Annotated in this window: 49 protein-coding genes and 8 pseudogenes (1 of these 57 cut by a window edge); 16 read left to right on the forward strand and 41 right to left on the reverse strand. The window is 34.6% G+C overall.

The genetic code is table 11. The features are described 5' to 3' along the window. The 4 genes from AC07U8_RS14270 to AC07U8_RS14285 form a co-directional block, all read right to left on the reverse strand. Positions 1-493, reverse strand: the 5' end (the start) of a protein-coding gene (locus AC07U8_RS14270; protein ID WP_494738138.1) for a PucR family transcriptional regulator. It extends 755 nt beyond the left edge of the window; 493 of the gene's 1,248 nt are visible here — the first part of the coding sequence; its start codon is at positions 491-493; its stop codon lies off the left edge, out of view. Positions 494-1,086: 593 nt separating this feature from the next. Further along, positions 1,087-2,685 (reverse strand): AMP-binding protein, encoded by a 1,599-nt coding sequence (locus AC07U8_RS14275; RefSeq protein WP_494738139.1) that lies wholly within the window; start codon positions 2,683-2,685, stop codon positions 1,087-1,089. 133 nt (positions 2,686-2,818) lie between these two features. Further along, complete coding sequence (locus AC07U8_RS14280; protein ID WP_494738140.1) at positions 2,819-4,003, reverse strand: hypothetical protein; 1,185 nt, start codon at positions 4,001-4,003, stop codon at positions 2,819-2,821. Between the two features lie 80 nt (positions 4,004-4,083). Beyond that, complete coding sequence (locus AC07U8_RS14285; RefSeq protein WP_494738141.1) at positions 4,084-5,199, reverse strand: serine hydrolase domain-containing protein; 1,116 nt, start codon at positions 5,197-5,199, stop codon at positions 4,084-4,086. Positions 5,200-6,577: 1,378 nt separating this feature from the next. Here AC07U8_RS14285 and AC07U8_RS14290 point away from each other — a divergent pair. The 12 genes from AC07U8_RS14290 (at position 6,578) to AC07U8_RS14345 (ending at position 20,175) form a co-directional block, all read left to right on the forward strand. Further along, complete coding sequence (locus tag AC07U8_RS14290; protein ID WP_494738142.1) at positions 6,578-7,456, forward strand: LysR family transcriptional regulator; 879 nt, start codon at positions 6,578-6,580, stop codon at positions 7,454-7,456. A gap of 93 nt (positions 7,457-7,549) precedes the next feature. Next, positions 7,550-7,867, forward strand: coding sequence for a hypothetical protein (locus tag AC07U8_RS14295; RefSeq protein ID WP_262781211.1), 318 nt, complete (start codon positions 7,550-7,552; stop codon positions 7,865-7,867). A 111-nt stretch (positions 7,868-7,978) separates the two neighbouring features. Beyond that, positions 7,979-8,860 (forward strand): LysR family transcriptional regulator, encoded by an 882-nt coding sequence (locus tag AC07U8_RS14300; RefSeq protein WP_494738143.1) that lies wholly within the window; start codon positions 7,979-7,981, stop codon positions 8,858-8,860. A 1,188-nt stretch (positions 8,861-10,048) separates the two neighbouring features. Continuing rightward, positions 10,049-10,198 carry a LysR family transcriptional regulator gene (locus AC07U8_RS14305; RefSeq protein WP_494738605.1) on the forward strand — a complete coding sequence of 50 codons (150 nt, stop codon included), beginning with the start codon at positions 10,049-10,051 and terminating at the stop codon, positions 10,196-10,198. A gap of 716 nt (positions 10,199-10,914) precedes the next feature. After that, positions 10,915-11,790 (forward strand): LysR family transcriptional regulator, encoded by an 876-nt coding sequence (locus AC07U8_RS14310; protein ID WP_494738144.1) that lies wholly within the window; start codon positions 10,915-10,917, stop codon positions 11,788-11,790. A 574-nt stretch (positions 11,791-12,364) separates the two neighbouring features. After that, complete coding sequence (locus tag AC07U8_RS14315) at positions 12,365-12,544, forward strand: transposase (RefSeq protein ID WP_494738606.1); 180 nt, start codon at positions 12,365-12,367, stop codon at positions 12,542-12,544. Positions 12,545-13,398: 854 nt separating this feature from the next. Continuing rightward, positions 13,399-14,004 (forward strand): fimbrial protein, encoded by a 606-nt coding sequence (locus AC07U8_RS14320; RefSeq protein WP_494738145.1) that lies wholly within the window; start codon positions 13,399-13,401, stop codon positions 14,002-14,004. Between the two features lie 33 nt (positions 14,005-14,037). Beyond that, positions 14,038-14,751 (forward strand): fimbrial biogenesis chaperone, encoded by a 714-nt coding sequence (locus AC07U8_RS14325; RefSeq protein ID WP_494738146.1) that lies wholly within the window; start codon positions 14,038-14,040, stop codon positions 14,749-14,751. Between the two features lie 27 nt (positions 14,752-14,778). Beyond that, positions 14,779-17,334, forward strand: a complete 2,556-nt coding sequence (locus AC07U8_RS14330) for a fimbria/pilus outer membrane usher protein (protein ID WP_494738147.1) — start codon at positions 14,779-14,781, stop codon at positions 17,332-17,334. A 3-nt stretch (positions 17,335-17,337) separates the two neighbouring features. Further along, a complete protein-coding gene (locus AC07U8_RS14335) occupies positions 17,338-18,477 on the forward strand; it encodes a fimbrial protein (RefSeq protein WP_494738148.1) in 1,140 nt (379 codons plus the stop codon). Between the two features lie 60 nt (positions 18,478-18,537). Then, positions 18,538-19,698, forward strand: coding sequence for a fimbrial protein (locus AC07U8_RS14340; protein WP_494738149.1), 1,161 nt, complete (start codon positions 18,538-18,540; stop codon positions 19,696-19,698). A 330-nt stretch (positions 19,699-20,028) separates the two neighbouring features. After that, complete coding sequence (locus tag AC07U8_RS14345; RefSeq protein WP_494738150.1) at positions 20,029-20,175, forward strand: hypothetical protein; 147 nt, start codon at positions 20,029-20,031, stop codon at positions 20,173-20,175. A 150-nt stretch (positions 20,176-20,325) separates the two neighbouring features. Here the strand turns inward: AC07U8_RS14345 and AC07U8_RS14350 are convergent, their stop codons facing one another. From AC07U8_RS14350 to AC07U8_RS14435, 18 genes and pseudogenes are all read right to left on the reverse strand, one after another. After that, entirely contained in the window at positions 20,326-20,784 is a 459-nt protein-coding gene (locus tag AC07U8_RS14350; RefSeq protein ID WP_494738151.1) for a hypothetical protein, read from the reverse strand. Positions 20,785-21,182: 398 nt separating this feature from the next. Beyond that, positions 21,183-21,293 (reverse strand): annotated as a pseudogene (locus AC07U8_RS14355) (IS5/IS1182 family transposase); the annotation flags it as partial. Positions 21,294-21,888: 595 nt separating this feature from the next. Then, on the reverse strand, positions 21,889-22,416 hold the full coding sequence (locus tag AC07U8_RS14360; RefSeq protein WP_494738152.1) for a fimbrial protein: 528 nt from the start codon (positions 22,414-22,416) through the stop codon (positions 21,889-21,891). Positions 22,417-22,426: 10 nt separating this feature from the next. Next, the gene (locus AC07U8_RS14365; protein WP_494738153.1) at positions 22,427-23,512 is read right to left on the reverse strand and encodes a fimbrial protein; all 1,086 of its coding nucleotides are present in this window, start codon (positions 23,510-23,512) and stop codon (positions 22,427-22,429) included. A gap of 92 nt (positions 23,513-23,604) precedes the next feature. After that, a complete protein-coding gene (gene fimD, locus AC07U8_RS14370) occupies positions 23,605-26,226 on the reverse strand; it encodes an outer membrane usher protein FimD (protein WP_494738154.1) in 2,622 nt (873 codons plus the stop codon). Between the two features lie 5 nt (positions 26,227-26,231). After that, complete coding sequence (locus tag AC07U8_RS14375; RefSeq protein WP_494738155.1) at positions 26,232-26,933, reverse strand: fimbria/pilus periplasmic chaperone; 702 nt, start codon at positions 26,931-26,933, stop codon at positions 26,232-26,234. A gap of 17 nt (positions 26,934-26,950) precedes the next feature. Then, on the reverse strand, positions 26,951-27,394 hold the full coding sequence (locus AC07U8_RS14380; RefSeq protein ID WP_494738156.1) for a hypothetical protein: 444 nt from the start codon (positions 27,392-27,394) through the stop codon (positions 26,951-26,953). A 42-nt stretch (positions 27,395-27,436) separates the two neighbouring features. Beyond that, positions 27,437-27,973, reverse strand: coding sequence for a type 1 fimbrial major subunit FimA (fimA, locus tag AC07U8_RS14385; protein ID WP_494738157.1), 537 nt, complete (start codon positions 27,971-27,973; stop codon positions 27,437-27,439). Between the two features lie 276 nt (positions 27,974-28,249). After that, positions 28,250-28,366: pseudogene (locus AC07U8_RS14390) on the reverse strand (IS5/IS1182 family transposase); the annotation flags it as partial. Further along, a pseudogene (locus tag AC07U8_RS14395) lies at positions 28,358-28,573 on the reverse strand (transposase); the annotation flags it as partial. The pseudogenes AC07U8_RS14395 and AC07U8_RS14390, both read right to left, overlap by 9 nt. A 1,291-nt stretch (positions 28,574-29,864) precedes the next feature. Then, a complete protein-coding gene (locus tag AC07U8_RS14400) occupies positions 29,865-30,470 on the reverse strand; it encodes a MarC family protein (RefSeq protein WP_262781186.1) in 606 nt (201 codons plus the stop codon). 79 nt (positions 30,471-30,549) lie between these two features. Continuing rightward, positions 30,550-31,722 (reverse strand): hypothetical protein, encoded by a 1,173-nt coding sequence (locus tag AC07U8_RS14405; protein WP_494738158.1) that lies wholly within the window; start codon positions 31,720-31,722, stop codon positions 30,550-30,552. 196 nt (positions 31,723-31,918) lie between these two features. Further along, positions 31,919-32,272 carry a cupin domain-containing protein gene (locus AC07U8_RS14410; RefSeq protein ID WP_262781182.1) on the reverse strand — a complete coding sequence of 118 codons (354 nt, stop codon included), beginning with the start codon at positions 32,270-32,272 and terminating at the stop codon, positions 31,919-31,921. An 11-nt stretch (positions 32,273-32,283) separates the two neighbouring features. Then, on the reverse strand, positions 32,284-33,600 hold the full coding sequence (locus tag AC07U8_RS14415) for an NAD(P)/FAD-dependent oxidoreductase (protein WP_262781181.1): 1,317 nt from the start codon (positions 33,598-33,600) through the stop codon (positions 32,284-32,286). 17 nt (positions 33,601-33,617) lie between these two features. Continuing rightward, positions 33,618-34,823 (reverse strand): NAD(P)/FAD-dependent oxidoreductase, encoded by a 1,206-nt coding sequence (locus AC07U8_RS14420; protein ID WP_262781266.1) that lies wholly within the window; start codon positions 34,821-34,823, stop codon positions 33,618-33,620. Then, positions 34,812-34,973, reverse strand: a pseudogene (locus tag AC07U8_RS14425) (rubredoxin); the annotation flags it as partial. The gene AC07U8_RS14420 and the pseudogene AC07U8_RS14425, both read right to left, overlap by 12 nt. Before the next feature lie 27 nt (positions 34,974-35,000). Then, positions 35,001-36,431: an aldehyde dehydrogenase family protein gene (locus tag AC07U8_RS14430; protein WP_494738159.1), complete on the reverse strand. Its 1,431-nt coding sequence runs from the start codon at positions 36,429-36,431 to the stop codon at positions 35,001-35,003. 1 nt (position 36,432) lies between these two features. Next, entirely contained in the window at positions 36,433-37,623 is a 1,191-nt protein-coding gene (locus AC07U8_RS14435; RefSeq protein ID WP_262781177.1) for an aromatic ring-hydroxylating oxygenase subunit alpha, read from the reverse strand. 340 nt (positions 37,624-37,963) lie between these two features. Here AC07U8_RS14435 and AC07U8_RS14440 point away from each other — a divergent pair, with 340 nt between their 5' ends. Next, the gene (locus AC07U8_RS14440) at positions 37,964-39,646 is read left to right on the forward strand and encodes a BCCT family transporter (RefSeq protein ID WP_262781176.1); all 1,683 of its coding nucleotides are present in this window, start codon (positions 37,964-37,966) and stop codon (positions 39,644-39,646) included. Positions 39,647-39,703: 57 nt separating this feature from the next. On the opposite strand, the gene AC07U8_RS14445 is transcribed toward AC07U8_RS14440, so the two are convergent. Beyond that, complete coding sequence (locus AC07U8_RS14445; protein ID WP_262781174.1) at positions 39,704-40,630, reverse strand: LysR substrate-binding domain-containing protein; 927 nt, start codon at positions 40,628-40,630, stop codon at positions 39,704-39,706. A 261-nt stretch (positions 40,631-40,891) separates the two neighbouring features. Here AC07U8_RS14445 and AC07U8_RS14450 point away from each other — a divergent pair. The 3 pseudogenes from AC07U8_RS14450 to sbmA all read left to right on the forward strand — a co-directional run. Next, positions 40,892-41,915 (forward strand): annotated as a pseudogene (locus tag AC07U8_RS14450) (IS3 family transposase); the annotation flags it as partial. A gap of 459 nt (positions 41,916-42,374) precedes the next feature. Further along, positions 42,375-42,491 (forward strand): annotated as a pseudogene (locus tag AC07U8_RS14455) (transposase); the annotation flags it as partial. Between the two features lie 256 nt (positions 42,492-42,747). Continuing rightward, a pseudogene (gene sbmA, locus AC07U8_RS14460) lies at positions 42,748-43,944 on the forward strand (peptide antibiotic transporter SbmA). Between the two features lie 143 nt (positions 43,945-44,087). Here the strand turns inward: sbmA and AC07U8_RS14465 are convergent. From AC07U8_RS14465 to AC07U8_RS14550, 18 genes and pseudogenes are all read right to left on the reverse strand, one after another. Further along, positions 44,088-44,351 (reverse strand): hypothetical protein, encoded by a 264-nt coding sequence (locus tag AC07U8_RS14465; RefSeq protein WP_494738160.1) that lies wholly within the window; start codon positions 44,349-44,351, stop codon positions 44,088-44,090. Then, positions 44,352-44,939 carry a helix-turn-helix domain-containing protein gene (locus AC07U8_RS14470; RefSeq protein WP_494738161.1) on the reverse strand — a complete coding sequence of 196 codons (588 nt, stop codon included), beginning with the start codon at positions 44,937-44,939 and terminating at the stop codon, positions 44,352-44,354. An 821-nt stretch (positions 44,940-45,760) separates the two neighbouring features. Beyond that, entirely contained in the window at positions 45,761-46,795 is a 1,035-nt protein-coding gene (locus AC07U8_RS14475) for a Csu type fimbrial protein (RefSeq protein ID WP_494738162.1), read from the reverse strand. Beyond that, positions 46,792-49,308: a fimbria/pilus outer membrane usher protein gene (locus AC07U8_RS14480; RefSeq protein ID WP_494738163.1), complete on the reverse strand. Its 2,517-nt coding sequence runs from the start codon at positions 49,306-49,308 to the stop codon at positions 46,792-46,794. The genes AC07U8_RS14475 and AC07U8_RS14480 overlap by 4 nt, the downstream gene beginning before the upstream one ends. After that, the gene (locus tag AC07U8_RS14485) at positions 49,309-50,109 is read right to left on the reverse strand and encodes a fimbrial biogenesis chaperone (RefSeq protein ID WP_494738607.1); all 801 of its coding nucleotides are present in this window, start codon (positions 50,107-50,109) and stop codon (positions 49,309-49,311) included. It abuts the gene before it with no gap. A 19-nt stretch (positions 50,110-50,128) separates the two neighbouring features. Continuing rightward, positions 50,129-50,635 carry a Csu type fimbrial protein gene (locus tag AC07U8_RS14490; protein ID WP_494738164.1) on the reverse strand — a complete coding sequence of 169 codons (507 nt, stop codon included), beginning with the start codon at positions 50,633-50,635 and terminating at the stop codon, positions 50,129-50,131. Positions 50,636-50,646: 11 nt separating this feature from the next. Continuing rightward, complete coding sequence (locus AC07U8_RS14495) at positions 50,647-51,201, reverse strand: spore coat protein U domain-containing protein (RefSeq protein ID WP_494738165.1); 555 nt, start codon at positions 51,199-51,201, stop codon at positions 50,647-50,649. 60 nt (positions 51,202-51,261) lie between these two features. Beyond that, complete coding sequence (locus AC07U8_RS14500) at positions 51,262-51,798, reverse strand: Csu type fimbrial protein (protein WP_494738166.1); 537 nt, start codon at positions 51,796-51,798, stop codon at positions 51,262-51,264. A 639-nt stretch (positions 51,799-52,437) separates the two neighbouring features. Then, positions 52,438-52,851: a hypothetical protein gene (locus AC07U8_RS14505; RefSeq protein WP_494738167.1), complete on the reverse strand. Its 414-nt coding sequence runs from the start codon at positions 52,849-52,851 to the stop codon at positions 52,438-52,440. Positions 52,852-52,977: 126 nt separating this feature from the next. Beyond that, on the reverse strand, positions 52,978-53,115 hold the full coding sequence (locus tag AC07U8_RS14510; RefSeq protein WP_494738168.1) for a hypothetical protein: 138 nt from the start codon (positions 53,113-53,115) through the stop codon (positions 52,978-52,980). A 168-nt stretch (positions 53,116-53,283) separates the two neighbouring features. Next, positions 53,284-53,505 (reverse strand): annotated as a pseudogene (locus AC07U8_RS14515) (YqaJ viral recombinase family protein); the annotation flags it as partial. A 349-nt stretch (positions 53,506-53,854) separates the two neighbouring features. Then, complete coding sequence (locus AC07U8_RS14520; protein ID WP_494738169.1) at positions 53,855-54,886, reverse strand: DUF932 domain-containing protein; 1,032 nt, start codon at positions 54,884-54,886, stop codon at positions 53,855-53,857. A gap of 84 nt (positions 54,887-54,970) precedes the next feature. Further along, entirely contained in the window at positions 54,971-55,267 is a 297-nt protein-coding gene (locus tag AC07U8_RS14525) for a hypothetical protein (RefSeq protein WP_494738170.1), read from the reverse strand. A gap of 103 nt (positions 55,268-55,370) precedes the next feature. Next, positions 55,371-55,703 carry a hypothetical protein gene (locus tag AC07U8_RS14530; protein ID WP_494738171.1) on the reverse strand — a complete coding sequence of 111 codons (333 nt, stop codon included), beginning with the start codon at positions 55,701-55,703 and terminating at the stop codon, positions 55,371-55,373. Positions 55,704-55,770: 67 nt separating this feature from the next. Then, a complete protein-coding gene (locus tag AC07U8_RS14535; RefSeq protein WP_494738172.1) occupies positions 55,771-56,424 on the reverse strand; it encodes a hypothetical protein in 654 nt (217 codons plus the stop codon). A 10-nt stretch (positions 56,425-56,434) separates the two neighbouring features. After that, complete coding sequence (locus AC07U8_RS14540; RefSeq protein WP_494738173.1) at positions 56,435-56,932, reverse strand: hypothetical protein; 498 nt, start codon at positions 56,930-56,932, stop codon at positions 56,435-56,437. A gap of 37 nt (positions 56,933-56,969) precedes the next feature. Further along, the gene (locus tag AC07U8_RS14545) at positions 56,970-57,119 is read right to left on the reverse strand and encodes a hypothetical protein (protein WP_494738174.1); all 150 of its coding nucleotides are present in this window, start codon (positions 57,117-57,119) and stop codon (positions 56,970-56,972) included. A 12-nt stretch (positions 57,120-57,131) separates the two neighbouring features. Next, complete coding sequence (locus AC07U8_RS14550) at positions 57,132-57,389, reverse strand: hypothetical protein (protein ID WP_262781157.1); 258 nt, start codon at positions 57,387-57,389, stop codon at positions 57,132-57,134. Positions 57,390-57,671 lie beyond the last annotated feature (282 nt).

Raw genomic sequence — 57,671 nt, forward strand, 5'->3', positions numbered from 1 at the left:
GTAATGCTTCTTTCCAACGTAATTTCTGATATTGCTCTTCTAAATATGCTTTTTCAACTGAACGTATTATCACGTCGAAATGATCTAATAAATAAGGAGATAATAAGAATAAAACTTGATCTTTGATTTCTTTCTCTTGTTGAGCTAACTCTAAATATACTTTCCATAACTCTTTTGCACCCGTACGTAAAGCACTTAAAAAAGCTTCTATTGGAATATTTTGATGTACCCTCCGATGTGCAATGATTTCCAATATTTCCAAATCTTCTTTACATATTCCCTCTCCTTTTATTGTTGCTTTTATCCATAGTTCTAACCAATATTTGAAAGAATCAAAAATATCATTCTTAATTACTGGAGATAAATTTTCATAAAGTTGACTTTCACTGATTACGGCTCTATATAATCGTTCGATTAGATCATGAGGATCATTAATAATAGCTTCAGTAATTTCTTTCAATCTACCTGTGACTACAGGAGTAGTTACAATCATATATACACCCTAGGGCCAAAAAACAAGATTTCCATAATCTATAATAACTTACCATTATATAGATTAATTTTCTTAAAAAATATGGCTTAATAATAACTATACACTTCAATACAACTAGTTAAAAGAATAAAGCACTAGATAATTATAAAATCTCACCAAAAAATTCAATACATAAATTTAACAAAAAATTAAACAAACTTACTGAAAAATATATTTAAGTTAAATTTTTTCCATTTATTTGTTTTAAAATTTATCCAAATTTCAATTTTATCTAGCTTTAGTAGATAAAACATATCATTAATTTACTTTTAACAAATAAGCAAAATTACATAAACATCCTCTCTGTTACACAAATAACTCATTACTTAAATATAAATGTATTTAACATATCCGCCTAAATTTCCTCTCCTACAAATTTTAAATCTAGTTTATAATATTATCTAACTCACTATTTAAAGGCTTGAATAATATAAAATATAATTTATTCAATATTAAAAAAACCAGAAGCACGCCTAAAAACTAAAATAATCCTATGAAGGTAATTTCAATAAGGCATGCTTTACAAATATATTTATTTCTTTATTTAAAATTTTTTAGTCGTTTTTTAATTCAAAGCGTAAAACTTTTCCAACAGTATTTTTAGGAAGTTCATTTACAATGTGAAAGTGTTTTGGAACTTTATAAGCGGTTAAATTCTCACGACAATACTGAGTTAATTCTTCTTTAGTAATATTCTTACTTAATACTATATAAGCGTGGATTGCCTCTCCTGTCTTGTCATCCACTTTCCCTACAACTGCAACTTCAATCACATTTTTATGGCATGACAAAACACCTTCAATTTCATTTGGGAAAACATTAAAGCCTGAGACAAGAATCATGTCTTTTTTTCTATCCATAATATATAGGTAACCCTCATTATCTAATTTACCAATATCTCCAGTACATAGCCACCCATCAATAAAAGCAAATGCATTTTCCTCAGGTTTATTTAAATAACCTTGCATTACTTGTGGCCCACGAATCAAAATTTCGCCGATTTCATTCGTTTTCATGCTTTCGCTATTCTCATTTACAATTCTGACTTCCATACCTTGAAGTGGTTTTCCAACAGAATTTAGAGGTCTATTTCCAGATAAAGGTTGAAGTGTGATTGTACCTGCTGCCTCTGTCATACCATAACCTTCAACCATTGGGCTGATCTTTTCAATCCATTTTTCATAAGTTGCAGATCTCATTGCAGTACCACCAGAGAGTGCGCATTTTATTTTTTTAGGACCATTAATAAACCACTCTTCATACAATAATCCAGCAAATAATGTTTCAACACCGATCATCCAACTAATATCAAATTGATCAAACGCATATTTTAAATTACTTAAAGGACGAGCAACAGGAATGAGCACATTATGAACTTTAGCTTTAATGAATGTAAGCATTGCAACACAGAAACCCAAAATATGATAAAGCGGTACAGCAGTGATCGTTTGATCTTGTTCTTCAAATATTATATTGTTACTTGTAAAATGGTTTATTAATGCATCAACTGCATGATTAATATTAGAGTGGGTCAGAATTGCAGCTTTACTTACACCCGTAGTTCCTCCTGTATATTGATATAGTGCTACTTCAAAAAAATTCTCAACATAATTATCGTTATTACTGCTAAGAATCTCTTTGAATGAATATACTTGATTTCCCTGTTCATTCTGTATACAACTTATTTGATCGGATATGTGAATAGGCTGCTCAAAGAAGTCATCCATATTAGTCAAAATTATATCCAACTTACTTAATTCTTGATGGTTTAATATTGCTTTATTGAAAGTATCGAGTAATGAGCTAGTTGTTACCAATACTTTTGCTTGACTGTCTTTTAGCTGATGCGTAAGTTCTCTAGCTGTATATAGAGGGTTAATATTAGTAATTACCAAACCAATTTTCCAGCATGCAAGTGCAAAAGCCGGATAATGTAAATGGTTGTACATTTTTAAAGCTACAACATCACCTTGTACTAGTCTCATTGTATTTTGTAAAAAACTTGCAATTCTGTTTGCTAAGTCATTTATTTCTTTAAAAGTTAAAGTAGCTGATTGCCCAGTTGCCGATACCACACTCATTGCCTTTTGATCTGCGTAAAGTACAGCATAATTTTCTACTAGACAACTTATAGGAAAATTTAAATTATTCAAGTTACTCACCTTTATAAATAATTGTGATTTAAGGATGAAAAATAGATAATATTTGTAATCATCTACCATATCAATATAAGATTAATTCGGTCTATTTATGATTAACTATAAAATTTAGTTAATCATAAAAAAATTAAAAGTAATAACCTAGCAAAATATAGAGCATTTGATTCCATTGTTTACTATCGCCTTGTGCTAAGCCATTAGCGCTACCACCCAACATCGGATCATTGCGACTAAAAATATATTCGCCTTGAAAACCAATAGATTTGTAACTGAAATAAAGCCCCGCAGTAAGGCGCTCTGAATCGATATAGTCAGCTTTATCTTTTATAAATCTGCTATAGGTCAGATATGGTCTAAAATTCTCAAGTTTATAAACGGGTTCTTGAAAACTGTAGTTAATCTCATTTGCTACATACTTACCTTTATTGGCAACTTGATATGAATAGTCAAAAGCACCAATTGTGGATTCATTTGGCATGAGTGTATCGGCATTATCTATATTTTGTTCACCTGCAATAACTGACCATTGCCACCCTTTATATTGAGTATTAGCAAAGATATTCCAGGCATTACGATCTCCATCAAGATGTGTTTTTTTATTTTCTAGTTTTGAGTACCAAGCTGAACCACCGAGTTCAGTAGATAAACTTTGATCTTTATTGAGGATTACTTTTTTCGATGCTCGAGTAACAAACATGTTTTTTTCCTTTATATTCGTCCCACTTGTTAGATCATCGGCAGTAACAAAATTTCCAGAATAACGGCTAGCATCTTTAGATGTTCCTTTATAATCCCCGCCATCTCTTGGGTAAAAACCAAATGTGAAATTATTTTGACCATCATTATATTGATATTTTAATCCTAGGTTATTGATGTCTTCCAGTCCAACCGTATTCAAAATAGTTTCGTAATAGCTAGATCCCCATAAGCGACCAAAACCAAAATCTACTGGTTGTAAACCAGCACTTATTTTTTGATGTTCAGAAATTTTATAGCCGAGCCAAGCATCTCGTAGAAATAAAGCTTCACACATACGATCGTATTGATAACATCGTGTTTGGATATATCCTTCCCAATTAGGATTATCATAATTTAAAGCTAGTTGAATTCCTGCGATATCCCAATAATCATTTCGATCACCTTCATAAATTTGCATGTCATAATTTTTATGCACATAGTTAGAAAGAACAATCCCTGATAGTTTGATTTGACCTTGGGTGCTCTTTGGATCTCCGATACTTAGATCAATTGCAAACGAGGAACTACTAAAAAAGAGTATCGCTAGCCCTAAGAAATTTGTTTTAATGTTCATATACACATCCGTGTTTGTTTCACCATTAGGGAATCAAGAGTCAATTGATTCTCTAATGATGTTTTATCAATATTATTGGACTATTTTAGTGAAGCTGCAATTGCGCGAAATGCGGCTAGTGTTTGTGCTTCAATATCATGATCTTCAGGTAAGTTTTGGCTTGACTGTTGGACAATCACGACATTGTTTTTAGGATCAACGTATATAAATTGACCATAAATCCCCCAAGCGCTATATGACTTTTCAGGATAATTAAAGAACCAAAACTGGTCCACATAACTCGAGCCCTCAGGTGTGATAGCTCCGCCTTTAACATACACGCTATTTTTATAGGCGATAGGATCACCACCTTTAGTAATATGTTCAACCACTTGAGAAGGTAAAATTTGCTGATGATTAAATTTACCTTTCTGTAACAACATTTGACCAAAACGAGCTAAATCTCGTGCAGTTGCATTTACTCCTGCACCACAGCTTGGAGTTCCTTGAGGATCTACTAAAACATAAGCATCCCGCTCCATTCCCATTTTTTGCCATACACGTTCTTCAAGTAGTTTTGAAGGAGATTGACCAGATGCTCTTTCAGCTAACCAACACACAACATCCGTAACAGGTGTTGCATATAAAAAGGTCGTTCCATGTTGTTGTTCTTTTTTTAGTTCAGTTAAAAAACTTCGAATACCTAACTTGTCGTTATAAGGGGAAGATCCAGGTCTTAATCCCATATTCTTAATATATCGGGCAATTTCAGAATCAGGTGATAAATAGTCTTCAGAGTACTTTACCCCAACGGTCATATTCATCACTTGATCCACTGTTGCGTCACCAAATGCTGAATCTTTGAGTTCAGGGATGTATTCAGATACTTTTGCATCTCGTTTAAGTTTTCCTTCAGCAATTAAACTTGCAGTGATAGAACCGAAAATTGATTTACTGACCGAGTTCATTTGATGGCGAGTGGTTGCATCTTGACCATTAAAATATCGTTCGGCAACAATTTGGCCATTTTTTAGTACCACAAGCCCATCTGTATTGCTTGCTAAGAGCATTTTTTCAAGATTACTGTTTACAACTTTTTTTGTTGAGGGTTGTATATAGCTAAACTCAACATTGCCCAATTTTTGTCTAGATTGCAATAAAGGTATGACAGGTTTGTCACCACGATAAATTGTTATGGATGGTAGAAATTCCTGCATATGTAAAAACGAATATCTCGTTTTACCTGGATCAAAAAGGGTATTTAAAGTAACGCCCTGCACCTGACGAGGTGAGGAAGCTAAAGAGATATCTGTTGCAAAACACGCGCTATTCGTTATGCAAAAACAAGAAAAGCTCAAAAGTAATATTTTCAATTTAGGTGGTAGCATAATATCAATCCTTAACATATGAGTTGTCATTCAATCTAAAGTAAAATTTAGGCAACAGACTTACTGAGAATAAAAATATTAGTAAATGTTTGTTTTGAATAATGACTTTTACGCATGGATTTTCATGATTTTTTTGAATAGATTTTTTTTATAGTTCCTTAAAGCACAATTGAACTTTTAATTCCGTACAAGATTTCCAGTTAGCACAATTTTAAAATAAATTTATCTAATTAATTTTTATAAATATAATATTAACAAAACAATATTTAACGAAAATCAAAATTAGGGAAAAATATTTTATGCGGCCTAAAGATTAAGCTTTCTTTACTTTATAATATGGATGAATTGGTTTTGGTGAAAGTCACAACATAACTATCATTTTTCACAAACATCATTTTTTATATAAAAATGCAAACAAATTTAACAATTTTAATATAATGCGTCTCATTCATTACTTACTATCAAATCAACCTTAATTTCCAGGAAAACTATCTTTATAGCTACATAAATTTTGTACCTTATAGTTTTAATTTAAAGAGTGTATTAGAGAAATTTTTAATATAGATTATAGGGGCAATACTGAAAATCTCTTAAATTGTAAAACATTGATATATTTAAAATTTGGAAATTTTTTGATTTGATCAATTTTCTTTTACTTATTGTTGTTAGAACTAACTCGATTGTATGCATAACATTTACAAATATTTAAATCCTTCTTTTCTGTCATATCTTTAGAATTGTAATTTATAGCATATTAAGCTAAGGCTAATAGCATAAAGAATATCAACACTCTAATGTGAAACAAAAATTTTAGTAAATTTATTTATATTTTTATGTAACAAAAACAATTTTTTAAGATCATTATCGTATTGATATATATATCTTTATTTTTTATTGGATATTGAAAAATACAACATATATCTTGATCTAATTATTAGTAACAAAAGCTATGTATGTGCAGAAAACCTTCATTTAATAAACAATAAATTACTATTATCACAGTTTATACAACTTTATAAAAAACAATCAACTAAATAAATAAAATTAAAATAATATCAAATATTAAAAAAATTCATTACTTTTTCTCAATCAAATTCATGAGTAATAATCAAGTTAATTCTATTAATAAAAATATACAATATATATAGCAAAAAGTTTTCACCGACTAGCAATAGAGTTTATTTTACAAAAATTAGTAAGGTTTCAAATGTCAAAAAAAAGAATTTCATTAAATTCGGTCAAGTTCTTCTTTTATGTAGCTACATATGAAAGTGTAACTACTGCTTCTGAAAAACTGGGTGTAACTCAGGGAGCTGTAAGTCGTCAAATTAAAAAATTAGAAAACTCGTTAAATACAATTCTATTTATCAGGAAAGGCAATGTCATTGAACTCACTAATGAAGGAACTTTTTTACTCAATTGTTGCCAAAATATCTTCCAAGATATAGATGAGTGCCTTATAAAATTAAATAAACGAGAATCCAACATAAAAGATCTCATTGTTTTATGCGAACCAACATTATGTTTAAAATGGCTTATACCTAGAATAAACAAATTCAACAGTTCGTTTAAAATAAAACTAATAACAGATGAAAAATCAATAGAATACAACAACATTGATTTATTTATCAAAAGAAATGATTTTAACAAGAAAGATCATATCCATTATTTCAAATTAGCAGACGAAATGGTCTTCTTTGTTAAAGTCCCAATTTATAATGGTAACACTGTATTAATATCGTCTTCTAGACCGAAAATTTGGAGTAATTTCATTAAAGAAAAACTAAGAAATAATACAATTAATGCTATTCATTATAAAGAGTTAGATCATTTTTATTTATGTATTCAAGCTTCATTATCTGGATTGGGCTCTACCTTCGTTTCTGGATATATGATAGAAAATGAATTAAATGAAAACACCTTAGAACCAATTATTGAGCCATTTCACGATGGCTCTTCATATTTCCTTTTATCTCATTCTCCTTTCGAAGAAGATTATAGAAAAATTGCTTTCAGAAATTGGTTAAGTGAAGAAATTAATAAATCTAAAACAAATTTAGAGAAGTATTCAAACATAAAAGACTGAATATTATCATTCCAAAAAATCATACTTTAAATAAAATATTTCTCATTTTATTAAAAATAAAACATGTGAAATAATTAGTATAAGGAGACAAATATGTTTAAACCAAAAATTTCATTTAAAAATAAAAAATGGACATGTAAACAGTGCGGGCTTTTAATAGAATATTCAAAGTGGAAAATAAAAATTGGAGCAAAAGTTTTTTTTACTGTTCCTTTTTTTGATAAAAATTTTAATTATTTAAACAAAACAATTAAGGGTACTGTAATTGATAGACAAAATAAATTTTTAATGATTTTAGATAGCAATATGGATACATACTTTATAGATCAAAGTCAAGTGTTCTTGCAAGAAGCACCGGCTTTATTTTTGTATAACATGTATGGAAAGTGTGCATGTAAGCAGATTATTTAAGTTATCTCTTAATAAAATTATATTAATGTAACTACGAAAGTAATGATATAAATTAATTTATAGAATACAATAGTGGTTACATCAAATATATGGATTACAAGAGTTCTTACAATGATAGAAAGATTATCACTTAATTCATTAAAGTTTTTTTACTATGTTGCTACAGAAGAGAGCGTAACTAATGCAGCTGAACGGCTGTATGTTACACAGAGTGCTGTAAGCCGACAAATTAAAAATTTAGAAGAGCTTTTGAACATCACTTTGTTTAAACGTGTTAGTAAGACTTTAATCTTAACAGATGAAGGGAAAATTCTACTAGATTGTTGCCAAAATATTTTTAACCAACTTGACCAATGCATACTTAGTATAAACCAGCAACAATATAGAAATAATAATTTGGTACTTTCATGTGAACCCACCATTTCAATGAAATGGTTAATACCTAGAATGATGAAGTTTAATGATTTAAATTTAGGCTTTGAGATAACACTTTTAACAGGAGGAGGACCTCTCATTTTTCAAAATCAAAATATCGATTTAGCAATTAGAAGAAATGATTTTGTTTGGGGTGATCATATTTTTAATACAAAAATTGTAGATGAATTCATGTTTATGGTAGGGAGTAATCAAAAAAATTCTTCCAATTTGCTATTAAGTACATCTCGCCCGAAATTCAAAAGCTATTTAGCAAACAAATTTCCTGAATTTTCAAATTTAACAACTATAGAACTTGATCATTTTTATCTTTGTATAGAAGCTTGCATATCTGGTTTAGGTCAAACTGCTGTATCTGGCTTTATGGTAGAACATGAGATGAATCATAGTTTTATTCAAGTTATAAAATATTTAAATGCTGATGATTCATCTTATTATTTACTTTCACCTACCCCTTTCGAAGAAGATAACCGTAAGATTATTTTTAAGGATTGGTTAACCAAGGAAATGCAATTAACAAAAAAAAATCTACTTGAAAAATTTGGCATTATTGAATAATTTTAAACTCTGATTTAAGAAATATATTATCAATTATATGCGAATAAAACATATGGAAATTGATATTTGCTTTCTCTGAAGAGAAGAAAATATCTTCTTTCAAAAAACATCAAAACAATAACTTAATATATCAAATTAACATTTAAATTATTTAATTAGTCTCAATAAATCTAAAAATAAGGGATTGGATCTCTTTACCATTTTTTATTAATCCTTATAGCCTTATATAAACATGCCTATAATCCAAGACTCTCTAAATAATATGCATTTTGAGTTTTATATTGTTGATTATCATTACAATTCAATGAATTATTAAAAAAATAGAATTGCTTAATTATTTTCCTGAGTCTGGCATCATCTGTAATAATACATTCTGAGGCTGCAAGAAAATTTTAGTTAGATAAAATTAACTTTTCAAGACATCTTTGTCATGATTAATGTTGCATTAGCTTGACCAGCCGTAGCACCGACTACAACTGCTACATAACGAGTACTATAATCAAGTGAATCCTCACCGTCAATTAAATTTAGAGTAGAGAAAATTGCTAAATCAAATGGATGGATTTTTTATAAGAGCTATCTGAAATTTCAATTCTACATTACTTTCAACAGTATAGTTTGAACCATTTGCAAAAACAGCAATAAAATTTGCATTGCTAATAGCTGATTTATCATTAAATTCAACCACCAAAGTAGTTAAAACAGCAGGTTCACACTCTACAGATTTGAAATGGAACTTGAGCTATTTTAGAACCACAATTAGAAATACTTGCTGTATCATATTGACTTAAGGTATCAGTTTGATCAGCAGAATCTGTAATCGCTGCACATGCTCATGTACAAGCTCACCAACAAAATGTACAGTATAATCATTCAGTGTTCCTCGGGCAGCAAAGGCAGAATTAACTGAAAGTAATATTGTAGAAATGCAGATGAGCTTAATAGAGTTTTCACAAAAATCTAATAAATTATTTCTACTTCAACGAAGATCCCCGATAAAAAACGGAACAATTGTCCGAAACTTCATTTGTTAAAGAAGCTACAACAAATAACAATGTAAACCTTATTCTTGTGACTTCTATCAATCAAATAAAATTAATATGATAGAAATCAACTTCTATAACTTTTTCAAAATTTTATTTTATGAGTAAATATATGAACTCACTTCTGTCTTAAAATTCGTTGTGAATCTTTGATGTTGTTAGTAGACATCTAGATATTGCGATTGCAGGCGAAGAATTAGGGCTTACAGCTTTTGCTGTTGAGAATCAGATTAATTTTTTAGAACATGAACTACAAACACATTTATTTTATAAAAATTTGAAAGAATTAATTTAACTAAAGATGGTGAATATTATGCAAAATGTATTCATAATGCTTTCAACACAATCAATATTACTTTAAGTGCTCCTCCTACACTTGCTTCTAAGTGGCTTATACCTAAGTTACGCAAATTTTCTAACAATCATAATAATATTAATCTTCAAATACACTCCACAAGATAAATTGTTAATTTTAAATAATATTTAGTTGATATAGCTATACGTTACGTTTCTCCACCTTTTGATACTGATTTTTCATTTTTGTTATTAATAATGGATAACTTTATTAGTGTGGTGAGTCCTAAATTAATAGCTAAATATGGAAAACCTGATGAAATGGAAAATTTAAAACACTATAATCTTTTTACATGATTTATTAAAAATATGGCCAGACTATTTAGATTTATTGAACTTAAAAAATTCAATAGACAAAAGGATATATATTTTAACCAAACATCATTAGCAATCGACGCTGCGTTAAGTGAACAAGGAATAGCAATACGCCATTCATATTTTTGTTAAAAAAGAAATCGAAGCAAATCAATTTAGCTTATGCATTTTCTACAAAACTTATTAGAGAATCAGGCTTTTATATAGTTTATCATAAAGCATTTTTAAACAATAAAAACATTCAAAAAGTTCGTGATTGGTTAATTTCTCTAGTATAATTTTCAACTAAAATTGGTTAAAAAATTATAGATTTTTTTTTGCATATTATATAAGGATATAGTAATGTTTGAAAGATTCTCACTCAACTCTTTTAAGTTTTTTTATTATGTTGCCTTAAATGGTAGTGTTACAACTGCATCAAAAAAACTTTTAGTCACACAAGCCGCTGTTAGCAAGCAACTTAAAAATCTAGAAGAATCATTAAATGTGACCTTATTTAATAGAATTGGAAATACTCTAGAATTGACAAGTGATGGTTTATTTCTCTTCAATCAGTGTAAAGAAATCTTTACACAGCTTGATAAATGCTTAGTGAAATTAAATAGTAAAGCTTTGTTTGATAACAGCTTAATCATTTCTTGTGAACCCACGATTTGTATGAAATGGTTAATACCAAGATTAAATCAGTTCAATAACCTTAGTTATGATTTCCAAATAAAATTGATTACAAGTTGCACTGAAGATCTTAATGCACAAATGTTTGACTTAGCTTTACGTCGTAATAATTTCTCATCAACTGAATCTTACTTTAGTAAGAAAATTATTGATGAAATAATGTTTTTCGTTTGTAATTCAGAGTTTAAAAATAATGATAGAATTTTAATATCAAAATCTAGAGCTAACTTTAGGAATAATCTTTTAAATATTCATTCGATAAGACAACAAATTATGAATTTAAAACAAAAAGAACTGGATCACTTTTATCTTTGTATCGAAGGTTGCTTATCAGGATTAGGTTCAACAATTGTTTCTGGTTTCATGATTGAAAAAGAATTACAAAACAATTTTTTAAGAACTTTATCAAAACCTTTTTTTGATGGTTCATCTTATTACCTTCTATCATCACAGCCATTTGAAGAGGATTATAGAAAAATTATTTTTGAAGAATGGTTTCGATCAGAAATGCAAAAAACTAAAAAAATACTACTAGGTCTGTAAATGTAAATTATATAAGTTATTTTAGATATATTTATGTTTAAGATTTTCTGGTTTACCCAAAATTAACTAACGACACCTTTGTTTCACAAACTTATCCTTGGGGTATCATTCAATAATACAATCTCTGAATGAAAAAGCTTACACCTAAAAATTACGATACAATGTATAGTTCTTTATAGTTTAAACATATTAAAAAGCATGAAGATTTCGATTTGCTTTAATTCTACCACTCAATGATATGACAGCTACAAGGTAAATAATGGAGAAATCAAACTTATTCCGATAATACTATTCAACACTTCCCCATGATCATATCTCTATTTTTGTGCTCTTTTTACGCATGATTATCTGCTTTGTTTAGAGCCTGATTTGACTTTTTTGGGTTAGATTGGTGAATACAAAAGCTTATTGATATAATTATTACCTATAGGAAAAAGTGATGAACTTCATCTACTCGTGAACTCTATTGGCCTGAAATTCTAGGTTAAGGAAAATCAAAGAAAAAAAACATTAGCCAAAATATCGTCAGCAATGAAATAAACCTCATATAAGTATATATGCTAAAATTCTGAAAATACGGGCTTTACAGTTGACTAAGAGCAATGTCAGCGATTCGCAAGCTTTTATGGCTTTACTTGATGAAATTCGACCAAATGAACAGATTGATTTTACCTATACAGATAGGGCTTATGACATCACATACTACAGAAAAGTAATTTCAGATCGACAATTGCATGTACTTATTCAACTATAAAACCATTAAACTATACAAAACTTTGGAAGGTTAAAAATCTAAAGTTAACGCATAGAAATGCATTATTAAGAATATAAAAAAGATAGCTAGAAAAAACTTGGAAAATTTATCTGGCTAGTATCACCGAAGATAAGTAGATTCAAAAATCAATTGTATCAAATTATTGTACAATAAACGAAGTGTAGAAGTTTACAAATCAATGTTAATGAGATTCGTATACAGTTAGAATCCATTTATAAATTCGCTAAGTTAGGTACCCTCCCCTAGTTTTTACTTTAATCAGAATTGCTTAGTGTAGTGCTTTTTTTAATTTTTATGCAACAAAGCTAGTTTAGACATCAATCACTTTTCTTTCGTGATTACATAGCTTAGTAGTAATAAATTAAATTATATAAGCTTTCATTGAATACTAAACATCATCTCAATGATTATATTTTTAAGTTTAATTAAAATATAAAGTTGTAAAAATGCTTATATTATCCATCTAAAGATTCCACTAAAATTTAACAAAACTTAACCATTTAAAAATATTAATAATGCTTTTCCATATTAATTAAAAATACATCACTTTAACAAATCGCCAGATCTTATCAAACAATTATGAAAAAAAGTAATAATAAGTCATGAGAAAATGTAATACAAAAAAAATGTGATAGATGTATCATTTGTTTTAGAGAAAAGCTCTCTATTTATATTTTTTACTATTGTTATATATTTAATTGAATGATAGTTTAAATAATTTGTAAGCATATTCACATATAGAATTATTGATTTAAGTGAGCCTTATTAATAAGTATAGGTGATCAAAATAATAATTCATTGCTTTTTTATTAAATTCATAAGAGGTTTATTGAATGAAAAGTTTAACTTTATCTACTATAAGTGCATTAGTTTTAGGTCTAGCCTGTACTAATACTTTTGCTGTAGATGGCACAATTACAGTAAATGGTGTCGTTACAGACAGTACCTGTACATTAACAGGAGCTGGTGCTGGTGGTTCAGGAAGTCAAAATATTATTGTGACTTTAGATACAGTCCCTACCTCTACGTTTACGGCTGCAAATCCAACTGCAAGTACAAAAAACTTTGATTTACAACTTAAAAATGGCGCTGGTACTGGTGGTTGTGATGCTGCAACAAACAAAGCTCTTAAAGGTCTTCTTTTAGAAACTGCTGCTGCAACAGACTATGATTCAACAGACAAAACAGCTTTAGTCAACAAAGCTGCTGGCGCATCATCAACGAACCCGGTGTTTATTCAAATTTTGACAGATGCAGACACACCAGTTGATTACTCACAAGCATGGGGCGCACAAGCAAAAAGTGCTATTTCTGGGCTTGCAGGAGACGGTACAGGCACAGCTACAATGACTTATAAAGCACGTTACTTTACCAAATCAGGTACTGTTGATGCACAGAATGTGACAGCAACTGTAAATTATACATTGCAATATAACTAATTTATTGTTGTTTTAATTATTCGGGGGAGAGTTATGCGTTTTCTAAAAGTTGCTTTATGTATGTTATTCACTATGCCACTTGCCCATGCAGGTGTATCGATAGATGGTACACGCATAATTCTCCCTTCGAATTCAAAAAGTGTAAATGTTCAACTCAGAAATATTTATGATAGTCCAGCACTTATACAAGCATGGATTGATACTGGTGACCCTAAAAAAACACCAAAAGCTGAGGATGTTCCTTTTGTACTCAATCCTCCGTTGGTTAGAATTGAGCCCAACAAAGGTCAGATCATTCGGATTATTCCTTTAGATACGTCTAAATTAGCTAAAGATCGTGAATCTATATATTGGTTTAATATTTTAGATATTCCACCAGATGATCCAAAATTAACAGATAAAAATCACTTATCTTTTACAGTACGCACAAGGGTTAAATTATTTTATCGACCGCATCAACTGGCAATGAAACCAACTGTTGCTCAACAAAGTATTCAATTTAAATTAGATCAAACATCCCAAAATGTGATGATCAGTAACCCGACCCCTTATCACATCACAGTTTTACAAGTCGAAAGTGGTAAAAATCAGGCTTTTAGCTCTGGTGAGGATGCAATCATGTTAGAGCCATTTACGAGCAATATCTTGTTGAAAAACTTTAAGCCAGATTTAACAACAAAAAAAGTCACCTATGAAATTATCAATGATTTAGGTGCAGTACAAAAATTCGAAGCCGTAATGCAATAATAAAACAGTATTAATGGATTGTTTAGCATGCTAAATTTTAAAAAAAGCGAACTCTGTTTGATGTTGCTATCTGCAATTGCTGTGCAGGTATCGGCTGAAGAGAATCAACCAGATTTAATTGCGCAAGATAATAGTCATTTGATTGCACAAAACAATAATCAACTGGTCGCACAGAATAATCAAATTGTAACTTTTAATGCGGCATCCTTATTCGGCAATGACCGTAATGTTTCTTTGACTAATTTTGAGGTTAAAAACTTTATTGCGCCAGGTAAATACTTGGTGCAACTATCTGTCAATCAACAAACAATGGATAATATCGAAGTAAAGTTTGATCATTTGGATGGTCAACGTTCTGCTGTACTTTGTGTCGATAACGTATTGTTGGAAAAATTTGATCTAACAGCAGAATTTCGTAAAAGTTTAAGCAATAAACCCTGCCGGACTATTAAAGAGCTGAATGAAGATGCCTACTATGATTTTGATTTATCTAAGTTAAAGCTCGATATATCTATTCCTCAAGCATTACGTGTTGCTCGTCCGGAGGGTTATATCGATCCTAAATTATTTAAGCAAGGTGTGAATTCTGCTTTTCTTGGATATGCTTTTAACTATAACAAAGATGAAGATCGGGAAAGTAAATACTTAGGCCTTAACGGTGGATTAAATGTTGCTGGCTGGTATTACCGCCATTCTGGGGCTTTTGAATCTGAAAATTCAGGCTTAGGACATTATTATTCTGACCAAAATGTTTTGTACAGAGATATCACCCGTTTGAATTCGCGTTTAAGTCTCGGGCAATTTAATACGACCACCTATCGATTAGATAATTTACCGATTGTCGGTGCTCAGTTGGCATCAGATCAAGAGATGTTACCGTGGTCTGCTCGGCAATATGCACCTGTAATTCAAAACTTTGCCAATACCAATGCTTTAGTACGTATTTACCAAAGTGGTCAAAAAATTTATGAACGTACTGTACCTGCTGGTGCTTTTATTATTCGTGATTTAAATGCGGCATCTTCTGGTGATTTAACTGTTGAGATAATCGAAACAGGTGGTGAAAAAAGAACATTTAATGTCGCAATGCAAAGCAACTATGACTTAGTGCGTCAAGGTCGTTATAATTATAGTATCGCGGGTGGTCGTTATAGAACCCGGCATGAAACCACTGACGATAAATTATTTCAAGGAAGTTTTAATTACGGTATCAACAATGCTTTAACGATTGGTGCAGGTACCAATGTGAGTGATGATTATACCAGTGGTTTAGTTTCATTATCTGTCAATACGCTATTGGGTGGTCTGACTGCTTTTGTTGAACATACGGAATCTGAACTCTATCGTAAGGACTATGATGGGCAAAAATATAGCTTGAACTACCGCTATGATTGGTTACCTAAAAATCTGAATTTTTATGCAGATTATGCGGCATATGATCGTGGCTATATGAGCATATCATCGCATTTATATCAACGTAATATTGGTGGCTTAACAGATCAAGAATATGATGATTTTTTATATAACTATAATTTAAAACAAAACATGGGTGTGAGCCTATCTAAATCATTCCCAAATACTCGATTAGGCAACTTGAATTTTACAGTAAGAAAAAATAATTATTGGGATGACAGCCAAGACTATTATCAATATAACTTCAGTTATGGTAATAGCTGGAACAGAATCAGTTATAACATTGGTCTTTCTAGAACAGATTATTCTGACCGTTCACGAGATCGTGGTGACACTGCCTATTTTTCTATGACCATTCCATTAGACTGGCGTAATAAAAACCTGTCAATGAATGCCAGCGTCCAACATGACCAAAACTCGCAAACCACTTCAAATCTAAATGTATCTGGTGTTTTGGGTGCGCACAATGAGTTGAATTTTGGCGCGGGTATTATAAATAACCAACATGATACGATGTTTAATGGTAATGTAAATTATCTATTGCCTACAATGAATTTAGGTGCAACGCTTTCTACCAATGAAAGCAATACCCAATATTCATTATCTGCTCAAGGTGCTGTTGTTGCACATCGTTATGGTCTGACGCCAGTTAATACCTTACCTGATACCTACACAATTGTTCACGTTGATAAAGGAAAGGGTGCTATTGTGTCAAATGCATGGGGGGTAAAAGTCGATCGTTTTGGAAATGCAATCTACCCATATAACACACCATATAGTAAAAATCTGATTAGTCTTGATCCTGCTGATTTACCCGTGAATGTGACATTAGAATCCAATCAAACAGAAGTGATTCCACGTAAGTATAGTTCTCAATTGGCTGAGTTTAAAGCCAATACATCGAGCAATATCTTGCTCCGTATTCGTCATACTCTTGATTCAAATATACCTATGGGTAGTCAGCTAAAAGATGATCAAGGGAATGTGTTGGGAGTGGTGGGCGCATCGAGTCAGGTAATTGTAGATCAACAAGATGCCTTGCTCAAATCTACGCAAATTGTGTGGGGAGGAAACAATAATGAACGCTGTTCAATTGCACCACTTTCTCAGAAACGCCTAACGCATAAAAATACAGAAAATTTCAATATTATCGATGTGGAGTGTAAATAAGTCATGAATAAATTTCTTTGGTTATCGACTCCATTATTTTTTATTTTTTCGCAATCAGTTTTTGCTGCTTGTAGTAGCCGGCCTAGCCAAGCGTTCTATAGCAATAGCAGTAGTAACATTTCTAGTTTTAGTTATACTCAAACATTTCCTAGTACAGTTCCACAACAAATGCTTGGGGGATGTAATCCAGCGATTAGAATTAATAGTTATTTTCATGCCGTGCCAGGCGGTACCGATTTAACCGGGAGTAGTCCATTTGGGGTTGCGTCAACAATTAGCATCTCGGGTTCATTGGCAGATGAAGCAACCGTAACACTAGCAAAAGCGTGGCTGGTCAGTAATTTAAAAATTAAGTTTAAAATGTACGATAACAGTAACAATGGATCAAAGGCCAAAGATATTACCGCACTGAATACCAACTACAATATTTTACCTACCACAGGAGATGGTGCCATATTTAATGATGGAAGTGAGCAATTTTTCAATGGTGGTGGTGGTGGAACAGGTGGTGTCGATACGCGTATAGGGTTGGATATGAGCCTAATTAATACGACCAAACCATCCGCAGCAATCATCAATGCTTTAAATGGGGCAACAATACGAATTCTGTTAGGTACATATTCGTATAAATATGCTGATTATAATGCACCTGGAAACGTTGCTTATACAACGCGCTCTATTCAAATAATTGAAAACTTAAAACTCAATTTTAGTTTTCCGACCTGTACTATAGCGAATCAAACCGTAACTTTAGCACCCGTGCCGACAGCTATTTTAAATAATAATCAGACCGCCAATGAGCAACCCTTTAATGTTAGTATTAATTGCACTGCCGCGATGCCAAATAAGGTTTTACTGGCAAGCATTACTGACAGTTATACACCAAGTAATAGCAATAATAACGGAATCTTAAAAAACCAACCGAGTTTGGCCAATGCGAGTAATGTAGATGTTCAACTCAGAGATGCTACTACAGATATTCCACTCGCAATCGGAGCTCAAAGTTCTTTTTATTCAGTGCCTGCCGAATCAACGGCAATAACATTTATTAAAGCTTTAAAAGCCCGATATTATCGTTCGACAGCAACAGCAACGCCTGGTTATGTAAAAACACAAGCCACAGTGTCATTGGACTATCAATAGTTAGAAAGAAATTAGTTGTTTAAGAAAATTAATATTATTGAGGCTGAGTGTAAATAAATCATGAATAAGCTTCTGTGGTTATCGACTCCATTTATTTTTATATTTTCGCAATCTGCATTTGCAGCTATAGCAAGTTGCAATTTTCCTACTCCTGTTTCTGTTGCTCGTGCAACAGGAACGATCAATAATTTTAGTTATACAGAAACGATCACAAATCAAAGTTTTGTAAGAGGTATGCAAGGCTGTAATAGTCCTGTTGCAGTACGTAGTGATTTTATTGCTGCTTCTGGAAATACCAATTTAACAGCTACAGGGGGAGGTTCTTTTCCTTTTGGTGTAGATACAAATGTCATTGTTTCTGGTTCTAATGCGAATGCAACTGATCTTAGTGCAGCGAAAGCATGGTTATCTTCTAACCTTAAACTATCATTTAATTTAAAAGATAATAATAATAATGTGGCTGCTGTGAATGTCACTACTTTGAATACGAATTACAATGTTCATCCCAATACGACCAATGGACAGTTTGTCACTATTAATGGTGAATCATATTTTAGAAGTAACGTTGGAATTCTAAATGCTGATATACGATTTCCAAATATAGGTATTCAGTTTATCAATAATACGAAACCATCTGCTACAATAATTAATGCATTGAATGGATCTACAGTTAAAATACGTTTAGGGCGAATAAATTTTAAGTTTGACGATTATAATGGTGTAAACCCTCCATCTGGAAGTCCAAAACAGAATTTTGATGACTATGATTTAGATCTAAAGTTAAGTTTTAACTTACCGACTTGCACAATAGCGAACCAAACAGTTAATCTCGCGCCTGTACCTACAGTATTTTTAAATACAAACCAAACTAGTAATGAACAACCATTTAATATTAACATCAACTGCACTGCGGCGATGCCCAATAAGGTATTAATTGCAACCATTAAAGACAGCTATACACCAAGTAATGTCAATAATAATGGGATTTTAAAAAATCAATCGAGTTTGGTTAATGCCAGTAATGTAGATGTTCAACTTAGAGATGCTACTACAGATATTCCACTCGTAATCGGAGCTCAAAATTCTTTTTATTCAGTGCCTGTCGGATCAACTGCGACTACTTTTACTAAAGCATTAAAAGCGGGGTATTATCGTTCAGCAGCAACAGCAACGCCTGGTTATGTAAAAACACAAGCGACAGTGAGATTAGACTATCAATAGCTAATTTTCTTAAATTTAAGAAGTTTAACTTTAGTTAAACTACTCATACATAAAATCTTTTACTTTTTTAATATCTATCGTTCTAAATGTCAAAAATTATTCAATCATTTATCAAGTAGACTACTTCTAGAATCATATAGTCTATTTGATAAAAATAATGCCTTTTACAATGCTTTATATGATATTCATTAAAATTATGAAAAAATTAGATATTTACACTTTAGTGATACTTTTGAACCTTAATCTTCCTGCTTTTCATGACTAATTTAAAACACCCACTTTTACTTTCCCAATTCTATAAATCAAGATTAATAGTAAGGCTAAGGTTAAATGCAGAAAGCTCTGCAACAAAAAAAATATTCAATTGTTTCTCAATTTAGTAAAGAATATGAACGTCAATTACTAGACGAGAAACTGAGTGCAAGAAACTTTGTAATTCAGGATAATGAAATTCATATGTGTAGCAGTAGTGCATAAGTTTACCAAATTAGTCAGACCTCATAGCCAAGTTATGTCTTAAATTTTAGATGCTTAGGGACGTATTAACTTTTAAATCTTTGTGCAACATAATCTACTCCACCCGATAAAGCTTTTGGCTTATTCTAGAAGAACATTAACACATTGATTTTAAGAAACAGGCCCTTGATCAGCAACTGTAAAAAACCATTTTTGATCAACTTTAACTGCTTTATATGTAGATGTTTGCGCACCTAAATTACCTAAATAATAGCCACCTTGAATTATGCATTGCTGCTTATCATCACAGTTTAATGTGTTGATAAAGAGTAATGTTGCTTTCGAATTGTCCTTTTTAAGTCTTACATCATTGGCAACAGTACATTCTGAAACTGGAATAATATTTGGATTGGACTGTGTTAATTTTTTTAAGATTTCTTGCTGAGGATTAGTTACGTTTTGACCATCTTTATATCCTACGCAATAAGCACCAACATAATTAGAACTATTTTTGGTTGATAAGAAATTATAAAAACTGACTTCAATGTCATTTTTATCGTTACTGTGATTTGTTGCTAAAGTTGTACAGCCAACCATCATCAATAAAGGTAAAAACCATAATTTCTTCATTATTCAGTCTTCCATATTAATTTTAAACTAATCTAGGGTATACTTTAATAAACATAAACCATAAGGCTTTTTAAATAAAGCATCGTCATTTTTAATTATAATACTCGTGTTATAAAAAAATTAATATGTTTTTTGTTAATTTCGTTAAAAAACCACTATTGACTCATACAATCCAAGCTATTGTTAACAAATATTTATATATAAATTTCATTAAAAAATACACACTAAATTCTTCATGTTATTTATCTTGCAGATAAAAATAAGTTCATTACTTTAAATCATTAAAATCAATTACATTTAATCAATAATGTAAGGTTAAAAACTACATTATCACTTCTCAAAATACTCCAATATTTTCAATTTTCGATCTAGACTCTTAATTACACCTCTTTCATAACTTACGTTTTACTCTGTTCTAAATTATAAATACCTGCAATCAAATTAAACATTAAGCCAAGTCGTTTTACTCTATTTCGATAATGCTCTGCAAGGATTTTTAAAGTCTTTAATATACAAAAAATGTTCAACCCCTATTCTTCTTTTATTAATTTCTCGATTATATATTTTTAGCAATGATCGCTTGTAACTTAAATTTATACGCTTTTTTCTTACCGCTATAGCTTTTCTTCTGTTTTTTATGTCTTTGAATTGGAATTTCAGTTGTATCTATGATCACAACATTACAGTCTATACCTTTCCCTTCGGGGATATCCTTAGGTAAATTAAACAATCCTGAATAGATTAAAGTATCTTCAACTTGATGAACAATTTTGGAAGCTATCGGTTCTGATACACCGTAACTTGTAACAACATGAAATAAGATTCAATATTCATTCCAATAACTTAAACAGAGTAAAACTTGATCCTCAAGACGCAGTTTGGATGGTCTGCCTTTAAAAGGAATTTGCATTTGTTCAACCATGAGAGAAAATGTTGAACAAGATATGTCTGTATAACGCTTAAACTGAGAATCAGAAATCTTTTTTGAGTCGAGATATTACATACACTGATTATGATTGAAAATCATAAATTTTGCAGAATAACTATTCATCAAATGATGAGTGTTTTTTGATTTATGAAAGAGGCTTAATATATCTTAACTTTTTACTCGTAATTTATGGTAAAAGTTGTACTTGAATTCGCTATCCCTGCAGTACTAGAACTTTTTGTAACGATGTAATTCGCATAAAATACTGCTAAAATATTACCATTTGCATCCCCTATCATTTTTTCACTCTTTTCACCTAATGGAAGCCGTTTCTTATTTTTATCACTGATTTCTATTGCAATATTGGTTGCCTTATCAGCAACTGTGTCTAATGCTAATAATTCATTATTTTCTAAATCCTTAGTTCCAGTAAAAGTCATCGTTACTGAACCCGCTGCTGGACAGCCATTTAAGTTAAACTTAATTACAACAGGCTCAGTTTTATCCCCTATTACTTTTAAGTTTTTAGTATTATGCGTACCTAATTCTATATATTGGTCTTTTTCACCTATAAGCACACCACAACTGACTTCTGTAACCTCTCCAGATAAATAAAGATTTGTATAAGCTACTTCAGCTGCTTGTGTAAATACAGTCAGTCCTAGCGTATAAGTACATAAAATAATCTGAAATATAAGTTTCATAGTCCTTCCCTTATTGATAATCAACACGTAAATAACCTTCCGCTTTAAATTGCCCTAGCGTAGGTGGAAGACCTGTTACGCTTACAGGCCAAAATTTAAGTGAAATAGGAGGTGGCGGGTTTGGAGCAGGTTTATAATTAAATTTAATTGTACTGTTCAGATCATTTGGAATAAGAATTTTATTATCGGCCGCATTTGCAACTTTAAATCCAATATTCGGATCGCTTGAAACCATCATATCGCCGATGGCATTTTGAGTTTCAAGTCTTAACGATAACAATGCTTCAGTATTTGTAACATTTTGACATTTAATCGCCAATTGTTCAGTCCGCTCATTTACACCTGCTGGTTTGCCACCAGCTCCAGCTTGAGTAAAAGCATTTTTTGAAATTTTACCAAAATCAATAGTAATATTATTTGGAACATTGATTTGACAAGTTTGTGGGACTATGACTGTTCCGCTTAATATTATGTTCTGCGCAGCGTCCTGATCCATTGCTGTTCCAGCTGCATCTCCTGTATAAATTTTAGCAATCGGAATTCTAAAATAATTATAACCAATAAATGGCTTTCGAATTATCAACCTAATAGAATAAGTTGTTGCACCACCATGTGGTCCTGAATCGCCACATTGCTCAGTTGTATTGCCAATATTTGCATGTTTAAAAGGTAATGGGCGATTTTGAACTCTGTTAGCAGTAAACTTCATAGCTGCCAAGAAATACTCATTTGCTTCAATATAATTCCATCCATCCTGTGTTAAGACAATATCAGAAGGATATTGAGCATCAGTATATACTGTAGCCCTGTCACCTTGTAATGATACTCCTGGTTTACAATGTGTATAGAAATATTGTCCATTAATATCGGCTGTAGCAGTAACAGGAAAGCTTTGCCCAGCAACATTTTGATTGGCACTAAGAGTTACAGTACCAAAACTAGCCTCTAACATAGTTTGTGCCTCTACACGCCACCAACCTGTTACATCTCTTTCAGCTTGAGCTTTAGTTATAAACATATTAGAGAAAAAGCAAAGCAATATACTCCCATATATTTGGGTTTGTTTTATATTATATTTACGCAATGAAAGCTTCATGTTTATACCACCCTTTATCACTCACTGTTACTACTACACAGTGGTATTTTAAAATACATAAAATTGAAAAATACAAATCAATTCATTGAATATCAGTCACATTTTAAATCAAACTGTAACAAAGGTCGTGTTAGGTCCATGTCTGTTACATCATATTTTGCAGAGCAATTTTCATTAGGTTTATCACCCCACTTGATGGTAAGCGTTCCTTTGGTTGGCATACCAGTTAAATAGGCACGCCCATCATCTGCAACAATCCCCTGAGTAGAACTTCCTGTTTCAATCACACTGCTCGCATAAGGAACAAACTTGTCATTATAGGTAAGTGTGACCAAAGCTCGCAGCCCAACACTTGGTTTAAAACTTGCTCTAGCTATAGCACCTTTGATCGGTACAACATTCTCGACGTTATTACTAATTTCTAAATTATTACTGAATGAATCACTGTCCAAAGCAACTCGGTTCATACGGTACTCTGTTGCATAAGGCAAAATCGCATAACCCCGCCAATCTGTTTTCACACCGAGGTAATTTTCTATATTGACATTTTTCGCACCAGGTGCTTTTACTAAAATTGCAGTACCATTGATAGGCTGACCGAAAGTAATACCATCGCTGTGTGCTAAAATTCCTCCTGATGCATTAACAGTAAACTGACTAGAATTACGATCATAACTATAGCCAGCACCAACTGTTCCATAGCCGCCTTTATAGTTAACATTGACTGAACCAATATTTTCCTGGTCACTGACATAGCCTTGATTGATGCTATAACTGAGATTACGTTCTTTAAGTAAAGTCCCACTTATACCTGCCAAATAAGACTCATTACCACTCGAATTTTGCGTGGTAGAGAGTGTTGCATATGTATTGTTAAATGGGCTTTCACTTAGGGGTGCTTTTGGAAGTACTTTATCTAATGGAAAAGATAGATTCACAGTAAACATTGTATCTCTTTGATCTATTTTCGTGATTTTATTTCGACTAGCAGACAGCCCAAAGTTCAAACCTTTCCAAGAACCCGCATACCCAGCCTGCATCCATTCGTTTCGATTATCTGTTCCCCAATACGTTTGTTGATTACCCGATAGGTAGACTGAGCCATACTTACCCAATGAATGAGATATACTGGCTTCGAATCGTCCCTTTTTAGGATTCTTCAAATCATAATAATTTGTAATAATAGGAACTAGAGCTTGATTCCCATTTATGGCTTCTGAATAGTTATAGCCACTCATACGGTTATAGGTAACATCATCCAGAGTATAGAAACCCTGGGTCGAATAGCGATAACCTAATAATTGAAAAGTAGTTCCTGAATTTATTAGAGATTTTGAATACAAAAAACGTAATGATTGACCATCGTGCTTTGAACCATCAATCAATTCACTTTCTGCATGTGTGATGTCAAATGATAGCGCCCCATAGGTCCCTAAATTACTTCCCATACCCAATAAAAAGCTGTGATAATTTTCAGAAAGCTGAGTACCAGAATAAACTGAAAACCCTTTCTTTAATCCATGTGCCAAAGTTGCTTGAAAAACGAATGGTTTATCCTTAGAACGTAATCCACTACGATACTCCCCGGCAGTAACACTATATTTAGTGCGACCTTCACGTTGAAAAATAGGTAAACTTGAGTATGGAACTACATAACTTTGGACAGAACCATCATTTTCTTCAATAAAAACATGCAGATCGCCACTGGTAGTCATTGATCCCAGGTCTTCAATCACAAAAGGACCAGGTGCGACATTGATCTGATAAACTGTAAATCCGCCTTGTTTTACAACGACCTTGGCATTGCTTTTCGCTATACCCCGGATAACTGGTGCATAACCTTGTTGGCTATCTGGGTACATAGCAGCTGAAGAAGACAGTTGTGCCCCTCGAAAACTAAAACCATCAAATATGTCACCACTACTGTTTCCATCCCCCAAAAGCAATTCACTTTTTAAAGGGATTATACTTTTTTGCACATAGGTACTTAAATTATTCCAATCGTGCACATCTCGTCCATGTGATGAATTATAATTTAAACTACTAGAGTGCCTAAATTGCCACGAGCCTAAATTAAAGCCGTTATCCAAGCCTAAAAATAAGCTTTTACTGTCATTATATGAATTTCTATAACCTGATAGCCTATAATTAACAAATAAACCATTGATTCCAGCATCCCAACGCTCTGGCGGAATATAACCCCGAATTTGATTTTTGAGTGCTGCTTGTGGCAAGCTAATAAATAATTTTTGTTTACTGAATTGAAAGTCGATACTCGCACCTTCAATAATTCCAGTAAAATCTATACAACGCTGATCCTTTGATGCTAATAATGCTGGATATAAAGTTTGATCAATCCCAGAACTTTCTAAGAATTTCATATCTAAGCACGGAAACAATTCTACAACGTTTTGTGCATTTGTTTTTTCAATAAAATTAATATCACGAGTCGCAATAAACTCATCATTGGCATAGATTTCAACCCGATAAACACCAGGAAGTTGATAATTTGGATTTTCAAATTTTGTTAAATCGGAAATTTGTGTATCTGTTATTGTATCTGTTAAAAATGCAGTATTAAAACTCTCTGCAGCATACCCATTTTCTGAAGTCGCCACAAAAAAACCCATCGCCACTGCTACACAGTACGACAATTTTTTTATTTTCATACTGGTACTTTGCGCACCAGATTGCCATATATATATAATAGCCATAATAATTAATTCAGTGATATTTCAACTTTAGGAGTCAAACCACCAAAATCATTTACCGTTTGATAGCTAATTTTGGTACCTGAGATATTTGCAATTTTAGTTTTACTCAAAGGTGCAGCCATCACATTCTCCACTCTCTTATTGTCCACATAGACTTCAACAAACGAGATATGAAAAGGTGACTGATTTTCTACCTCAATCCCATCTGATTTTTTTGTAAATACTAACTTGCCTAATGCGACCTCTGGGCTCATTGTCAACCCTTTAGGCCTTACAAAAAGTTTAATGCGTGATAAAACTGCAATTTGGAGTACATTTTTATCAGCTAATGCTTCTTTATCGATAGAAGGTATCGCTTTAACATTCACCCAATATACAGACTCACGATCCTGTGGTAATTGAGGACCTAAACTTATAATTCTAAGTGTGTTTTCTGAATCTGGCTCAACAACAAACAAAGGTGGAGTGATCAAAAAATCTTTACTTTTTTCTTCTGCCCGATTTTCCACCCAAGAATTAATCAAATAACGATCTTTTTTACCATGATTTAAAATTTGTAAAGATACCTGTTTTGCGTCCATAGGATAAATAACTCGGGTCGCACCTAATGAAACTCCACCCAAAGCAGTATTATCAGCATATGAATACACATTCGTGTATAACAACACAAAACCTAATAAACTTTTCTTCAATAAATTTAAATTCATATAAATTCCAAAGCTATTTACGGATAGAAAACTGAAATTAATATACCTGATAAACCTTGAGATTCACTCTTGTAATCCGAATTAAGATAAAGAGCAGCTTCACCTGGTGTATTAACTAAATCAAAATCTGTCAAACTTTCATTTTTTTGACTAACTACTTTGTCAACGTTTAAATAAAATCCTCCATCTACTGGCTGCCCTTTATCTAATAATGAAACATTAATATTTCGATAGACATCCTGCGGACATTCTGTAATAGAAGTAGGGAAGACTTTAAATTTACGATTAAAGTGAATTAATCTAATATTTTCAGCGTGCACCAACATTAAACAACCTTGGTTTACCAAAGCACCCTGAAAATGAGCCCGACCACCAAATACATAACTCTCAGCATAGGTTTCAAAAGCATTTAAAGCCCCAGCAACAACAATACAATTAATTAATATATTCTTTAGGCTCATTTCAGATACTCATCCAATTAAGGTAATTAGATTAAAGTTAGCTTATTCGTATTTAACAACAAATGTAGCATCAGCATCAGCACGACCCGCTGAAGCTGTACCTGTTGCTACATAACGTGCACTAAAATCTAATGTGTTGTCGCCAGCAAGTAATGCCTTAGGCGTAGAAAAACCAGTACCATCAAGTTTTAAAACTTGAGAAGCACTATCAGAAATCTGAATACCTACATTTTGTGCCGCAGTTGAGTTACCTCCAGCAGCTGAAACAGCTAACAACGTATCAGTAGTAGTTTGTCCAGAGAATGCAATTGAAGCAGCTTTAGTTGTACCAGCCTCACAATCTACCAATTTGATTTGAAATGGAATTGGTGTTGTTTTCTTATCAGCAACATCCAAAGTTGCAGTACGGTATTGCCCTAATTCTACTGTCTGATTTGCTGACTCAGTACTAACTGCACAAGTAGCATTTACCAGCTCACCAACAAAATGAACAGTACCACCATTTACTGTTTCTGCTGAAGCAGAAGTAGCTACAATCAATGTAGATAAAATTGCAAAGCTTAGTTGACCTAGTTTCATAATAAAGAACCCTTTATACATTATTTCTAATTGGTCAATAATTCCTATTTCAAAAAAGAAATTATTGACCTCACTTGTAGTTTTGTTTAAAAGACTCAAATAACAAACCAATTAAACATTTTATTGTTTTTTGTGATAACTATCACATCAACAAGTAGATAGTATGTTTATGGTCACTAAAAATAAAATGATTTTTTTTCAAATAAATGAATGATTTTTTGTAATGTTACATTTTATAAAAAATACTTCTTGCGAAAGTCGTTTTTTTAACTTCCAATTTATAAATCCAGCTATTAGATTCATTCTTAAACCAAATCTTTTACACCTATTTCTATATCACTAAAGCATAATGGGAAAGGTCTTTAATTTTGAATCAATATGTTCTATTCGTAGAGTTAAGCGAAATAGAACTTTCATCATTAAACAGCATTGAATCGCTGTATCTTGGTAGATTTGACACCGCTTATGTTTGCCTTTTGATTCGGCATACCATTGTGTGTTGGAATCAAACCAAATGGTGATATTTCCTCGATTGATTAAAGGTTGGTTGTAGGAGAACCAATTGATTGTACGATAGATTTTAGGTGCAGGCTTATTCATTTGAGTATTATATTTCTGAATAAGCCATTACAGAGTAGTTTGTGCAACAAAGCTTTTTAGAACTGAAATGCTGTCATGAATCGTTTCATATCATGTTTAAAGAGCAAGTAATCAAGTATTTTAAATACTATATTTACACAGAATTATTTATACCCTTCTACAAAATAATTCGGCAGTATGTTCCATGAAAACCTTATTCTGTAGTATTTTATTTTAGAAACCAACATATTAATAAAAAGACTTTTTCTACTTATTTTATGTAAAATTCAGGTTAATATAATTTTCCTTTCTCTATAAAACTTAACAAGAATATTAAAATCTTAATCGTTTAAATATTTTCATCACCAACAATAATTTATAGTGTAATTTTTACAATCACCCTCTAATAACATTTCAAAATTTGATAAACTCTCATACTCAATACTTTTCACATCTTAGGTTATCTACAGATATCTTCGTCCCAATTTATATAGTAACTTATGTCTACACTTTAAATTCCATTTTTTTATATTTTTCTTATAGCTTGCATGACTTTAAAAAACTTCTACAAGATATCTAATTGCCCCTAACTCACTTTTTTTTGTAATCTTAAAGTTATGCTTTAATTTTTCGATCACATTAGTGATATCATTCAAAATCAATTAAAATACATATCATTTTTAGCTTATGGTCAACTTTGATAATTTTAATTCTAGTAGCACTAAAATAAGAAAAATTAACTTTTCAACTATTTACGAGATATTAATTGGTTTTTCATGGATTAACACTTAACTATCATTCACATCTTAATTTTATTGATAATTCCTATAAAACCCAATTATCTATATTTTAATTTTATTGGCAGCAATACTTTAGGCGTTTTAATGTATATACTAAAAAAAATAGTATTAAAACTAGTCAGTTTCTTTACACTTTATTTTTTCTACAATTGCTTTATTGATCTTAATCTTCACTACACAAGGTATCCATATCACTCACTCCATAAGCTATACTTCTATTCTTATTAATGCATTCTTTTTTGCGATGGGTTATCTCGCTTAGAATGTTGGAATCATCAAAGGGAATATAACTCTTTTTTGTCATCCTACTTTAGTTTTTCATACGCTCTCTTGAGTATTTTCAGTAATCGTTCTACAACCCACTCGATCCAATAACTTTTTGTATGGAGCAATTACTGTAACATTTGGCTCATTAATTTTTTGGCTTTCTACATGTAATAACTAAATTTAATAGCCCAAATTAGTAATCTGAAATAAAAAAGCCAAAGATGCACTTTGGCTTTACCCTGCTATTAAATTAACCTTAAAACACCACTTACAATCATATCGACTGCTATAGTTCCAATGACTAAAGCAGAAAGACGACCTACAATATCAAAATAACGGTCTATATATTTGGCATGTTTATAGCGCAAGTGATCATGTGAAAATTTCATAAGAATTAATACACTACAACTAAAAATTAGTACTAAAGCTATTATTGCAGCTGCCTCTAAAATGGACATATGCACCCCCGTCACTACTGCAGCACTAATAGTGCCAGGTCCAATCATAAATGGCATTGCAACAGTTCCAGCCAAATATTCAGGAGCCGCTCTCATTTCTCCAATAGTATCCGCTCCTTGGAACACATATCGATAACCGATCACTAGAAAAATTAGTCCTCCAAAAATAAGAAATGATTCAAACCTTACATTTAAATATTTATTAAAAATTGCTTCTCCTCCCCAAGCAAAAAGCAGAAAAACTACATAAGCAATAAGACTGCCTTGAATTAAAGCTTTATTAAAAACTTTCGTTTCTGTATTTCGAATTAAACCGATCATATAGATACTCATGAGGAAAGGGTTGAGTAACGAAAAAAATAGAATAAAAGTACTGAGGTATGGTGAAGACATTTTTATTATCCTTAAACAATTTCAGGAAGCTTTTAAACTTCCTGAAAATATTGATAAATGGAAAAGGCTGTAGAAACTCTTAAAAGCTATAAATCAGCATGAGGTTTAAGAGTTTGTTCCATTTCCCATCATCACCTGCTGCAAGCGAACTACCATTTCCACCTACAAACGGATCGTTTTTACTCATCACATATTCGGTATATAAAGAAACATTTTTATAGTCCCATGCCACACCAACAATATTGCGCTGTGAATCATCAAACCCCTTTTCTTTCTTATTAAAACCACTAAAAACCACATACGGCGTAACATTGAGCGAATTTTTTACGTTATTAAAGACATAGCTCGTATCAACCGTGTAGAAATAGCCCTTATTGGCCATATCGTATTCGCCGTCAAAAGAACCGAAAGTTGAACTAGCTGGGTTCAATAGATCTTTATTACTAATCGATTGTCGCCCTCCAGTTAATACGACATTTAGATTTTTATAGTTAATGCGGTTAAATAGAGCCCATGTATTTCTTGTGCCATCAGCAGAAGTTTTTTTATTTTCAATATCTGAATACCAATAACTACCACCCACCGACACCTTGAGATCATCTGTACTTAAAAACTTAAGGTCCTGATCAACTCGTGCTATCCACATGTTTTTTTCATTTAAGTTAGTTTTTAATGGATCAGATGAAGTGACGAAATTAGCCGTATAACGAGCCGAATCTTTGCTTTCACCGTGATAGTTACCACCATCGGTTGCGAAATAAGCTAAATCTACTTTCGTAGCAGACGGTAATTCAAAGTGATAGTTTGCACCTAAATTGGAAACATCCTGTATACCCATGGTGTTATTAATACTCGCATAAAAACTACTATCCCAAAAACGGCTTGGTCCAAAAGGAATCGGCTGTACACCTAATGTAATATTATCTGTCGGGTTTAAGTGATAACCTATATAGCCATAAACCAAAGTAGAAAAATCACACAAGGTATCATACTGATAGCAGCGGTATTCGGTTTTTCCAAACCAGTTTGGAGATTCATACCCCAATCTTAAAATAGCGGCATCAAATTTTATTTTATGGTCTGATGCAAGCTCGCCATAATTCTTGTCCTGATAATTCGTGCGTAAAACTCCTGAAATAGTGAAAGCACCTGTTTCACTTTTGGGGTCGCCAAAGGTCAACCCTGCAAATGTAGGGTAGTTGAAACCAATAGATACTAAACCCAGTCCAAGCTTTAAAAAAACTGTTCTCATATACAAATCCTTGTTCAATCAATATTTTCAGAGAGCTAATCCTACTCTCTAGTTGTTTTTTCAGACGCAATTTCCTATTCAGAAAAAAATCCTGAAATTAATAATTTTTAAATTTTATTTAAATTGCCGTTGAACCTAATTACTCATGAAAGAAGCTCATCCACTTTTTGCTCTGTTTAAAAGTAGATGGATAATTTTATTCAATCCCGTGTAATTCTTTCCAATTGCCAGGATGTACTACATAACCGAACAGCGCATGGCCACCATAAATCAAGTCAGTTCCCTCGGGAATCCATAACATTTGTCCTGGGCGAACTTCATATCTTTGACCATTTGCTGTGAGTTCAAAACATCCTTCAATAACAAAAATAACTTCGTCATAAAGTAATTTCCAACTCACCTCAGCACCTTCCCAGCGTGCGAATCCTATTCCCATATTCGGTGAAACATCTGCACCTAACGCCCTAGAAACATATGCCATCCCATCAGGAGTTTCACCACGTAGGTTGAACATTAATTGTTTACTATCAACTAAACGAACTTCATTCATTATCTTTTACCTTACAATTCACTACGACTACGCCATTTTTCAAATCGAATACGAGTCTTCACTCCTAGGCCTAAAAATGGTTCAGGTGGATTTAAACTTGGCAAACCAGTCACATATTGAATATCAATGAGCGCTTGAGAGTCTGCCCCTACAACCAAATCTGCGAGTAGCGTTCCTGAAATTGTTCCCCAAGCAGCTCCTACACCATTGTCACAAGCACTTGCATAAACACCATCTTCTAATTCACCAAAGAAATTAGTGAAATTACGAGAAATCGCGTAAACACCGCCCCATGTATGCGTAAATGGCACATCAGCTAACTCTGGATAACGTGCTAAAAAGGCTTTACGATGATCTGCTTGTATCCAGTGACGATGATCATCACTCACATTGGCACCGTATTTCGGTACATGTTTATAAGTATTACGGATCAGGATGCGACGATCTGCCGTCATACGTAACGTAGTTCCAGCATGATCAGCTGGTGTTAGTCCCCAATCCAACTCACCCTGATAAATATTCATTTCTTGATCTGTCAGTGGACGTGTCCAACTCGCAAAGGTCATGACGGGTAATAAGCGATTTTTCAAATACCCAAATTCACGCGTGAAAATACTGGTAGCTAGAAGCACTTTAGGCGTGGTGATCAAGCCATGATCGCCCTCTAATACCCATTGATTATTATTTCTTTTCAAATTACGGATTGGCGATTGCTCCAATAATTCAACATTAGCCTGTAGATTATCCCCCATACCTCTTACTAAGGCTGCTGGTTGCATTAAGTAAGAGCCTGGGGTAAAAATTGCACGACTATAAAAATCTGTCCCTAATACTTTTTTCAGCTCTGCCTTTTCAACCCAACGATATGGTTCACCTAAATCTTTCATCAAATGTTCAAAATGAATTAGATGAGATTCACCTCTTTCACCTACCGCACCTTGATATTTACCAGCTGCAGACCACTGACAATCAATATTATGGCGCTCGACTAAACCTTGTAATTGTGCAATTGCAGACCGGTTTAGACTTAACAACTTTTGCTTATGCGAAGGATCTGGATGTGATAATGCAAATTTATGCGGTAAATCAATTACAAATCCTGAATTACGCCCTGAAGCACCTTCAGCCACACGCTGTGCGTCCACTAGAATAATACGGGCATTCGGCTTGAGTTCTGCCAATCTACGAGCTGCTGCTAATCCAGCAAAGCCTGCTCCAATAATGGCATAGTCTGCTTTTTGTGGACCTATTAACTTTTTAGCAAGGCCTGCTGGAGGTAATGCCGCATACCAGCCACAGCTACGATCATCATTTGGTAAAGCAATCATTTTGTTATTCCCTTAACTTAAACTGTGGTTGGACAGGATTCTAGTTTTTCAAGCCACTCAGTACGATGATGTTGTAAGTTACGTCCGAGTAATGCAAAGCCTGTTAACTTACCTTGTTCATTGTAGAAACCCGCAGCTAACTCGCCATCATGTTGTTCTACTCTCCACTCACCTGTCCCCATTGCAGGTAAGACTGATAACGGCAAAATTGGTGTTTTTACTAAAACTGGTGTTGATTTCAGATTCGCATCAGTTGAATGACCTAAAAGATTATTAACTAAAGCGGGTAATGCTTGAGTGATTGGATTGATATAAGGTGCCCACAGACCATTCACTTCCGCACAATCTCCCAAAGCAAAAATTGCAGGATCACTACTACAATGATCAAGTCCCGTACAGATACCGCGTGCTGTCTCTAGACCAGATGCTTGAGCAAGTGCAATATTTGGTCTTAAACCGACTGCACTTAATACCAAGTCAGTTTCAACGGATTGACCATCATGGAGAGTTAAGTGGTAACGTCCATCTGCAGATTGAATAGAACGGATACTATTTTGTAATTTCCACTCTACGCCTAACTCACTTAGAGCATTTTGTAGTGCATGACCTAAAGCTTCTGGAATAAGACGTTCCATTGCCCATTTACCGAGCCCAACAACTGTAACTTTGACACCATGTGCAGCTAAATCATTAGCGAACTCACAACCAATCAGACCATCCCCAAGAATTGTGACATGTTGTTTATCTGATAATTGCTGACGGAAACGGCGATAATCCGCTAGATCATTTACGCTTAATGTTGCCGTAGAATCACCATCAATAGGAATTACAACGGGAGTTGCGCCTGTAGCAAGTACGAGTCTACCGTAAGGATAATCACCAATTGTGGTTTGAAGCTTTTTATTAGCCCGATCAATATGAGTCACTTTCGTATGTGGATAAACACGAATATTTAAGCGTTGTTCCCAACTAAGAGCGGTCTCACGGACTAAACTATCCCCGTCTTTACCTAATGCTAAAGCATTAGATAAGGCTGGTTTGCTATATAAAGCACCATCATCAGCGGTAAATACAGTAATAGACAAATCGGGAGATTGTGCACGTAAAGTTGAAGCCACTTGATAACCAGCATGGCCGCTACCGATAATCACAACTGGCTCAATCACTGCAGCTGCTGCCACTTGAGGAATTTCGTCCTCTTCAACATCTGTGATATCGAGCATTTCAAAATCAGCTTTACCGACTTGACACTCTGGACACATCCAGTCATCAGGGATATCTTCCCATTTCGTTCCTGGTGCTATCCCATCATCAGGCCAGCCTTTAGCTTCGTCATAGATCCAGCCACAGACAATACATAACCACTTTCTCATCTTGTCTATTTCCTTATTTCTTACAAATTACAGGTGATGTTTCAAACGAATACCGATGTTACGAGTCTGAACATAACTGTAGATGGCTTCCTGCCCTTTCTCACGACCAAAACCTGATAGGCCCACACCACCAAACGGTGTTTCAATACCACCTGCAAACCATTCGTTAATAAAGACCTGACCTGCAATAAGACGATTTGCCACACGAAGTGTCTGATTTAGATTTTCACCAAATACACCAGCTACAAGGCCAAAGTCCGTACCATTTGCAATTGCAACAGCTTCATCTTCATCATCAAATGGCATAATGACCATGACTGGACCAAAAACTTCTTGTTGTGCAATCGGCATATCTGCCGTTGCTTCAATAATGGTGGGTAGAACAAAATAACCCTCTGAATCTGCAGCTTTACCTCCCGTTAGAACATTGGCACCGTCTTCACGTGCTTGATCTATCATGCTCAGAATTTGTTGTTGCTGATCTTTAGAAACGACAGGCGTAAGTTCAGCATTGCTTTCGCCAATACCCACAGTCAGACTTGCTGCAAGATTAACCACTGCTGCTTTAGCTTCTTCATAACGACTACGATGGATCAATAAGCGCGACATCGCTGAGCAAACTTGTCCAGCGTTATAGAAGATACCCACTTTAACGCTAGCTAATAGTTGCTCAAGATCCACATCGGCAAAGGCAATGGCAGCCGACTTACCCCCTAACTCCATCACAGAAGGCGTAGCACGTTCAGCCGCATCTTTCAAAATGCGTTGGCCTGTTGGTACTGAGCCTGTGAAAACAATCTGATTGGTATCTTGGTGTTTAACTAGATGAGTACCAACTTCGGAGCCCTTACCACACAACAAGTTCACTGCACCTTGTGGAAAACCAGCTTTCTCAATTGCTTTAATGAGTAAAACCATTCCTAAAGGAGAAACTTCAGGTGACTTGATTACCACAGCATTACCTGTGGCTAATGCTGGTGCAAGTGAACGAGCGCAGATGGAAACTGGAAAATTCCAAGGTACAATTTGAACGGATACCCCCATTGGAATATATGAGGTGAAATCCACATAATCTTTACCTAAAGGTACCGAGACGCCTTCGATTTTATCTGCCATACCCGCGTAATATTCGAAATAACGCGCGGCTTCATCGAATTCTTCACGTGCTGTATCAATGTTTTTGCCATTTTCAAGGCATAGAATGTGTGCGCCTTTTTCAGCAATTTCACGAATAGCTTCTGCTGCTTTTAACATCCAGGTTGTACGTTGCGCAGGACGTACATCATTTAATGCACCACTGTTTACACAACATCTAGCCGCAGCCATTGCCGCATCTGCATCTTCGATACTTGCGCGGGCTACTGTTGCAAAAACTTTATCTGTTGCTGGGTTGATAATTTCCAATTGGCGAGAAGAATCTCGCCATTGACCATCAACATAGTTGAGGTAATGTTGCATATTAAACCTCCAATGCTTTTTTAGCTTGCGTTGCTAACCATTTTTGGAAGAAGTGGGTTGGTAAATCCATCTCAGGAGAAAAAACGCCTCCACCAAAACCAGGCGAGTGACGCCCTTTTTGCATAGTTTCAACAGCAAATACATCTTCAGCAAATACAACTTTCCATGATTCTAAAGTTGCTTCACGACATGCATCGTATTTAGGATCTAATGACTCATCCCCAACATAATACAAACGCAATTTTTCAATAGTTTGCTCTGGAGCAATTGGGTCAATCATCATTGCAAATGCATGATCAGCTTGAATACCTAATAAGACATTCGGAAACACAGCGACATATTCTGCATGACGTAATTGGTCTTCTGGCCAGCTTGGGAATTTGGGTAAATGTGTTCCAGCTGTAGCCGACAAGTTATATTTATAACTCCCTTGACCCGCAAAGCGATCTTCGAACATGATGTTGTAATGATCTTCAAGCTTTGAATAAGTGTTTAATGCTGGATGCACCCAAGGTAAGTGATAAGCTTCGCAATAGTTTTCAACTGTCAGTTTCCAATTACTTTTTACATGTAGCTCGAAGGTTGAACCTATTTTGCTACCACGAAGAAGCTCTAAGCCGTTTCCACCTATGAAAGGCTTCCAACGCTCCACTAATGGTGCAATATGATCTTCAAAAGCTGGTGCATTACCAGAGATATTTACGAAAACCATATCCATCCAGATCGCAGAACGGAGAGCTTTTAAACCATGTTTTTCACATTTAAAGCGTTCATCCTTATGCTGGTTAATGCCACCAACATGTGGGGTCCCTTTTAAGTTACCGTTTAAGTCATAACTCCAAGAATGGTATTGGCAACGAATTACCCCTTCAATGGTGCCTTCCTGTTGCACCAAAATCATACCGCGATGGCTACAAACGTTATGGAAAACTTGGACTTCCCCTTCACGATTACGCATCATCACCAATGGCATACCCATGAAATTAATTGGTTTCACATAACTCTTTTTAGGTAAATCAGAGGCGAAACCTACACATACCCAAGTTTTACTTAAGATATTGTCACGTTCAAAATTAAAATATTCGTTACTGGTATATGCTAAATTAGGCATACCATTTGATTCAGTAATTGGATTTAAAACATTGTCTACTTGCTGAACTGTAATAAGTTGCTGGCTTACTTGGCTATTCATCTGGCAATCTCCATTTATTTTGAATAACGCAGTGCTCCCTGCGTTGCTATTCACTTTCCGTTAGCACCCAGTGCTGCTTAATTGAGATTGTGTAAAATGAGAACAAAAGTGACAAACGACTTTTTAGAGGGGTATTGATGAGTTTTTATCATGCATCCTAAAACTTACTCCCCCTTCGAAAATTTTTAAATGTATTAGGTACAAGGAATAACCTATGACTAAAACTCACCTATAGATGAGAATAAATCGGTTGAGCAATCTTTATGCTCATCACTACTCTTTTGCTATTCGCATACAACGGTTAACAGGTAGTTAACTGCTACGCATCCAAGGAGGATTTATGCGCAATACATCAGGAGCCCTTACAGGACTCAACCCAACAGTGATGATTGTCTCGAAGTTATTACTTTTTATTTTTATTGCGTTTTGTATTTTTAAAGAAAAACAGGCTGGTGAATACTTTCAAATTATCTCCGATGTTTTATTGCAAAATGCAAAATGGTATCTCCTATTTTTAGCTACTTTTTTATTAGGTTTTTTGATTTATTTATGCATGAGCCGGTATGGGCATATTAGGCTCGGAAAAGATGATGAAAAGCCCGAATATAGTAATATTGCATGGATTTGTATGCTTTTCTCTTGTGGTATGGGAATTGGACTGATGTTCTGGTCAGTTGCAGAACCAATCACTCACTATGCAAGCAATCCGTTTACACAAGGCCTTTCAGATGAATCAGCTCGAATGGCAATGCAACTCACCTTTTTCCATTGGGGGCTTCATCCATGGGGGCTATTTTGCTTATCTGCTGTTGCTTTAGGTTATTTTGCTTACCGCAAAGACCTTCCTTTGGCTTGTCGATCAGTATTACATCCTTTAATTGGTGACAAAATTTATGGTTCTATCGGCAACGTCGTTGATATTATCACGATCGTTTTAACCGCATTTGGTGTTTCTCAAGCTATTAGCATGGGAATTCTTGAACTTAATGTTGGTCTAAATCATACATTTGGTGTCAATATTGACGTTAAAATTCAGTTAGTTTTGGTTCTTGTACTCGGTGTTTTAGCAACCCTATCTTTATTATCTGCGATCAGTAAAGGCTTTAAAATTATTGCTGAAGGGAACATGGTCTTATCCTATGTTCTTGTCGTTGCAGTTATTGTGATTGGTTCAACTCGTTATATTTTTAATACTTTCTTTGAAGGACTTGGGGATTACTTACAAAATATTGTAGGTATGAGTTTATGGAGTGATGCTCAAAAAGATTCAGGTTGGCAAAGTTGGTGGACTGCGTACTACTGGCCGTGGTGGATGACTTGGGCACCTTTTGTAGGATTATTTATTGCTCGCATTTCACGCGGACGCACTATTCGTGAAGTCATTCTTGGCTCACTTGCTGCCCCTACTTTATTAACTTTTATTTGGATTGCAGCTTTTGGTGGTGCTGCTCTTAAAATTGAAAAGGCTAATCATCAGCCACCAGCTCATGAAGTTGTAATCAGTAATACTCAGATTGTACAAGCAAAGAAAGTCAAACTTCATGAAGTTACAATCGCTGAAGCGACCAAAGAAGACCCTGCTCGTGCTGTGTTTGTATTCTTTGATCATATCTCAACGAATCATACAGTTACGGTTTTCCTAAGTGCACTATTATGCCTATTGTTGTCTATCCACATTATTACTATCGCTAACTCAGGTGCTTTAGTTTTATGTTTTCTAGATACCAATGGTTCAACCAATCCATCTGTAGGAATTCGTTTGGTTTGGGCAGTGATTATTCCACTTATTAGTGGGGGCTTGCTTTTGGCTGGTGGTCTATCTGCCATTAAAACAGCCTGTGTAATTGCTGGTTTTCCAATATCAATACTACTTGCCATTATGTGTATTTCTTTAATGAAAAGTCTTCGTCAAGATCCACAAGCTTGGGTCATGATGCCTGAACATGTACGCCCTGATTCCTGTAAAACCCCCATTGAAAAATCAGTGGAAGAAACAAAAACTCCACTAGTTATAAAAAGCTAGTTTTACATATAAAAACAGGGCTCGAATTGAGCTCTGTTTTTTATAATTTTAATAGTGCTAATTTAATCCCTTTTGCCCTACTTGCCCTGGTAATTGCTCTAATAACCAACTGCGAAAATGTTTCACACTCGATGGAATAACTCCCCGATCTGAGGGTTCTAACATATTAAAATTTGCTTCGGTACTTAATACGGTTTCAACAGGACGAACAAGAGAACCATTCTTCAAATAATCATCAATTAAAGATCCCCATGCTAATGCCACTCCCTGACCATTAATTGCAGCTTGGAGCAACATTGGATAGTTATTAATATTGACTCTATTTTTAGGTTTTACTACAGGATAATTTACTGCTTGGAACCATTCTGTCCATGTAATCCAATCCTTTTGGGAGTCATCTAGATAAAGCAATGCCTTACCAAAGATTTCTTCTAGAGTGCTATTTTCCTTAAATTGAGCAAGATAATTTGGGCTACAAACAGGAAATACTTCTTCTGGGAATAACGTTGTGACTTTCATTCCAGCAGGTGGTTTTCGACAGTAAAATAAAGCTAAATCAAAATCCATTTTCTGTAAATCCAAAATATTCTCTGTCGTTAATATTCTTAGATCCACACCTTCGTTATTTTGCTGAAAAGTAGCCACTTTAGGTAATAACCAAAGAGCAGCCATTGCATTTGTAGTTGCAACGGTTATTTGATGTTCACCTTGCCATTTCTTAATTTCAGCCGTTGCTTGTGCAACATTTAATAAAGCACTATAAATCGTCTGATAATACTGTAGGCCTGTAGGTGTTAAAGAGATATTACGATTCGCACGAATAAATAACTCTTTTCCTAAATATTCTTCAAGTTGTCGGATTTGGCGACTAATTGCTCCTTGAGTGACGTTTAATTCATCTGCAGCTTTCGTAAAACTGAGGTGGCGTGCAGCTGCCTCGAATACAATTAAGCTGTTCATTGGTGGTAATGGCCTAATCTTCATGGACACTCCTAGTTTGTCCGTTACATCTTTAACGTAGTAAAAACCACATATGTCCTAGAATTATATGATTATTTTTAAAATGCTTCCTCAGTGCACGTATATCTAGCCTAATTTACGATTGAGCTATTTATTTTCAATAAAGTGTCATAAATATGAATTAATAAACAGTGAGAAAAAGTATTCAATCTATGATTTTTTCTCATGACAGTGTCCCATCCTAGATAAGGTTGACACTTTCTAAACTTAAATTTGGAGAGTGTAATGAAAACAATAGTTAAAAGAACACAAAGAGATTACAGCTTAGCTTTTAAATTATCAGTCATAGATCAAGTTGAAAAAGGTGAAATGACTTATAAACAAGCTCAAGACAGATACGGCATTCAAGGTTGTGCTACCGTTTTAGTTTGGTTGCGGAAACATGGTAGATTAGATTGGAGTCAAGGCACCCCATTTCGTCATGGAGAAAAACAAATGTCTGATCCTTTACCACTAACACCAGAACAAAGAATCAAAGAGCTTGAGCAGCAATTATATGAAACAAAAAGAAAGGCTGAGTTATTTGAAACTATCATAAACATACTCGAACGAGATTACGGAGTGAGCACCACAAAAAGCCACAAGGCAAGCAATCAAAGAAAAGCAGACGGTAGGTTTTAGTATCACTGAATGTTGTTATTATCTTGGTACAACTCGGCAAGCTTTTTATAAGCAATGCAAGCAAGCCAGTTTAAGGTATAAGCATGAACAGAATGTATTACAACAAGTTCAGCAAGAAAGAATGTTTCAACCTCGCATAGGCACAAGGAAACTCCACTATTTACTGAACACGATAATGGGTATCAAAATTGGTAGAGATCGGTTGTTTGATTTACTCAGAGATCATCGTTTATTAGTACAACCTAAACGCACCTATCATAAGACAACGAATAGCCATCATCGTTTTCACAAGCATCCTAACTTGATTAAGTTTGGAATTGAGCAAGTGATACCGCAGAAACCTGAACAGCTCTGAGTTGCAGATATAACCTATCTTTCACTAGAAACAGGAGAAGTCTATCTGAGTCTAATAACCGATGCTTGGTCTAGAAAGATGGTGGGTTATCATGTAGATGACTATTTAGGTGCAGAAGCTGTTAGCCAAGCATATATCAAAGCATTAGAGGAACGCAAAGCCCCACAATCCTCATTGATTTATCATTCAGATCGAGGTATCCAATATTGTTCAAAGAAATATCAGGAATTACATCAAAAACATAATATTCGATGTTCTATAACAGATGGGTATCTTACGAAACAGTGTTTCTCATATCAATAAAATAGCTATTCAGAGAATTCAATCATTGAACAAAATTACTATTTGCTATAATTCGAATATTGTTTGAATAAAAATTATTATACCCAAGTTAAATATGCACTTAAAAGCACAATAAATTAAATACATGTGACTTTATGCACATATTTAACAAGTCTAAAAAGGGCATACCTAAATTATCTAGATTAATAAATATGGTAAGTAAAATTTCAAAAATGGTTGTTTCCAAAATGAAGACAAGTCCGTTTTGATGTATGCTGAAATTACAGGAGACTTTCACTTGGGAGATTCTGTGCAGTTAACTTGTAAAAGTCCTCTACCATTTGATTCAGTGTTTTAAAATTTAAACCATTTTAAATTCTTTGCTGTGAATAGCCACTAATTTTGTAGACACCTTTTAGTTAGATAAAATGGCTAATAAACGAGGTGCTTATGAGCAATAGCAAAAAATACCCTGAAGAATTCAAAATTGAAGCAGTAAAACAAGTGACTGAGAAAGGTAATAGTGTGGCTGAAGTTGCCTCATGTTTAGGTACAACCACGCATACCCGCCCTTAAAATGCCGAAACGGCTTTTTTAAGCTTAGCATTCTCCTAAAGGAATTGAGCCCGTTGTGCGATAGATTTTGGATGTAGGCTTATTCATTTGAGTATTATATTGCTGAATAAGCCATTACAGAGTGGTTTGTGCTACAAAGCCGATAGTCATTAAAAATGTACTTGAACATCCTTATTGTTATATTATAATATAACCTCTAAATAATCTTATTAACTACGTTCCTTCAAGTCACAGGGCATTTTTTTACATGTTTAGGTCGTTTTTTCCCAATCCAAAGTGGTTTTTTTTATCCTTAATTGCTTGGTTAATTATTAATTTATTTTTATGGAATTCTGGCGGAAGCCATTGGGGTGAGCTTTTAGGTTTACCCAAAGGTTATGCAAATATAGAATTTCCCATAGGCGTTAGTAGCTTTTGGTCGCCCTCTTTTCTATGGTTCTATTTATGGTTCTTCATCTCAACGTCTATTTTTGCGGCTTTATGGCATTTAAAATCAGATAACCGTTGGCAAAGATGGTCCGTATGGGGGTCATCATTTATTCTATTTAATATCTGGTTTGGCGTTCAAGTAAGCGTCGTAATCAATGCTTGGTATCAACCATTCTATAACCTTATTCAAAACATATTAGAAAATGGTGGAGGTGATATTAAAGAACTCTATATGGGAACAATTACTTTCTTATTGATTGCTCTAGTTGCAGTTACTTTAGCTGTAATCAATTCTTTTTTTACCAGCCATTATGTATTTCGTTGGCGCACAACTATGAATGAATATTCTACCAAGCATTGGCAAGAACTACGTCATGTAGAAGGTACTTCCCAACGTGTTCAAGAAGAATCCATGCGTTTTGCAACAATTTTAGAAGACCTTGGTGTAAATTTTATTAAGGCGATCATGGTATTAATTGCTTTTCTGCCTATTTTATTTGAACTTTCTAAACAAGTAACAGAATTACCACTGGTTGGAAATATTGATCATTCTTTAGTCTGGGCAGAAATCGTATAGGCAATATTCGGTACAGTTTTACTTATGCTGGTCGGGATTAAATTACATGGTCTACAATCTAATAATCAAAAGGTTGAAGCGGCTTATCGCAAAGGATTGGTTTATGGAGAGGATCATGAGCAACAGGCAGATCCTAAAACGTTAAAAGTACTCTTTGAAAGTGTTCGACAAAACTGTTTCCGATTATACTTTCATTACACCTATTTTAGCCTAGTAAGCATCTGGTATATTCAATTAGATATTATGTTTAGTTTATTTGTTTTATTTCCATCAATTGCAGCTGGAAAAATGACATTAGGCCTCATTACACAAGTTACAAACGTTTTTGATCAAGTACGCCAATCCTTTCAATATTTAATTAATTCTTGGAAGACCATTATAGAGTTACTTTCCATTCACAAACGCTTAAAAGCTTTTGAGTCAATTATTAAAAATTAAAATATACTTCTTTTATAAGTTTATTTTTAAATATATATCAATACCAAAATCTTAGCCTTCCCCCAGTGGGAGAAGGAACTTCCAATACCAATATGATTCACTCTAATGATCATTTTTTGATTTATTAAAGATATTTATGAAGATTATTTAATCATATCAAATAACGAAATATTCAAATCTGCACAGTAACAACTATTTTCTTTGATAAATAAAATTTTCTTTTTCTTATATTGAATTAAAATAATTTCAAAACAATAGGTTCCATCAACACTCTTTAATTCCAATAAATTTTTTTTATCAAATACCCCAACTTCCAAAAAGTAAGAAAACTGGACAATAATTTTTTTATTAAAATTATCTACATTATAAGCAATTAAAAACCTATTACATTTATTCTTTAAATACATTCAAAAATTATCTCTAATAGTTGTATTTTCTGATTTCCTAAGTAATCTCTGAATAACAGTCCTAGCAACTGAATATTGCTTTGCAAGAGAATAAATACTTTGTCCATTTTTAAATTTTCTTAAAATTTCTTGTTGCTGATTTTTATTTAAAACTTCTGGTCTTCCTATTTTATTGACTTTTTTCCTTTCCTTAGTACATCCAGCAGAAAATCTACCCTCAAAATCTGCACAAATTTTTAAAAAATGGAAGAAAATTTTTTTTAAATCACCAGTTATTTTCTTCTTTGAAAATTCTAAACAAACTAAGTTAATATCCTTTTTAAAGATATAATTTACGCTTGAATATATTTCCTTAAAATTACTACCTAAAGAATCTATTCCATTTATTATTAAAACATCTTTGCTTTCTAAAGTATAATTAATTAAATTTATAAAATTGGTTCTATAAATCAAAGAGACATCTATATTTACTTGCTCAAAAACAAGTCTATTTCCCTGAACTTCATAACCAAAATTCGAAAGCAGCTGCAAAAAATCAATTTCATTAGTTGTTAAACCATCAACTCTAAAATATGCATAAGTTCGCATAAGAAACCTGTATTACTTGATATTAGTCACATATTTTATATGTTTACAAGAATAAATAAATATGAACAAAACATTAACCTATTAAAAAACACATTATTTTAATAATAAAAAAATATTTCCGACAAAATGCAAATAAAATACATTTGTATTTAATTTTTTAATTAAAATACAATTATATATAAACAATAAAATACAAATGTATTTAATATAAAAACTATCTACTTTAATTAATTCACTAATTAACCATTTTATCCAATAAAAAATATTTTTATTGGATACCAACAATTCATAACTTAAGATTTCCAAAATTGATATGTGTAACAAACTACTTGACTCAACAGTGCTATTTGATTCTTCTTTAAAGTGTTATACAAAAGTATTCTGTTCAATATTTTCTTTCATAATTGATCTAATGCACGTCAAAGTCCTTTTAAAGGCAAATCACTGATACAGTTTATTGCTGACCGATTTTCATGCTGTTGAATCCATCGGAAAGAAAAATCCTCCCCGATGGTGTAGGTATAGAATAAGAAACGACTTACACATTTAAGCTACAAGCTTGCATTGAGTCTATGATTCAAAAATACTGAATTTATGCATGATAAAAGTCAATGTAAATGACTTTGATCATTAAAATAGCATCTGCACTTAATACTGAAATATTTATTTAGTTTAGTAGTTAAATTTTATTTAATAAAACTTGAAGCAATAAAATCATAACTCTACGCAAAAAGTCCTATAGTCCTAAGAGCCGTTAGTGTTAAGCATATGATTAATTTATTAAAAAAAGTCATGACCACTTATGTGCCATGACAATATAATTAAAATTCTACTTGAACTGTTATAGTGTCACTGTAAACACCTGCTGGTAAATTGTCAGGATTATTTTCAAGGATTTTTGTTGTGAAGGTATAACCCTGTTGAGTTTTTGCATCATATACACCAGCATTTGTGGTCGCATTGGCACTTAACCACTGCTCACTGCCGTTACTCCCCCAACGTTCTGACGTCGTATTTTTATATATTTCATAACGTAGAAAATTATTTCCAGAGCTCGTCTTCATCGCACGTTGATTACCACTTTGTGGATATAATCCATTGTTCAATCCCACTTTATAAGGTGTTTTTACAGAACAACGTATTCCCATAGAAGTTTGAACAGGCTCAAAGGCAGTTGCAAAAGCAGCTGTCCCAAAATTCACATCATTGGTAGCAATACGGCAGTCTGGTAAAATTTCAAGACTTAAATCGAATGATGAATTACTACCAGTTCCCCAAGATCCTCCGCTACTATCAGGACCGAATCCCAAAGTGCCTCGACTAAAACCTGGACTTTCAAACTTACTAACAAATGCTCCAATCCCTGCATGAGCTACTGAGTACCACCATGTTAATTTGAAAGACTTATCAGCTTTGTATTTCCCAGGTGATACGGCTTGCCCTGGATCAATACTTGCAATAAATTGTAAAGCTCCACTAGGTCCACTAAATAAATTAACAAGTGAAAATCCACCTAAATCTCTTCCAGAACCTTTAGAAATCTCATTATTTGAACTATCTAAATATTTAACTGTAATTTGCTCACCCGTCATACTATTTGTATAACTTAGTGGGATTTCATTTATTCTATAATATAAATAACTTCTTGTGAATAAGGTAAAACTTACCTGACAATTTATTCCTGCATTGAACTTTGTGGATCGTAAACCTGTTTCTGTTAAAGTAATTGAAGGAATCTCCCCAATTATTTCCTGTCCGCTTGTGGTAAGCGTACAATCTGCATAGCTCTGACCTGTGATAAGCATCAACCCAGTGCATAATAAACCTACAGGTATTATTTTTATTAAAGTAATCATGGTTTAGCCACCTCACGACAAATAACCGACTTAATCACTGCAATTTGTTGCTGTGCTTGTTTTAAATCCAATGAAAAGTTTGCTTCACATATGCTCTGATCTGGCAGTTGAACTCTTATCGTGTTCTCTGCTCCTAAATCTTCAAGATAAGCAATCCCATCCATCCCCACATAACTCGATGCTTGATCTGCACGATGTACCATTGCCCCCACTGGAATCGCTTGCCCATCGCTTTGTACTAAAGACACATTTGCCGCATAAGACTTTTTGATAGGGAAGCCAATCACAACACCTGAACCGCGTTTTGCTGCAATCCGATTTTCAACTTGAGTCGCATTAAAGTTTGAAGGTAAGTCTATGGGGTTAATACTATATTTAGCTGCGTAATATGGGGTCACTGAGGGTACAAAAGCATAGCCCTTGGCGTTACTACGACCAACCAAGCTGTTTTCATAATGTACGGGTACATCTGCAACTTTGTTAGTATCAATCAAGGCAAAAGACTCACCCAATCGATTGGCAGCAAAGACATTGCCTGACATCAACACCATCGAACCTGATAGTCCAAACCAATAGTTGTAGTCCTTGGCACCTGACATGCCGACATCTGTATTAAAATATTGGTTTCGGTAGTTGACCCGTGCTTGATTAAAGTCATCACTGTTTTCATTAAAACGTCGAGTTAAATCAACACCAACACCACCATCCAATGGAGCACTACGGTTATAATTAACATAACCATAATCACCACTTGATTCTTGACTGTAGCCTAGACTGGCTGTAGATCTGCTCTTGGAAAATGGAACTGACAACTGAAATGCGGCACTCCACTCTTTTTCAATAAAATCCCGATTGGCACTTAACGATACCGTCGCCCCTCGCAGATAGGAAGGTAGTATTGGTGCCCAAGACAAGTTCATCAGTTTATTTTTAATGTCGCGGTTCTGGGTCTGGATATAAGCCACCCCAAAAGTACCTGACTTATCTGTGGCAAAATAAGTATTGGCAATCCAACTTTTATGACTGTTGGCTGAAATTAAATTGCTATATTGCAAACGCGAAAGATCATAATAATCCTGATCGCGCTGGGTATGATTGAGACTCAATCCAAAACGTTGTTGGTTATAGCTATAGCCTAAAGTATATTGATTTCCTTTGAGATTTTGGTTGTTTTCTCGATTAAATTCAGCATCAGCCCAGCTCTGAGTTGCCGAACCACTTAACACACCAAACTGATTTAGCTTGAGCACTGAACCCAGTCCAGCCAACTGAATTGAATCTGAAAGTTCAACCCGCCCTTCAGCGGTGAGCCAATCATTGATCCCATATCGTGCATCCGCTGAACCAGCAAACTTGCCATATTCAAAGTTCTTAATTCCATAGTCTTCGCGGATTTGCCCCATCGATACCGAATAATCCAATAGTCCAGGTTTAAGCAAAGTATTCGAAATATAAAACGGCACCGAGGTTGCCACCTGACGGCCAACGCTATCTGTGGTAACAATCACCGCCTCGCCTTTACCATTGATAAACGGAACGTTATTTAGAATAAAAGGACCAGATTGCACATCGGTTGAATTGGCTTTCTGTCCGTTAATCAATAAGTCCACGGTGCTCGGTAAAGCCGCTTGTCCTTTAAACTGGGGTAAAGGATAAGTAATCAAATCTGGACGGGTACCAAAATTACGTTGTAACTGCAATCCACCTAAACGCACTGAACTTCCCCATGCGTTTTTACTTCCCGTAATTACATCGCCGGCTAAAAATGAAACTACCCGGACTGGGTCATCATATTGCCAAGTGGTGTCATAGCGGCGGTAGCCATCATTATCTTGAGTTGAGTCGTTTCCAATCCCATCAGATTTAAAATCAGTTTTGCTATAAACCCCTGAATTTCTCAGTACCCCATAAGGGGAGAAAAAGCGTTGTTCTGTAAAGAGTGTACTACTATAGCCACCATTCTCTGGGCGGTAGGTATAAAAGTCATAGTTATTTAATAGACCAATACCCGACTGCGCTGTTTCAGGTTGATACCAAGAATCCAAGCCGCGTATCTGCACCGGCATCCAGCTGGCAGGAAGATCTAGACTAAAATACTGTTGCGCTGAATTGTACTCATACTTCAATTCGGGAATCTGATTGAGGCTGACCCAATCCAAAGCCTTGCCCGAAAAGCCTAAAGTAAATACATCCAGATCAGTCAGGTTTTTTTCTGACTGTTGCTGAAGTGCATCCGCAGGCAGCTTAATCTGCAACTCATCCAGTTTCGATTGCTGGATAAAGTAATGATCACCTTTGACAATGACCGGTATCACCTGTCGCGTCGAATATTGATTGATCACCAAGTCAAGATAAAGCTTAAATAAGCTATTCACTTCTGAAACATCTCGTGGTGGCGGGGGCAAACCATTTGCATAGACATTGCAACTCAGCAATGGAATATTCGCAACCAATATCAATGTCAGGCTTTTGCATAAAAAAGAAGGGGTGTGTAACCCTGATAAATAACCCATTTATCCCCCTCCTTCTTTTTTAATCTCAACCAATTCCTGTTTCACCCCTGAACTGTCAACCCCATACAAACTGCTTTGACCACTTAGGCTGTTGAGTAACTTATTGTCCAGATCAAACTTCATGGTGCTGTTTGCCAACACATAACCAAAGGCGGTTTTGCCAAAAGCCATTTGCTCTGAAGTCGGGGTTAATTTAATTCCCGAAAGTCGTGAAAATTTTGAACCAGTATTTTTAATATAAAGTTCAGGTTTGCCCTGTTCATTATTCTTGACCCACCAGCTTAATATCGGTTTAGCCAAAGGGTTTTTCGCATTGGTTTTTTGTGAAACTTCAGTTAAACCACTGCCAAGTCCTTTGCCATAGGCAAACAAGGGAATGGAATAACGCATCTGAAAACTGACTGTCGATGCATCTTTTTCATCTTCTGGATTGAGCTTGATCGGCAGTTCATCAACAATAATTCGATAGGCCAGTTCTTTTGCATCAGGTACAGCAGTCGAGCGAGTCAAACGCAACATATGCTTTTCACCCGCCTTGATCTTCGCTACGGGTGGACTCGGAATAACCTCGGTTTGTTCCGCATAAGCATCTTGCTGATGATTCTGATCCCATTTAAATACCCGAATCTGTACCATGGCATCAGAGTTACCGGTATTTTGTAGCCAGACCGCAGTGGCTTTCTCTTTTTCTTCAATTTTTGGATAAATTGGCCAGATTAAAAATGTGGCCTGTGCAAATACCGGTGAAGTGACCATCAATATCGCGGCCGTAGAGAACGTCCTGCCCGACCATATTTTCATTTTATTTAAGCTCATAGAATCACCATGTAATCGTAATTGCGACCGTATCTTTATAAAGGCCTGCTGATCGTGGTTGATTGTTATTATTCAAGTCTGCAACAGCATAAACTGCAAAACCCAGTACGGTGTTCAAAGTAGTGGTTGGTGTCAGTGAGTAACTACTCCCACTGGCATATTCACCTTGCAAACTACTGTCCTGATAAAGCTGATAAGGTACAAACTCATTCTGCTGGGCATGTTTCATCCGCCGAAAGTTATTTGAAAAGTGATCACCACCATTCAACATAATCTTTACAGGTAGCCGTGCAGTACATTGGACATTCCAGCTTTGCGCAGTATTAATGACTGCTCTAGTTAACCTCCCCTGCACCACAACAGGATGGCGACCAAAATCAAGTCGTTGCTCAACATTACTTAATCCACAGCCATTTTGGATGGATGCTTGTACTCTAAAAGTTGCTTTTGTTTCAGCAGATACACACTGTCCAGCCAGCATAAGCAGAACACTTAAACCTATTCTTTTCATGATTTTTTTCTTTAAAATTCAATGGTAATTGGAATAGTGTCGGTATATTGTCCAAGCGAGACTGACCGACCATTATTAACAGTTTGACCCATGAGATTAAGCGTCTGTGGCTGACCATTGTTGGTCAAAGTGATGGTTTGATTCGGTCTTAATGCTTCCCGAGCAGTGCCATATACGATGTTATAGGCAAGGAAATCGGTACCATTACTGATAGCACGGAAATAATTTTCGCCAAAAGGTGCTGGTACCTTACTGTCATGTTGCCCCGCACCAAAGGTAACTTTTATCGGAGAATTGCCAGGGCATTGAATGGTCAAACCCGATGCGGAAGCATTGCTTAAGCTCGTCTCAATCACACGATCAAATGCAGCGGTAGTTTCTCCGAAATTCAGTTGACCGAAATTCAAGCCAGTTGTTCCGTTATTCACGGTCTCATTGTTGAACTTGCAGGATGGCTCTAGTTCAAGTTGAATATTTAACTTAGCGCCCAACTGCCCAGCACTGGTGAGTGACGAAACAATGCTACAAAGTAGCAATCCAACGCATTGTTTAAGTAACAGGTGCATACGTTCCTCCTTAAAACAGGCTTGTTCAACAACAAACCTGTTCACTGTTACGTATACTGATTAGAAATTAACTGTTACTAACAAAGTGTCTGTATAATCACCTTGTGCTTTTGCAGTACCGCTATTTGCAGCAATTGCACCAAAGATTGGAACTTCTTGAGATTCACCACTCGCAGCTGTGAAAGCTTGAGGTGTATTGATTGCATAGAGATTGGTACGAGAGGCATCACGGTAGACGTTATAACTAACCACATCTGCAGCAGTGGTATGTTTCAGACTACGATCAGCACGCTGACCACCATCAATTGCAACAGTAAAGGCAACAGGATCTGTACTGTCACATTTTACGCTAAGATGATTACCTGTACCTTCTGAAGCAACTTGAGCAGTCAAAACGTTGTTCCAAGTACCAGAAGTTTTACCGAAATCCAATGTACCAAATTGGTTCATAGCTCCAGCAACTTCAGAACCTTCAACAGAACAACCCGTCGAAACATTGAGTTTTACATCAACTTGACCAGTAACAGCAGCTTGTGCAGTCGCGATATACCCTGTGCCTAACAATACAGTTAGCGTTAGTTTTGTAAAAATATTCATATTAAATCCCATGATTATGTATTATTTATTAACTTTTACACGAGAAGTGTGAAAGTGTTTACATAATTACACGCAATATATACTCAATCAACAAACACAAAGAGATTCAAATTAAATTAATGTTTTTTATTATAAAAATTGAATTCATTATGTATTAATACATATTAAGAAAAATACACATCCACCCTCTATTAGCTACTTTAGTAGTAAATAATATATAACTTCTAATATTTTAAAAATAAAAAAAACTGAAAATCGAAGGAAATTTTTAAATATCTAGCGAAAATATTGCCAGGAAATTTTTAAAAAACATTTCATTTACACTACATCTTAACATCTTAGTTTTTCATTTTATTTAAACGTTCTACTTACATAATTTATTTAATTAATTATATTTTTATACCATGCATATTATTTACTCACAATAAATATCCTCCGTTAACAATGTAACTATAACTTTTATTTTCACTTGATAAATATACTACCATAATAATAAACAGACTAAAGCCAACGCACTCTGACATTTTTGTTTAACCCACCATATCTTATTGTAATAGCACTAGTTTTTTTAATCACATAAAGGAATTTAATATAAATTCAAATCCATATGATCATAAATGAGTAAGGTATTAGATTTCTCTAGTATATAGGTTCATATAAAATCCATTTTTTACCTTCAAATTGAAAAACAAAAACATCTCTAGTATCCCATGAGCTATCAGTCCCGTAAGCTAAATACAAACTTGCCATAGTAGGTCTACCCGAAAAATGCTCAATAAACCGCCTATATTTATAGATTTCTGATTCATTACTTATTTTATTTGCAATAACTGTAGCACCGTCTTGTAAATATTTATAAAATTTACTTCTAATAAATCGATATCTAGTTTTCCCTATATCTTCGTACTTTCCTATATACTCATTTTTATCTAATACTCTTCCAGAAAAATTTAATTTAAAATCTTGAGATAAAATATCCGATCTAGCTACAATCCGATCTACGTCATCCCAATTTAAGTCAGGTTCAAATGCTTGTTTAGTAAGAAACTGCATATTTGTTTGAAATTTTTTTTAAAAATTTGTTCTTAGATATATTAAAATACATACACATTCACTTTTTTTTAGTACAATTTAAAAAAAAATCGTATTACAATACGATCTTTATTAACTACAATTTAATTAATCAGAATATCCACAACCACAATAATCTGTAGTGTTTTTCTCACGCTCTTCAGCAGCATCTTCTAACACCTTTTCCAATGCATCAACATCTTTTTGAGTAAGGGGTATAGGATTATTTTTTGTTGTGTTCTGCAATTGCTTCTCTTAATTGAATTAAGCCTTGAGCTAATAGATTTACTGTAGCTTCTGCTGCCTCTCCAAGCAGATCGCCCTACAATAATATCGGTCGCGAACTTTCCTAAATTACCACCCTTCACTTTCATCCTCAATGTTTTGTTAAATCCGCCCTGTCTTAATCATCTAAAGTTCTAACATCGACATATAGGGATTGAGTCCACATGCAGTGGCACAATCACTACTGCCAATACCTTGTTTACGCACTTCTAGCCATTCTGCTTGTGACAAGGTTTTGGTTTCAGCTAGGCGTTTGGCTTGCTTTTTTCGTTTTGAAGGTAATGAGTAAGCTTTTGATCCTATAACAGGACCTATGCTGGGTTGGGATAAATTCGCGGTATGTTGTCTCATCGTGTGTTCCTCTAACTTTTAGTTTGTAAAACATAAAAAATCCAATGCTTTTTTGGCATGGGATTAAAGTGAAATAATGAAATGAATCGTCAGTCGCATCGATAAGCTACTTTGATTTCATCAATGCTGACAAGGCGAATAAAGTCAGTATGGTAGATATGCCAATAGCCATCAAAGATCAGATATTGAGGGTGTGGTAGTTCGTCCACTGTCCTCACCTGCATATCCTGAATGGGGTAAATTAAAACCACTAGATCCCCAGTCTTAAATTTGTATTCAAAACTGTCATTTGTCATCATATCCTCTGAGTAATGGCTATCATGGTTTAAATAAAGCCTCGAAATCTGTTTTAAGCAATCATCCTTAAGGCTTGTTCTAGCCCACGTTGTTTTAAGCCTGCCCCTGCACCGAACCATGCAGAATCAAGTCGATGATCTTGACTCATTGCGCGACGCTCATGGTCACAATGTTCTGTTATGGCACAGAGTAAGCCATAGGCGGTATCCTTGGCTGAGGAGAGTTCTGCCCCTCGTCCATGCCCATTAAACATGGTCATCACTTTCGACATCGCACGCCCATTCGGTTCAGTTTTATTGGCATCTGCACTATTAGCAACTTGCCTGTAATATTGAATAAAACGTTCATCTTGTTCAGCAATGCTGAGGCTGGTGTTATTAAACACGGCATCAAAGTATGCAGCCGCTTCTTGTTGAGTCACTTTCCGTTGGCTGAGTTGTTTCATTTGATACATGTGTTCATCCCAAGCGCGGACTGAAATCCCCAATTGTTGTTTGATCTTGTCTGCATCGAACTTGGTACTATGCGGTACTTTGACCACACCTCGACTTGCGTCCTGTCCTTTCAATGCAATGGCTAAGGTGTTATTACACACCACACGAATGGATGTAAATTGTGCTGTGGTGGCAAGCGTACCATCACACGCCGTGGCTAAGAGAATATAGCCATTGCTAACATCTTTACCTTTGAGTGCAGTCGTTTGTCCTGTTTTAGCCAAAGCCCAGAATTTCTTCCCCCCTTTGAGTACCCCTGCGGTTTCCAGTTCAAAGCCTGATTGTTCAGTAAGATCACGATAGAATTCAAGAATCTGTTTAGGTTGGACTTCCTGATAACGTTGACTGACCACAGATAAAGGTGCATGGGTATCAGAGCGATAAAGCACACGTTGCTCATCATGCGGAAGAATCAGACTTTGTCCTTTGTGATTTTCTGCCATATAACTGACATTGGAGCTTTCAATGTGCCAGTCCATACCTGCTTGTTTTGCCCAGACTTCGATGGGTTGGTTTGGACTAAGTTGATTACCGAGTCCATGCCAAGGAGTCTGTCCCACATAAGCCATTTGTTCAAGTTGATGTGCCATAAGCTTATTTCCTTCTTATTGAATGAAGAATGAATTGAATCAATTCAATGTGAATTTTTCAGATTGAGATATTGAGTAGATTGTTTAGATTGATTCGGCGTGTTGAATGTCAAAGTGCTCCTGACATTGCTCGCACTGGTAATGTAGGGTGATCAGATTGTCTTGCTGTTGGATATAGAGTAGAAATACTCCTCCTACAGTCAGGCCGATAAAACCACCCACCATTGGATGAATTCCTAGCTGTTTAGAGATTTGCATACCGACGCTTGCGAGTGACATCGGTGAGCAGGATGAGAAAGTAAACTTAGTTTTGGGTTGGGATTGTTGACTTCGCCGTAGTAATTGCACATGTCGTGAATGGCAATAAGGGCATTGCTGCATGGTGTTTTTCCTTGATAAATATTAAGATATAGGCATAAAAAAACCACGAGCATTGGCTCGTGGTTTTTAGGGTTGATTCAGTTTAAATTTAAACGCGTACAGTCTATTGGTTGACTTTAGGTACAGCCAAACCGGATCTATTTTTACAGGGACGGATACTTTGAATGTATAGCCCATCCCCAGTATCTTTAAAAAATCCATATTGAGATTGGATTTCTAAACATTGGCCTTTTTTATAAGGTTTGATTTGTTTGGCAACTTTTTCAGTAAAAGCATAATAGTTAAAAATGAGTTCACCTTGAGCTGTCGTGAATATGACTGCTTCTTCTCCAAATCTGATATCTTTTTTTAAGATGATTTGCTCTGTCTTTGCCATTACTGCTGTTGTTAAAAATAAGCTGATTAATCCGCAGCTGATGATTTTGATATTTTTCAAGATGATATTCCTGTTTTAAATGGGTATAAAATTTATTTGAAATCAAAATTCTGAAAAGGCATTTTGTTTAAAAACAAGGTTTGTAACCTTCGCTTAAAACTTGATTGTTACTTTGGTTCCATCGCACCACATACCAAGTACATTGATAACGATCTGAGTCCCATGCTGTACGGTAAGTAATACTATTGCCCTGCTGACTCCAGCCTTCAACTCGTTTAGCCACCTGATCTGGGCTAGATCGCCCCCAAAAATCGACGAGACGTGACGCTAACATTTGATCAATACTCGGAACGGTTACCTTGAGATCAGCAGGTGCAGTTTTGATTGGCTTTAAGCCGTACTTTGAAGCCTTTGAACTTAAGGTTTTCCCTTCATGGTATTCAGAATCGACTTGCATGGTTAAATGTTCAGTTGCTGAGTTTTTCGAGGCTTTGGCTTCTTCAACCACGGCTAAAGCACCTGCAATTTCATCAGCGCTCACTGCGACATGGGGCGTTTGTGTTGTGGCATCTTCAGTTAAATCTTGATCGGCTGGTTCAGATGAGGCTTGAGCGAAATCAGCAGTTTGATTTTTGGGGGCTTGGGTTTGTTCTACGGCCAGCTGTGCTAACTGTAGATCTGCTTTACGTTGTAGATGCTGATTGAATAAATAACTCCCTAAGATAATCAGCGTAATGGCAATGATTAAAATTATAAGGCTCGAATTTTTGAGTTTCTGCATGAGGCTTTCCTTATTGATGTGGCCATAAGCCTTGTTCTTTGAATGCTTTAATTTGGGGATCAATGCTCACTTCCCCTGTTCTGCAATCTGTTGTTTCACCCGTTTTTTGGTTAAACGTCACTGACATATTCGGGTTGTCACATAAGTTTTTATATTTGCTTACCGTGGGTGCTGGTTGTGATACTTTGGCAGGTGCTCGGTAGCTAACGCGTCGAACAATTAAATTGTTACTTGTGCCGAATACTCTTAAGACGCCACCACCTTCCCACGTTGCGGTATAAGCAAGCTGTTGTTCACAACCATTTGTCATTGAGGCTTGAACTTCATGTACACCATAATGGCGTGTCGCAGAGCGGTAGGTACAAATCGTGTCATAACCTCGACCTTTTTGGGCATTCACCAAATGTGCCATGGTTTCAGCTGAGCCTAATCCATAAGAAGGTGCGGCATAACTCAAGGAATGAATCCCCAGAGCAAATACTGCTGTAAAAATCAATTTCTTCATCATTTTTATCCATTCATTTTTATCTGTTTGCTTGATACAACTAAGAAAATAGCCATTCCAAAAAGGTAAACGGCCAGACAAATGCTCTGCCCAAGAGATAGGCTTTGGTATAACCAACTGGAAAGCTCCAGATCAATTTGAACCAGTAGCCCAACATAATCAGCAAGTAGGTAATCCATACATTTCTCATATTTAGACGCTCCTAATCCAATTCAGACATACAGGCTAAACCTGCTTGCTGGACTTGCTGTTCCCAATCTTCTGGAAATTGCATGGGGTTCTTGATCTGTTTAAGTCGGTCTTCGCCGTAGTGTTTCTCTACCTCGTTATAGCTACATGAACAGAAACTACGATTGCCACCAAAGTTACGGCAGCCATCCTTAAATTCTGATTCAAATGCGCTACTACAGGCAGTCAGCAGAACACCAGTTGACAATGAAAAAATGTGTTTTAATTTCATTTTATCCTCTCGTAATGACTTATGTTTTTAATGCCCATGCTTAGAGCGTTATGGCTTCACTGAGGTAATGTGTATTTGAAATTTCTTTATTTGAGATCGGATTTAAATCAATCATATTGTTTTAATAAAACGCAGACATGACTTATTCTGGGCAATACCCAAATTCATGATTTATATTGATCGTGTTCAAATTTTTAGAAAAAAATCAATGTAAGAGAGCTATGTGCTGTAATCAAGCACAAGCAAAGTTCGAGAAGATAAAAGGAAATTTATAATTGAAAT

This window comes from Acinetobacter sp. GW821-FHT01E09 (assembly GCF_059422385.1).

Coding starts and splice junctions, on each gene's coding strand:
- AC07U8_RS14485 (WP_494738607.1), bottom strand. CDS start 50,109: ATGAAAATATGGTCGGGCAGGACGTTCTCTACGGCCGCGATATTGATG.
- AC07U8_RS14310 (WP_494738144.1), top strand. CDS start 10,915: ATGTTTGAAAGATTCTCACTCAACTCTTTTAAGTTTTTTTATTATGTT.
- fimD (WP_494738154.1), bottom strand. CDS start 26,226: ATGGCTATTATATATATATGGCAATCTGGTGCGCAAAGTACCAGTATG.
- AC07U8_RS14300 (WP_494738143.1), top strand. CDS start 7,979: ATGATAGAAAGATTATCACTTAATTCATTAAAGTTTTTTTACTATGTT.
- AC07U8_RS14435 (WP_262781177.1), bottom strand. CDS start 37,623: ATGAATAGCCAAGTAAGCCAGCAACTTATTACAGTTCAGCAAGTAGAC.
- AC07U8_RS14285 (WP_494738141.1), bottom strand. CDS start 5,199: ATGCAGGAATTTCTACCATCCATAACAATTTATCGTGGTGACAAACCT.
- AC07U8_RS14440 (WP_262781176.1), top strand. CDS start 37,964: ATGCGCAATACATCAGGAGCCCTTACAGGACTCAACCCAACAGTGATG.
- AC07U8_RS14420 (WP_262781266.1), bottom strand. CDS start 34,823: ATGCTCGATATCACAGATGTTGAAGAGGACGAAATTCCTCAAGTGGCA.
- AC07U8_RS14520 (WP_494738169.1), bottom strand. CDS start 54,886: ATGGCACATCAACTTGAACAAATGGCTTATGTGGGACAGACTCCTTGG.
- AC07U8_RS14400 (WP_262781186.1), bottom strand. CDS start 30,470: ATGTCTTCACCATACCTCAGTACTTTTATTCTATTTTTTTCGTTACTC.
- AC07U8_RS14505 (WP_494738167.1), bottom strand. CDS start 52,851: ATGCAGTTTCTTACTAAACAAGCATTTGAACCTGACTTAAATTGGGAT.
- AC07U8_RS14280 (WP_494738140.1), bottom strand. CDS start 4,003: ATGAACATTAAAACAAATTTCTTAGGGCTAGCGATACTCTTTTTTAGT.
- AC07U8_RS14290 (WP_494738142.1), top strand. CDS start 6,578: ATGTCAAAAAAAAGAATTTCATTAAATTCGGTCAAGTTCTTCTTTTAT.
- AC07U8_RS14335 (WP_494738148.1), top strand. CDS start 17,338: ATGAATAAATTTCTTTGGTTATCGACTCCATTATTTTTTATTTTTTCG.
- AC07U8_RS14500 (WP_494738166.1), bottom strand. CDS start 51,798: ATGAATATTTTTACAAAACTAACGCTAACTGTATTGTTAGGCACAGGG.
- AC07U8_RS14550 (WP_262781157.1), bottom strand. CDS start 57,389: ATGAAATTAAAACACATTTTTTCATTGTCAACTGGTGTTCTGCTGACT.
- AC07U8_RS14470 (WP_494738161.1), bottom strand. CDS start 44,939: ATGCGAACTTATGCATATTTTAGAGTTGATGGTTTAACAACTAATGAA.
- AC07U8_RS14465 (WP_494738160.1), bottom strand. CDS start 44,351: ATGTATTTAAAGAATAAATGTAATAGGTTTTTAATTGCTTATAATGTA.
- AC07U8_RS14430 (WP_494738159.1), bottom strand. CDS start 36,431: ATGCAACATTACCTCAACTATGTTGATGGTCAATGGCGAGATTCTTCT.
- AC07U8_RS14345 (WP_494738150.1), top strand. CDS start 20,029: ATGCAGAAAGCTCTGCAACAAAAAAAATATTCAATTGTTTCTCAATTT.
- AC07U8_RS14410 (WP_262781182.1), bottom strand. CDS start 32,272: ATGAATGAAGTTCGTTTAGTTGATAGTAAACAATTAATGTTCAACCTA.
- AC07U8_RS14350 (WP_494738151.1), bottom strand. CDS start 20,784: ATGAAGAAATTATGGTTTTTACCTTTATTGATGATGGTTGGCTGTACA.
- AC07U8_RS14330 (WP_494738147.1), top strand. CDS start 14,779: ATGCTAAATTTTAAAAAAAGCGAACTCTGTTTGATGTTGCTATCTGCA.
- AC07U8_RS14380 (WP_494738156.1), bottom strand. CDS start 27,394: ATGAGCCTAAAGAATATATTAATTAATTGTATTGTTGTTGCTGGGGCT.
- AC07U8_RS14295 (WP_262781211.1), top strand. CDS start 7,550: ATGTTTAAACCAAAAATTTCATTTAAAAATAAAAAATGGACATGTAAA.
- AC07U8_RS14495 (WP_494738165.1), bottom strand. CDS start 51,201: ATGCACCTGTTACTTAAACAATGCGTTGGATTGCTACTTTGTAGCATT.
- AC07U8_RS14325 (WP_494738146.1), top strand. CDS start 14,038: ATGCGTTTTCTAAAAGTTGCTTTATGTATGTTATTCACTATGCCACTT.
- AC07U8_RS14415 (WP_262781181.1), bottom strand. CDS start 33,600: ATGATTGCTTTACCAAATGATGATCGTAGCTGTGGCTGGTATGCGGCA.
- AC07U8_RS14445 (WP_262781174.1), bottom strand. CDS start 40,630: ATGAAGATTAGGCCATTACCACCAATGAACAGCTTAATTGTATTCGAG.
- AC07U8_RS14535 (WP_494738172.1), bottom strand. CDS start 56,424: ATGCAGAAACTCAAAAATTCGAGCCTTATAATTTTAATCATTGCCATT.
- AC07U8_RS14490 (WP_494738164.1), bottom strand. CDS start 50,635: ATGAAAAGAATAGGTTTAAGTGTTCTGCTTATGCTGGCTGGACAGTGT.
- AC07U8_RS14340 (WP_494738149.1), top strand. CDS start 18,538: ATGAATAAGCTTCTGTGGTTATCGACTCCATTTATTTTTATATTTTCG.
- AC07U8_RS14320 (WP_494738145.1), top strand. CDS start 13,399: ATGAAAAGTTTAACTTTATCTACTATAAGTGCATTAGTTTTAGGTCTA.
- AC07U8_RS14365 (WP_494738153.1), bottom strand. CDS start 23,512: ATGAAGCTTTCATTGCGTAAATATAATATAAAACAAACCCAAATATAT.
- AC07U8_RS14375 (WP_494738155.1), bottom strand. CDS start 26,933: ATGAATTTAAATTTATTGAAGAAAAGTTTATTAGGTTTTGTGTTGTTA.
- AC07U8_RS14525 (WP_494738170.1), bottom strand. CDS start 55,267: ATGCAGCAATGCCCTTATTGCCATTCACGACATGTGCAATTACTACGG.
- AC07U8_RS14405 (WP_494738158.1), bottom strand. CDS start 31,722: ATGAGAACAGTTTTTTTAAAGCTTGGACTGGGTTTAGTATCTATTGGT.
- AC07U8_RS14480 (WP_494738163.1), bottom strand. CDS start 49,308: ATGGGTTATTTATCAGGGTTACACACCCCTTCTTTTTTATGCAAAAGC.
- AC07U8_RS14545 (WP_494738174.1), bottom strand. CDS start 57,119: ATGAGAAATGTATGGATTACCTACTTGCTGATTATGTTGGGCTACTGG.
- AC07U8_RS14360 (WP_494738152.1), bottom strand. CDS start 22,416: ATGAAACTTATATTTCAGATTATTTTATGTACTTATACGCTAGGACTG.
- fimA (WP_494738157.1), bottom strand. CDS start 27,973: ATGAAACTAGGTCAACTAAGCTTTGCAATTTTATCTACATTGATTGTA.
- AC07U8_RS14540 (WP_494738173.1), bottom strand. CDS start 56,932: ATGATGAAGAAATTGATTTTTACAGCAGTATTTGCTCTGGGGATTCAT.
- AC07U8_RS14475 (WP_494738162.1), bottom strand. CDS start 46,795: ATGATTACTTTAATAAAAATAATACCTGTAGGTTTATTATGCACTGGG.